Below are 56025 nucleotides of genomic sequence, written 5' to 3' on the forward strand. Positions count from 1 at the left end.
CGTCCCCGACACCACGAGTTGCAGGATGTCGTGTGGATCTAAGGGCGAACTGCGCCAGCCCGATCGGACACCGCTCGACTTCGGAACCGGCGGAGAGTTCGAGCAACAGCCCGGCGGGCGGAATCGGACCGACATCCATTCGCCACAACCCGACCCGCGCCTGGAACACTTCGTCGCTTCGGACGGCTGCATCGAGCAGCCGCGACAGGTGCAAGCCATTCGCGCCCTCGCATACCTGCCACGGAAGTCTGCCCATGCCTGCGTACACCAAGAAGCAACAGCTGATCGACACACTGACCAAGCGGATCGAGTCCGGCGAGTACCAACCGGGCGCCAAGCTGCCGTCCGGCACTGAGCTGTGCGCCCAGTTCGGCGTGTACGCCAGGTCGTCCGATCAGCAATCGACTGGCTGAAAGCCCGGGGACTTGTTGAGGGAGCCCCCGGGGCTGGGGTTTTCGTTCGCGAGCCGGGCGGTCAGTAGCGCACCGAGATGCGGCGATCCACCGCGTCGACGCGGACGTCGCCGCCGTACGGGAGGATGAGCTGCGGGTCCGTGTGCCCGATGTCCAGGTCGAACACGACGACCGCGTCCGGGTTGTACGTCGCGAGCGCCCGGGTCACCGCCGCCCGCTGCTCCTCCGCGTACGCGACCTTCTCCGCCGCGCCGAGCGGCCGGCTGAACTCCCACGCCTTCGGCCGCCCGACCAGCACGGCGGGGAACGTACCGAGCAGCCCCCGCTCCCCCAGGTTGCGCAGCATCCGGAAGACCTCGGTGGCCGACGGCAGCTCCTCGGAGGTCTCCAGCACGAAGACCGCCCCGGCCAGGTCCGCCACGGGCGCGACCCGGTCGGCGGCGAGCAGCCAGTGCAGCACCTCCAGGTTCCCGCCCCAGATCCGGCCCTCGACCACCCGCTGCGGCCCGGCCCAGGTCCAGCCCGAACCCGGGAACATCACCGGCTCGCGGTCGAGCGTGGCGGTGTCGTTCCAGTCGTTCGGCTGGTCGCCCCACTCGGTGGCCGGGGTCAGGTCGTACCAGTCGGAGGTGAAGAGCGCGGCGCGCAGCGAGTCGAACGTGAGCGGGTGCGCAGCCCCGGACCGGCCGAGGTGCACCAGCACCGACCCGCCGTGGTAGCTGACGATGCCCAACCGGTGCAGGTGGTTCAGCATGTTGGTGTTGTCCGAGTAGCCGAAGTACGGCTTCGGGTTCGCCCGCAGCACCGCGTCGTCGAGGTGCGGCGTGACCGTGATCAGGTCCTCCCCGCCGACGGTGGCCAGCACGGCGGTGACCGTGGGGTCGGCGAAGGCGGCGGTCAGGTCCCGCGCCCGGTCGCGCGTGTCGGCGCCCATGACGCGCGTCGTCGGGTACTCGACCGGTTCCAGGCCGAGGTCGTCGCGCAGCCGGCGCAGACCCAGCTCGTACACCTCGGGGAAGAGGCCCGGCAGACCGGCGGACGGGGAGACGACCGCGACCCGGTCACCGGGGCGCGGCTTCGGCGGATAGCGCAACGTCGGCATGATCCGCACGGTACCGACGCACGCCAGTGGATATCCGCGTCGGCGACGGGGCGAAACGGCATGACACGTTCGAACCGGACCCTAGGCTGGCGGAGTGATCGGCGACACCCTCCTCCACCGCCACGGCCGGCACACCCTGCCGTCGCACCGGCCGGGAGCAGCGCGAACGCCTGAGGTGTCAGGAACGGAGCCTTCCACAACAGAAGGCGTTGACGAGGGGCCCCTCCTTACACCCCGGTCCGCGCGGATACGATCCAGGGAGTCGGACAGCGCTGTCCTTCGTACTCACGTAAGGAGCGCACCGTGACCGACCAGCACGACCACGACGGCCCCGACGCCGCGCTGCGCGCCGACATCCGCCGCCTCGGCACCCTGCTCGGGCAGACCCTCGCCCGCCAGGAGGGCCGCCCCCTGCTCGACCTCGTCGAGGACATCCGCGCCCAGGTCCGCACCGACGCCCCCGCCGCCGCGCAGCGGCTCGCCGGGCTGGACGTCACCACGGGCACGAAGCTGGCCCGCGCCTTCTCCACGTACTTCCACCTGGCCAACATCACCGAGCAGGTCCACCGCGCCCGTGACCTGCGCCGTCGCCGCGCGATCCAGGGCGGCTGGCTGGACCAGGCGGCCAAGATGATCGCCGAGCGCGGGGTGCCCGCCGAGGAGATCGCCGCGGTGGCGCGCCGCCTCGCGGTCCGCCCGGTCTTCACCGCCCACCCCACCGAGGCCGCCCGCCGGTCGATCCTGTCGAAGCTCCGCGCGATCGCCGACGAGCTGGACACCGAGACCACCAACGCGATCCTGTACGGGGCCAGCGACGAGGGCCCGGCCAACCGCCGCCTCGCCGAGCTGCTCGACCTCATGTGGCAGACCGACGAGCTGCGGCTGGACCGGCCGGACCCGACCGACGAGGCGCGCAACGCCATCTACTACCTGCGCGACCTGTACGCCGAGGCGGCGCCGCAGGTGCTCGACGACCTCGCCGACACGCTCCGCACGCTCGGGGTGGAGACCTCGCCGACCGCCCGGCCGCTGACGTTCGGCACCTGGATCGGCGGCGACCGGGACGGCAACCCGTTCGTCACCCCGACGGTGACCCGCGAAGTGCTGATCATCCAGCACGAGCACGGCATCGCGGCCACCGAGAAGGCGATGGACCAGCTCATCAACGAGGTGTCGGTCTCCCGCCGGCTGCGCGGCGTCTCGCTGGACCTCTCCGCCAGCCTCGCCGCCGACCTCGACGCGCTGCCCGAGGTGGCACCGCGGTTCCGCCGGGTCAACGCCGAGGAGCCGTACCGGCTGAAGGCCCGCTGCGTGAAGGCGAAGCTCGCCAACACCCGGCAGCGGCTGCGGCAGGGCACCGCCCACGTGCCGGGGCGGGACTACCGCGGGTCCGGCGAGCTGATCGCCGACCTGGAGCTGCTGCGCGCCTCGCTGGCCCGCAACTCCGGCCAGCTCACCGCCGTGGGCCGGCTCGCGTCGACCATCCGTACGGTGTCCGCGTTCGGCCTGCACCTCGCGACCATGGACGTCCGCGAGCACGCCGAGAAGCACCACGAGGTGCTGGCGCAGCTGTACGGCGCGGTGGGCGAGGTGGAGGACTACCCGTCGCTGAGCCGGCTGGAGCGCACCAAGCTGCTCGCCGACGAGCTGACCGGTCGCCGGCCGCTGTCCACCCTCGACACGCCGCTCACCGAGTCGGCCCGCAAGACGTTCGACGTGTTCGGCACGATCCGGGAGGCGCAGGACCGGTTCGGCGCCGAGGTGATCGAGTCGTACATCATCTCGATGACCCTCGGCGTGGACGACGTGCTCGCCGCGGTCGTGCTGGCCCGCGAGGCCGGCCTGATCGACGTGCACAGCGGGCGTGCGCGCATCGGCTTCGTGCCGCTGCTGGAGACCCCCACCGAGCTGAACGCCGGCGGTGAGCTGCTGGACGAGCTGCTGTCGCTGCCGGCGTACCGGGCGCTGGTCGCGGCCCGCGGTGACGTGCAGGAGGTGATGCTGGGCTACTCCGACTCCAACAAGGAGGCCGGCATCACCACCAGCCAGTGGTCCATCCACCGGGCGCAGCGCGCGCTGCGTGACGTCGCCGCCCGGCACGGCGTGCACCTGCGGCTCTTCCACGGTCGCGGCGGCACGGTCGGCCGGGGCGGCGGGCCCACGCACGACGCGATCCTGGCGCAGCCGTACGGGACGCTGGACGGCGCGATCAAGGTGACCGAGCAGGGCGAGGTGATCTCGGACAAGTACACGCTGCCCGCGCTGGCCCGGGAGAACCTGGAGCTGACCATGGCCGCCGTGCTCCAGGCGACGCTGCTGCACACCGCGCCCCGGCAGCCCGCCGAGATGCTGGAGCGCTGGGACGCGACGATGGACGTGGTCAGCGGGGCGGCGTTCCGGTCGTACCGGTCGCTCGTGGAGGACCCGGACCTGCCCGCGTACTTCTGGGCTTCCACCCCCACCGAGCTGCTCGGCGCGCTGAACATCGGCTCCCGGCCGGCGAAGCGGCCGAACACGGGGGCCGGGCTCGCGGGCCTGCGGGCCATCCCGTGGGTGTTCGGCTGGACGCAGACCCGGCAGATCGTCCCCGGCTGGTTCGGGGTGGGCAGCGGCCTCGCCGCCGCCCGGGAGGCCGGCCACGCCGACGTGCTCGCCGAGATGCACCGCAGCTGGCACTTCTTCCGGACGTTCCTGTCGAACGTCGAGATGATGCTGACCAAGACCGACCTGACGATCGCCCGCCGGTACGTGGAGACGCTGGTGCCGAAGAAGCTGCACCCGATCTTCCACAAGATCGAGCAGGAGTATGAGCTGACCAAGCGGGAGGTCCTCGCGGTGACCGCCTCGCCCGCCCTGCTGGAGAGTTCACCGGTGCTCCAGCGGACCCTCGCGGTACGGGACACCTACCTGGAGCCGCTGCACCACCTCCAGGTGGCGCTGCTCCGGCAGTACCGGGAGTCCGGCGCGGCGGGCCGGGCGCTGGCCACCGCGCCGGGCGGCCGGCGCGCGCCGAGCGACGGCACCGCGCTGGAGCGGGCCCTGCTCACCACGGTCAACGGCATCGCCGCCGGCATGCGCAACACCGGCTGAGGTACGGGGACGGGGGCCGGCGGCTCCTCAGAAGTCGCCGCCCCCGAAGTCGCCCCCGCCGAAGTCGCCGCCCCCGAAGTCTCCTCCGCCGAAGTCACCGGCGCCCTCGCCACCGACGTCGCCCTGGTCGCCGACGTCACCCTGGTCGCCGTAGTCGGCGCCGTCCTGGAAACCCTCCTCGTAGCCGTACCCGGGATCGCCCCACATCGGGGAGAAGAGCGCGTCGGCGATCAGCAGGCCGCCGACCACGCCCGCGCCGGCGCCCAGCGCCGTCTTCCACCACGGCGTCGAGTACCAGCCGGCCGGCACCGGCCGGCCCTGGAACCGCCCGCCCGGGTAGTAGTAGGGGGTGTCCCGGCCCGGCTGCGGGCCGGCCTTGAACGTCTGCCCCTGGACGTCCACCTCGCGCTCCCGGGTGAGCTGCCCGGTGCCCCGGGCCGCGGCGAGCGGCGGCAGGTCCGGCCCCGGGTCGATGCCCATCGCGGTACGGGCCGCCCGGATGTACGCCAGGCCCTCCAGCGCGGTCTCCCGGGCGAGCGCGAACTGGTGCGGCGTCCGCGCCTGCTCCAGCTGGGAGCCGGCGGCGTTGTACCGCTCCCCTGCGTCCGCGAGGGCCTGCCGGACCGCGGGCTCCTCCCCGTGGAGGTTCATCAACTGACCCCCGAGGCGCTCGTACCAGCGCTGCGCCTCCGCCCGCGCGTCGGCCAGTTCGTCGCCGCGACGGGCGCCGCTCTGAGCGCGGGCTACCGCGAGGGCGATCACCGCGCCGAGAACCACGATGCCGAGACACAGCAGAAGTTCCAGGTCCATGACGGGTACCTACCCACGCGCGCCCCGTCGTACCCGTTTGGCAAGCTCGCGGCATGGACTTCTCGACGCTGGCCGTGGTGGTCGTCTGCCTCGCCGCGGGTGGCGCGGTGGGCTGGTACGCCGCCCGCGTCCGGTCCGCCACCGAGATCGCCCGGCTGGAGGCCACCCTCGCGGCCACCCGGGAGGGCGAGGGCCGCCTGGAGCAGTCCATGCGCGCGCTCAGCTACGAGGCCACCGCCCAGTCCCAGGAGGCGGTGGCCCGCGCGGTGGCGCCCCTGCACGAAACCCTGCGGCGGTACGAGCTGCGCGTCGCCGAGCTGGAACGCGACCGGGTCGACGCGTACGCCGAGCTGCGCGAGCAGGTCCGCACGATGAGCACGGTCTCCGGTGAGCTGCGCACGGAGACCAAGCAGCTCGTGGCGGCACTGCGGGCACCCCAGGTGCGGGGCCGGTGGGGCGAGCACCAGCTGCGTCGCATCGTCGAGGCGGCCGGCATGCTGGAGCACTGCGACTTCGCCGAGCAGGTCACCGCCGCGACCGACCACCAGGGCGTCCGGCCCGACCTGGTGGTGCGCCTGCACGGCGGCCGGTCGGTGGTGGTCGACGCGAAGGCGCCGTTCGAGGCGTACCTGACCGCGATGGAGGCGCGCGACGAGCGTGGCCGCGACGCCCACCTCGACGCGCACGCGAAACACGTGCGGGCCCACGTGGACGCGCTGGCCGCCAAGTCGTACTGGGCGGCGTTCGACCAGGCGCCCGAGTTCGTGGTGCTGTTCGTGCCGGCCGACCCGTTCCTCGACGTCGCGTTGCAGCGCGACCCCACGCTGCTGGAGCACGCGTTCGCCCGCAACGTGGTGCTCGCGACGCCGGCCACCCTGGTCGCGCTGCTGCGCACGGTCGCCTACTCGTGGCGGCAGGAGGCGCTGGCCCGCAACGCGGTGGCGGTGCACTCCCTCGCCCGTGAGCTGTACGGGCGGCTGTCCACACTCGGCGACCATGTCGGGAAGTTGGGGGCGTCGCTCGGCGGGGCGGTCACCGCGTACAACCGGGCGGTGGGCTCGCTGGAGGCGCGGGTGCTGGTCAGCGCCCGCAAGCTCGCCGAGTTGGGCGTCTCCGACGACGAGCTGGCCACGCCGACGCAGGTCGAGATCACTCCGCGGCAGCCCCAGGCACCGGAGCTGCTGGAGCCGGGATCCTGAGTGGACGTTCACCGTCCGTCCACACCCGGCGGTGGATGTGACAATGCGTGTCCACGCATGTCACGAGATGGTCACAACGAACTCGGCGGTAGTGACACCGGACATCGATACCCCGAAGGATTTCGCTCACGCGTGCCCTGCATCTGAGAGGGCCCTGTTCTCTGGAGGAAGAGAACGTGAGCAAACCCCGAAACCTGAGCCGGCGTACCTCCGCCGCGCTCTTCGCGTCGGTCATGGCGGCCAGTGCCGTGACCGTCGCGGGCGGTGCCACCGCAAGCGCCGCACCCGCCGCACCCAGCACCGCACCGGCAACCCCCGTCGAGGCGCTGGGCTCACACGACGCCAAGCTGCTCGCCGAGGCGGAGGCCAAGAAGGCCGCCACTGTCACCCTGATCGTCGCGACCGAGAAGGGCGCGGCGAAGGACGTCGCCGACGACCTGAAGGGTCTCGGCGCGGCCGTCACCGAGCGGTACGACACGATCGGCTACGTCCTGGCCAAGGTGCCCACCGACCGGGTGGTCAAGGCCGCGACGCTGCCCGGCGTCTCCGCGGTCGACCTGGACGAGACGATCCAGCGTCCCGACCCGAAGCCGGAGGCGGCGCCGTCCGGCCAGAAGACCGCCAGGCAGGGCGCGACGCTGAGCGGTCCGGGCGCCGACACCCGTGCCGCCAACCCGTACATGCCGACCAACGAGACCGGCGCGGTCCGGTTCGTCGACGAGCACCCGGAGTGGGACGGGCGCGGCGTCACGATCGGCATCATGGACTCCGGCGTGGACCTGGAGCACCCGGCGCTCCAGGCGACCACCACCGGTGAGCGCAAGATCGTCGACTGGGTCACCGCGACGGACCCGTTCGAGGACGCGACCTGGCGTCCGATGATCGCCGAGGTGACCGGCCCGACGTTCAGCGCGGCGGGTGCCACCTGGACCGCTCCGGCGGGCACCTACCGGTTCAACCGGTTCAGCGAGTCCGTCACCAACAACAGCGAGCCGGGCGGTGACGTCAACCGCGACGGCGACCGGACCGACGCCTTTGGCATCCTCTTCGACCCGGCCACCAACAACATCTGGGTCGACACCGACCAGGACAACGACTTCACCGACGAGGCCGTCATGCGGCCGTACAAGGAGAAGTTCGACATCGGCCACTTCGGCACCGACGACCCGGCGACGGCGGTCAAGGAGCGGATGTCGTTCGTGGTCGAGTACCGCAAGGGCGTGGACACCGCCCCGGTCGGCGGCCCCGGCCTGGTCGACTACGTGAACATCGGCATCATCGAGAGCGCGCACGGCACCCACGTCGCCGGCATCACCGCCGCCAACGACATGCTGGGCAACGACGCGTTCGACGGTGCCGCCCCCGGCGCCAAACTGGTCTCCGCCCGGGCCTGCTCGTGGGGTGGCGGCTGCACGTACGCCGCCCTCACCACCGGCATGGCCGACCTGGTCATCAACCGTGGCGTCGACGTCATCAACATGTCGATCGGCGGCCTGCCCGCGCTGAACGACGGCAACAACGCCCGCGCCGAGCTGTACAACAACCTGATCACCACCTACGGCGTGCAGATGTTCATCTCGGCCGGCAACTCCGGCCCGGGCCTGAACACCATCGGCGACCCGTCCGCGTCGGCCAACGTGGTCAGCGTCGCTGCCAGCATCAGCAAGGACACCTGGTTGGCGAACTACGGCTCGGTCGTGAAGACGAAGAACGCGCTGTTCAACTTCTCCTCGCGGGGCCCGCGCGAGGACGGCGGCGCCAAGCCGAACATCGCCGCGCCGGGTTCGGCCATCTCCACCACCCCGGTCTGGCAGGCCGGCAGCCCGGTCCCCGAGGCCGGTTACGCCCTCCCGCCGGGCTACGGGATGTTCAACGGCACCTCGATGGCCTCCCCGCAGGCCGCCGGCGCCGCGGCGCTGCTGCTGTCGGCAGCCAGGGCGACCGACAGGGGCGTCACGCCGGCGATGCTGCGACGGGCGATCTACAGCTCCGCCAAGCCGATCGCCGGCGTCCCGACGTACGGCCAGGGCTACGGCATGTTCGACGTGCCGGGTGCGTGGAAGCTGCTGCGCAAGGGTGTGGAGACCCGCTCGTACACCTCCGACGCCCCGGTCTGCACGGTGCTCTCCGGTCAGCTCGGCACCCCGAACCGGGGCACCGGCGTCTACAACCGCTGCGGCTCGGCCGACGGCGGGCACAAGGTCGGCCAGTCGAAGACCTACCAGGTCGAGCTGACCCGCACCAGCGGCCCGGCCGGCACCGTGAAGCACAACGTCGGGCTGCGGGGCAACGACGGCACGTTCTCCGCGCCGAAGACCGTCGCCCTGCCGCTGAACAGGACGGTCACCGTCGCGGTCACCGCCAGGCCGAGGACCGCCGGCGCGCACGGCACGATCGTGACCATCGACGACCCGGCGACCACCGGGATCGACTTCGAGGTGTCCGCCGTGGTGGTGGCCTCGAACGACGTCCGGAAGCCGGAGTTCTCGTTCACGGCGGAGGGCTCGGTCGACCGGAACGGCTTCACGTCGTACTTCGTGACGGTGCCGCCGGGCGCCGGGGCGCTGCAGGTGAACCTCTCGGGCATCGCGACCGGCTCGCACACCCGGTTCATCGCCTTCAACCCGTACGGCGTGCCGGTGGAGAGCACCTCCAGCCTGAACTGCTACACCAACTTCTCGAACGCCGCCACCTGCAAGCCGCAGGAGCGGGACTACCAGAACCCAGTCCCGGGTGTCTGGGAGATCGAGGTGGAGTCCCGACGCACCTCGCCGTCGCTGAACAACCCGTTCCAGCTCCAGGCACGGGTCCAGGGCGTCGCGGTCGAGCCGGCCGTGGTCGAGCTGCCGGCGGTCGACGCCGGTACGGCGACCCCGGTGACCTGGTCGCTGAAGAACAACTTCGGCCCGGTCGCGGTGACCGGCCAGGGCGGTCCGCTGTCCAGCGTCCACGCCGAGCGGCCGACCATCGTCGAGCTGGCTCAGCAGGAGTTCACGGTCGAGGTGCCGGCGGGCGCGACCAGCTTCACCGCCCGCATCGGCAACCCGTCGAACGCCAGCGCCGACCTCGACCTGTACGTCTATCGGGGCACCACCCTGGTCGGGCAGCAGGCCGACGGCGACTCGGAGGAGGCGGTGACCGTCGCCAACCCGGTGGCGGGCACGTACCGGATCGTCGTGGACGCGTACGCGGTGGACGGGGCCGGTGGCAGCACCGCCTACGACTACCGGGACTCGTTCTCCGCCCCCGCGCTCGGCACCCTGTCGGCGTCGGCCACCCCGCTCACCCTGGGGCACGGGGCGACCGGCACCCTGTCGGGCACCGTGACCGCCCAGTCCACCCCGGCCGCCGGCCGGGAGCTCTACGGTGAGCTGGCCGTGGTGACGTCGGAGGGCGCGGTCGTCGGTCGCGGCGCCGTCTCCATCGGTGCCGTGAACTGATCCACCGGTAGCACCGCAGGAGCCCGTCCCCGCCCGGGGGCGGGCTCCTGTACGTCCTACCGGCCCGCCCTCTCGGTGACCGGCCGCCGTGCCCGCAACCGAGGGTCCAGACAGGTCATCGGCCGTCCGGGTGGCCGCTGATGGCCGATCGACGCATCGTTATGCCTATTCATCGTTGTCGCTGAGCAAGTATTCGCGTCATTGTTACGGAGGCGCCGGTCACACGTAACGCCAGCGTCACAGCAATCGCTGGGAGGAGTGACGGCGTGAGCTGGCTCACGGACGTCGCCGGGCATGTCCCTGAACCCCCCAGGGTCCCCCTCGCTCTCCTCGGAGGAAGAGACGTGAAGAAACCCCGCAGTCGGCGCGGCCGCACCACGGCCGCGCTCCTGGCGTCGGCGGTCACCGCCGGCGCCCTGACCCTGACGGCGGTGGCCAACCCGGCCGCCGCCGGCCAGTCCACCGACGTCGGCGCCCTGAAGGCCGCCACCGCCGGGTGGAGTCCCGCCGACCTGGACCGCCTGGCCGAGGCCCGGGCCAAGGGCGACAAGACCGTCACCCTGCTCATCGCCGCGAAGGCGGGGCAGGCCCGCACCGTCGCCGACGGTCTCACCGGCCTCGGCGCCGAGATCGGCTACCGCGACGACGACCTCGGCTACCTGCGGGTACGCGTCGCGGTCGACCGTGCCGAGCAGGTCGCGAAGCTGACGGGCGTGCAGACGGTGGAGGTCGACGCCGTCGTCGAGCTGCCCGACCCGCGACCGGACGGCAGCGAGGCACCCGCCCCGCAGCCCGCGCCCGGCGCCGGCACCCCCGCCGACAACCCGTACATGCCGATCCGGGACACCGGCGCGGCGGGCTTCACCGCCGCGAACCCTGCCCGGGACGGCCGCGGGACCACCGTGGCGATCATCGACACCGGCGTCGACCTGGCCCACCCGGCGCTCCAGACGACCACCACCGGCGAGCGCAAGATCGTCGACTGGGTCACCGCGACGCACCCGACCGACGACAGTGACCCCACCTGGGTCAGCATGGCCACGAACGTCGCCGGTTCGACCTTTACCGCGGGCGGGCGGAGCTGGACCGCCCCGGGCAACGGCTCGTACCACTTCGGCACGTTCAACGAGCGCCACCCCAACCTCGGCGGCGAGGTGGGCAGCGACGTCAACCGCGACGGCAACCCGGCCGGCAGCAGCGGCGTCTTCGGTGTGCTGTGGGACGGCGAGTCGACCGTCTGGGTCGACACCGACCAGGACGGCTCCTTCGCCGACCAGTCGGCGATGACCGACTACAAGGTCCGCAACGACGTGGGCGCCTTCGGCACCGACAACCCGGCGACCGCCGTCGCCGAGTCGATGCCGTTCGTGGTGCAGATCGACGGCAAGGGCAAGTTCGTCAACGTCGGCATCGTCTCCGGCGCGCACGGTTCGCACGTCGCCGGCATCGTGGCCGCCAACGGCATGTTCGGTGGCGCGATGACCGGCGCCGCCCCCGGCGCCAAACTCGTCTCCGTCCGGGTCTGCCTCTTCGTGGCCGGCTGCACCTCGCACGCCATGATCGAAGGCATGATCTACGCGGCCAAGCAGGCCGACGTGGACGTCATCAACATGTCGATCGGCGGGCTCCCGGCCCTGAACGACGGCAACAACACCCGCGCGGCCCTCTACAACCGGCTCATCGAGCAGTACGGCGTGCAGATGTTCTTCTCGGCCGGCAACAGCGGGCCGGGCACGAACACCGTCGGCGACCCGTCGGTGGCGGAGAAGGTGGTGAGCGTCGGTTCGTACATCACCGACGACACCTGGCTGTCGAACTACGGCTCCAAGTCGCCGTACGCGGAGAGCCTGCACTACTACAGCTCGCGCGGCCCGCGCGAGGACGGCGGCTTCAAGCCCAACGTGATCGCGCCGGGTTCGGCGATCTCGACGGTGCCCACCTGGCAGGCGGGCGGGCCGGTCCCCGGCACGTACGCGCTGCCGCCGGGGTACGCCATGTTCAACGGCACCTCGATGGCCGCTCCCCAGGCCGCCGGTGCCGGTGCGCTGCTCGTCGGCGCCGCCAAGGCGGACGGGGTCCAGGCCCAGCCGGCCCAGCTCCGCCAGGCCCTCATGTCCTCGGCGCGGTTCATCGACAACACCGGGGCGTACGAGCAGGGCGCCGGCCTGATCAACGTGCCGGCGGCGTACGAGCTGCTACGCACCAACATCAAGACGGTCGACATCACCTCGTCCGTGGCGGTCAACACCGTCCTCTCCGGGTTCCTCGCCACGCCCGGCAAGGGCGTGGGCATCTACGACCGCGAGGGCGTGACGGCCGGTAAGGCGTACACCCGGACCTACACCTTCACCCGCACCAGCGGTGGGTCGAAGGCGATCACCTACAACCTGTCCTGGGTGGGCAACGACGGCACGTTCTCGGCGCCGGCGTCGGTCTCGCTGCCGCTGAACAAGCCGGTCACCGTGACCGTACAGATCAACCCGGCGAGCCCGGGCGCCCACTCGGCGGTCCTGCGGCTCGACGACCCGGCCACCGCCGGCGTCGACCACCAGACGATGAACACGGTCATCGCCCCGCACACCTTCGAGGCCTCGGCCAACTACCAGGTGACGGTGGAGGGCAAGGTCGGGCGCAACCAGTCGCTGCACTACTACGTCCGGGTGCCGACCGGCACCCCGGCGCTGAAGGTGGACTTCGCCGGGCCGACCGGTGCGGCGGGTACGGGCCAGGCCCGATTCCTGCGCTACCACCCGTACGGCCTGGGGATCGACAACAACGCGTCGACCTCCTGCTACGTCCCGACCGCCGGCGCCTGTGCCACCGGGTCGCCGAACAGCCGGACGGCGTCCGACCCGATGGCCGGCGTCTGGGAGATCACGGTCGACGCGCGGCGTACCTCGGACGCGGAGTGGACCCCGTTCACCCTGACCGCCTCGGTCCTCGGGGCCACCGTCACGCCGAACCCCGACGTGATCGAGTCGGCGACGGTGGACGCGCCGGTGTCCCGGTCGTACACCCTGACCAGCACGCTGGGTTCGTTCACCGGCCGGGCGACCGGCACCACGCTGGGCAGCGCCCGGCAGGGTCCGTTCACCATCGCCAACCACGAGGTGCAGGAGTACGACCTGACGGTCACCCCGGGCTCGACCCAGCTGCGGGCGACCATCGGTGGCACCTCCGACCCGGGTGCCGACCTCGACCTGTTCCTGTTCAACTGCACCTCGGGCACCTGCGTGCCGGCCGGGCAGAGCGCGGACGGCGACTCGGAGGAGTCGGTGACCGTGAACAACCCGGCGGCGGGTGCCTGGAAGGTGCGGGTCGACGGGTACGCGGTGCCGACCGGTTCGACGTCGTACAAGTACATCGACGTCTTCGCCAACCCGGCCTTCGGGTCGGTGGCGGTGACGGACGCCGACGCGCCGCGGGCCACCGGTGCCACCTGGACCGTGCCGGGCACGGTCACCGCAAAGGCGGCTCCGGCGAGCGGCCGGGTGCTCTACGGCAACGTCCAGGTCCGCACCGACGCGAACATCCTGATCGGTAGCGGGGACGTGGTGATCCGCTCGGTCGGCTGACGCCGTCCCGCGGAACGCGGAGGCCCGCTCCCCGTGGGGAGCGGGCCTCCTGCGTCTACGGGTCGACCACCGTCAGCCCTTGCGCGCCGCGGTCTCCACCAGGAACGGGATGCCCTGCTGGCAGGTGGTCATCATGTCGGGCTGGATCTTGCCGGTCACCGTCACGGTCGCGCCGGCGGTGATCACGTCCCGCGGCCCGCCGATCAGCAGGTACCCGTCGAGCAGCAGGCAGCCGGGCTCGACACCGGACTCGACCGTCCCGGTCAACGTGGCGGCCCCGACCGGCGGTGGCTTCGTCGGCCCGCCCGGCCGCTTGGGGCTCACCGTCGGGACCGGCTGCGTGGGGGCGGCCGGCGAGGTGGGCGGGACAGCACCGGGGGTGGTCGGCTCCGGGATCGGCGAGTCGGTCACGGGCGATGCTCCCGTCGGGGTGGGGGTGCCGTCGCCCGTACCCTGTCCGCCGCAGGCGGCGAGCGCCAGGCAGACGGCCAGCGCCGGGACGGCGAGCCGAGTGGTCCTCATACCGATCTCTGACGTACCGGAGGCGCCGGCCGTTCCGTCGGTCAGGCCCGGGCCGCCGCGGCGGCCTTGATGTCCCGCTTGAGCTCCTGCGGCAGCGAGAAGGTCAGCCGCTCGTTGGCGGTCACGACCTCCTCGACGTCGGCGAAGCCGCGCGCGGCGAGGTGGGCCAGCACGTCCTGGACCAGCTCCTCCGGGACGCTGGCGCCCGACGTCAGGCCGACCGTCGTCGCGCCCTCCAGCCAGGCGTCGTCGATCTCGTGCGCGAAGTCGACCAGGTGACCGGCGCGGGCGCCGGCGTCGAGGGCCACCTCGACCAGGCGGACCGAGTTGGACGAGTTCGTCGAGCCGACGACGATCACGACGTCGCAGTCCGGCGCGATCTCCTTGACGACGTGCTGCCGGTTGCTGGTCGCGTAGCAGATGTCGTCGCTCGGCGGGGACTGGAGCATCGGCAGCCGCTTCTTCAGGCGCGCCACCGTCTCCATCGTCTCGTCCACGGACAGCGTGGTCTGCGAGAGCCACACGACCTTGTTCGGGTCACGGACGGTGACCCGGTCGGCGCCCTCCGGCCCGTCGACCAGCTGGATGTGCTCGGGGGCCTCGCCGGAGGTGCCGATGACCTCCTCGTGCCCCTCGTGGCCGATCAGCAGGATGTCGTAGTCCTCGGCGGCGAACCGCTTCGCCTCCTGGTGCACCTTCGTGACCAGCGGGCACGTCGCGTCGATCGCCTTCAGCGAGCGCGCCTTCGCCTGCTCGTACACCTCGGGGGCGACGCCGTGCGCGGAGAAGACGACGGTGGCGCCCTCCGGCACCTCCTCGTTCTCCTCCACGAAGATCGCGCCCTGGGCCTCCAGTGTGCGCACCACGTGCTTGTTGTGCACGATCTGCTTGCGCACGTAGATCGGCGCGCCGTAGAGCTTGAGCGCCTCCTCGACAGTCTGCACCGCCCGGTCGACGCCCGCGCAGTAGCCGCGGGGCTTCGCCAGGATCACGCGCTTGCCGGTCCGGGACGTCGCTTCAACCTCAGTCACCCGCCCATCGTACGTGCCGGCTACTCGACCGGCAGCGGCTGCGACCCGTACCACAGCCGCACCACGGGCCCAGCGCCCGATCCGCCTGTCGGGAGTGGGAACTAGGGTGGGCGGGTGAGTACGGGAGCCGAGATTCCGCGGAGCAGTTCCGAGGAGCCGTGGCCGGTCCGGGTGGTCAGCCAGAAGATCGGCGCCTGGATCGCCCGGCTGGGCTGGGTGTGGGTGGACGGGCAGGTCGCGCAGATCAGCCGCCGCCCCGGGGCCAGCACCGTCTTCCTCACCCTGCGGGACCCGTCCGCCGACCTCAGCCTGACCGTCACCACCAACCGGGACGTCCTGGACTCCGGCGCGCCGGAGCTGCACGAGGGCGCCCGCGTGGTGCTGCACGCCAAGCCCGAGTTCTACGCCGCCCGGGGCACTCTGAGCCTGCGCGCCGACGAGATCCGCCAGGTGGGGCTCGGCGAGCTGCTGGCCCGGCTGGAGAAGCTGAAGAAGCTGCTGGCCGCCGAGGGGCTCTTCGACCGGGCGCGCAAGCGCCGCCCGCCGTTCCTGCCCAACCGGATCGGGCTGATCACCGGGCGGGCGAGCGCCGCCGAGCGGGACGTGCTCACCAACGCCCGCCGGCGCTGGCCGGCGGTGGCGTTCCGCACGGTCAACGTGGCCGTGCAGGGGCCGAGCGCCGTGCCGCAGATCGTCGACGCGCTCAAGGTGCTGGACGCCGATCCGAGCATCGACGTGATCGTCATCGCCCGGGGCGGCGGCAGCATCGAGGACCTGCTGCCCTTCTCCGACGAGGCGCTGTGCCGGGCGGTGTTCGCCTGCCGTACGCCGGTCGTCAGCGCGATCGGCCACGAGACCGACGCGCCGCTGCTCGACTACGTCGCCGACGTCCGCGCCTCCACCCCGACCGACGCGGCCAAGCGCGTGGTTCCCGATCTCGCCGAGGAGGTACGCCTCATCGGGCAGGCCCGGTCCCGGCTGGAGCGGGCGGTCCGCAACCTCGTCGACCGGGAGTCGCATCGCCTCGACCTGCTCCGGTCGCGGCCGGTGCTGGCCCGACCGCAGGTGATGGTCGACCAGCGGGCGACCGACGTGACCGGGCTGCGCCAGCGGGCGCTGCGCTGCCTCGACCACCGGCTGACCGCCGCCGACGACGACCTGCGGCACACGCTGGCCCGCCTGCGCGCGCTCTCCCCCGCCGCCACCCTCGACCGCGGGTACGCCATCGTGCAGCGGGCCGACGGCCACGTCGTCCGCGCGGCGTCCGAGGTCGCCAAGGGGGATCCGCTGCGGGTACGCCTCGCCGACGGCGAGCTGGCCGCGACCGTGGACGGCTGACCAGCGCCGGTCCGGCGGCCATGATCCTGCTCGAACCCGGAAGTAGTGCGCTCCTGCCGTGTGCCGTGCGGAGGCCACTACTTCATCGTCGGAGCGCGATCATGTTGGAGGACGGGGGGACTACGGTCCTCGGCGGTGTCGGGACGGTGTGGTGGGATGGGCTCGATGAGCGAGGAAACCAAGGAAGAGCGGCTCAGCTACGAGCAGGCCCGCGCCGAGCTGGCGTCGGTGGTCGAGCGGCTGGAGGCCGGCGGCACCACGTTGGAGGAGTCGCTGGCGCTCTGGGAGCGCGGCGAGAAGCTGGCCGGCATCTGCCAGGCGTGGCTGGACGGCGCCCGCGCCCGCCTCGACGCCGCCCGCCAGGAGGCCGCCGAATCCTGACCGTCCCGGTCGGCAGACGCGAGGGCGCCCCCGGCGCGGCGGCCGGAGGCGCCCCGGCGCGTCACTTGAACAGGTTGTAGAACTCGGCGGGCGCCTCGACCACCTGGTCGGCCGGCGGCTGCTGGGCCGGCGTGGCGTTGCCGTAGTCGGAGTAGGTCATCCGGATCTCCTGCGCGGGCGACTGGCCGGCGGCCGGGATCTGGAGGACCAGTTCATTGAGCCGGCCCTGGGGGTCCAGCTTCGCTGTGAAGGGCACGGTACGCGCCTGCGGACCGAGCGCGGTGATCACGGCGGGGTCGACGGACCCGGCGTCGGCGGCCTTCGACACGTCCAGCGTGCCGGCGTACGCGCCCTCGCCGGTCTTCCGTACCTCGGTGACGCCCTGGGTGAGCACCGCGCTGCCGGCCGGGTCGACCTGGTCGAAGTCGAAGGCCAGGTTCCGGTTCCCCTGGATCCGGGTCTGGTCGAGGTGCTGGTACTTGCCGAGGTTGAGCTTCTGCACGCCGGGCACGCTGGTGGCGGTGCGGCCGGCGAGATCAAGCTTCACCCAGCTGTCCGGCTTGATGTGGACGAGGTCGAGGGTCATCGACAGGTCATCGGTCGGCTTGCCGAGCACCACCTTCATCTGCGCGCTCTGGCTGGGCTCGTGCACCTGCCCCTCCGCGGTGGAGCCGCCGCCGGACATGGTGAAGCGGAAGTTGCCGTTGCTGATCTCCCGCGTCGAGTCCAGCAGCGCCTGCTTGGCGTCCGAGGGGACGCCGGTGGCGGGCGCCGATCCCGACGCGGTGGCCGAGGGCGTGGCGGACGAGCCGGCCTGCGGGGTGCCGTCGGCGTTGCAGGCGGCGAGACCGGGTGCGAACAACGCGGCGGCCACCAGGCCGGCGCTCAGGCGTCGAACAGTCATTCGTGTCTCCCAGGTGGGTCACCCGGCACGCCTCGCGGCGGCCGGTACCGGGCGGCGCGCCACCACCGGCCGCGCCGCGCGAGCCATTCCGGCTGCCGGAGCCGGTCAGGTCGCATCCCTGTCTGTTCCCTGCCGTCGCGTCACGCAATCACCGGTGTCTCCGGATCCCCCGGACGGACGACCCGGCCGGAGAACGCCGAACGGGCCTGCGTCGACGCATCACTGTGACGCCGACACAGGCCCGCGAGGGCGGCGGGAGCCGCCGGACCGTCCTACTGGAACATCTGGTAGGTCTCGTCGCTCGCCTCGATGACCTGGTCCGCCGGAGGCTTCTGGGCAGCGCTGGCCGAGCCGTAGTCGGCGTAGGTGACCTTGATGTCGTGCGCCTTGGACTCGCCGGCCGCCGGCACGGAGACCACCAGCTCGGTGAGCCGGCCCTCCGCGTCCAGCTTCGCGGTGAAGGGCAGCGCCTTGGCCTTGTCGCCCAAGGCCTTGACCAGGTCGGCGTCCAGGGCGTCCGCGTCGCTGACGGCGGAGGCGTCCAACTTGCCGGTGTACGTGCCCTCGCCCGTCTTCTGGACGTCGGTGACGGCCTTGACCAGCGCGTCCGCGCCGGCCGGGTCCACGTCCTCCTCCAGGTTGATGCCGAGGGAGTCCGAGTCCTTGACCTTGGACTGGTCGAGGTGCTGGTACTTGTCCTTCATCTTCGCCAGGGCGGGCACGCTGTCGGCCAGGGCGCCGAAGTCGGCCTTCACCCAGCTCTCCGGCGCGATGTGGATCAGGTCCACACTGAAGGAGGTGCCTGAGCCGTCATCGAAGTTGAGCTTCATCGTGGCGCTGTTGCTCGGCTTGTGCACCAGGCCCTGACCGGTCAGCCCGTCCCCGGCGATCGTGAAGGTGAAGTTGCCCTTCTCGATCTCCTTGGTCGAGGCGAGGAGCGCCTCCTTCGGGTCGGCCGGCACAGCCGCGCTGGCGGCGGCGGTCGGCTCGGTGGAACCGGAGTTGCAGGCGGCCAGGCCGGGGACGAACAGGGTGGCGGCGAGGACGCCGACGCTCCACCGTCGAATGTTCACAGTCATCTCTCTTCGAAACAGGACGTCACCCGGCGTGACGAATCCGCCGGGCATCGAGCCGGGGCAGACTAGCCGATCCCACCCACGCGTGGGGGACACGGCTCAGCCCAGCGACCCGGCCAGCGCCCGCAGCTCGTTGTCCCGCGCGTCACCGACGACGATCACCGTGCGGGCCGGTTCCAGCAGCACCAGTGCCTGCTCGTTGCCCCGGGCCGTGTACCGCTGCCAGGTGCGCCCCCTGAGGTCCGCCTGCCCCTGGGGCTGCCCCTGGTCGGTCAGCTCGGTGGGCAGCAGCCGCTCCGCCGGCACGCTGCTCTGCACCACCTGGACGCCCCGCCCCTCCGGCGTCAGGTAACCCAGGCGCAGCGTCGCCCCGCCCTCGACCTGTTGGAAGGAGGCGTTGACCGTGCGCCATCCCGCACCCAGGCCCTCCGGTTGGCTGACCGGGAAGGCGTTCGCCGCCCGCGCCGAGGCGAGCGCGGGTGCCGGGTCGACCACGGTGGGCTGGTCGCCGCCGAGGAACCCCCGGTAGAAGGCGAGCAGCAGGGCGATGGGGATCAGGAGCACGAGCAGCGAGATCGCCATGTCCTTCGGTGAGCGCTCCGAGCGACGCGCGTCGGCGGCCGGTGGCGGGGCCGGAAGTTCCCCGGTCTCCGCCGCGCCGACGGTGGGCGGCGCCGCCGGGCGGCCGGCGGGCTCGACCAGGGCCGGCTCCCCCGGCGGTACGGCGCCGGCGGGTGCGGGATCGACCGGCGGCTGGCCCTCCGGAGGGGTCCGGTCGGCGGGTACGCGGTCGGCAGGCTGTGCGGGTTCCACCCCGACATCTTCGCAGCCGCCCGACGAGACGTATCCGACCCATCACCGCCCCGCCACCACGCGCCGCCCGGGATCGTGTGAGGATCAGCCACAAAGCCGGCAGCGGCGACGCCGCACCCTGCCGGTCCACCCCGCACCGTCGCGAGGAGGAGCCGTCATGACGAACACCAGGACGCGGACCCCACAGAACCTCGACCGCAACCTCGCCCTCGACCTGGTCCGGGTCACCGAGGCCGCGGCGATGGCCGCCGGCCGCTGGGTCGGCCGGGGCGACAAGGAGGGCGGCGACGGGGCCGCCGTCGACGCCATGCGCAAGCTGATCAACTCGATCCCGATGCGCGGCGTCGTGGTGATCGGCGAGGGCGAGAAGGACAACGCCCCGATGCTCTTCAACGGCGAGGAGGTCGGTGACGGCACCGGCCCGGAGGTCGACGTCGCGGTCGACCCCATCGACGGCACCACGCTGATGAGCAAGGGCATGCCGAACGCCCTGGCCGTGCTGGCGGTGGCCGAGCGCGGCGCGATGTTCGACCCCAGCGCCGTCTTCTACATGGAGAAGCTCGCGGTCGGCCCGATGTACGCCGACGTGGTGGATATCAACGCCGGCGTCGCGGACAACCTGCGGCGCATCGCCAAGGTCAAGGGCACGGACGTCTCCGAGGTCACGGTCTGCGTCCTGGACCGGCCCCGCCACGACGACCTGGTCGCCCAGATCCGGCGCACCGGGGCGGGCATCCGCTTCATCTCCGACGGTGACATCGCGGGCGCCATCGCCGCCGCCCGCGGCGAGTCCGACGTCGACGTGCTGATGGGCATCGGCGGTACGCCCGAGGGGATCACCGCCGCCTGCGCCCTCAAGTGCATGGGCGGCGTGATGCAGGCCAAGCTGTGGCCGCGGGACGACGAGGAGCGGGAGAAGGCCCTCGCGGCCGGGCACGACCTGGACCGGGTGCTCACCACCGACGACCTGGTGACCGGTGACAACTGCTTCTTCGTCGCCACCGGGGTCACCTCCGGCGACCTGCTGCGCGGCGTGCGGTACAAGGCGGGCGGGGCGTACACGCAGTCGATCGTCATGCGGTCCAAGAGCGGCACGATCCGGGTGATCGACTCGTACCACCGGCTGGAGAAGCTGGCGCTGTACTCGGCGGTGGACTTCGACGGCCGCCCCCTGGCCGAGCAGGAGTGAGCGCCGCCGGGACGCTGGTCCGGCCGACCCCGTCGGCGACCCGCCGGATCGCCGGCGTGGGCCTCGCGACCGCCTCCGGGCTGGCCGTGGCCGTGCAGTCCCGGATCAACGGCGAGTTGGGCGTACGCCTGGCCGACGGGATCGCCGCGGCGGTGATCTCGTTCGGCGGGGGCCTGCTGGTGCTGCTGGTGCTGGTCCCCGCCACCCCGCGCGGGCGGCGGGGGCTCGCCGCCCTACGCGGGGCGCTCGCGGCGCGGACGCTGCGTCCGTGGCAGTGCCTCGGCGGGGTGTGCGGGGCGTTCCTGGTGGCGACCCAGGGCCTCACGATCGGCACCCTCGGCGTCGCCGTCTTCACCGTGGCGGTGGTCGCCGGCCAGTCCGGCAGCAGCCTCGCGGTCGACCGGGCCGGCCTCGGCCCGACCGGACGGCAGCCGGTGACCGCCCGGCGCCTGGCCGGAGCGCTGCTCACCGTGGTCGCGGTCGTGCTGGCGGTCGGCGACCGGCTCGGCGACCCCGACGCCCTGGCGCTGGCTCCGCTCCCGCTGCTCGCCGGGGTGGCCATCGCCTGGCAGCAGGCGGTGAACGGGCGGGTCAGCCGGGCGGCCGGCAGCGCGCTGACCGCCACGCTGGTCAACTTCACCGTCGGCACGGTCGCCCTGCTGGCCGTGTTCGCGGTCGACGTGGCGGTACGCGGCCGTCCCGCCGGCGCGCTGCCCACCGAGCCGTGGCTGTACCTGGGCGGCCTGATCGGGATCGTCTTCATCGCGGTCGCCGCCGCCATCGTCCGCTTCACCGGTGTCCTGCTGCTCGGCCTGGCCACCATCGCCGGCCAGGTGGTCGGTGCGGTCGCGCTGGACCTGGCCCTGCCGACCGCGGCCTCGCACCCGGGCCCGACCACCCTGCTCGGCGCGGCGCTGACCCTGGTCGCCGTCCTCATCGCCGCCAAGCGGTAAGGGCCTCTCCTAGGGCCCTAACGCTCGGCGGCGCTCACCCGAAGCGCGCCGATGGTCTCGGCGAGGGCCTCGTCGAGCGGGGTCGGCGCGATCCCGAACGCCCGCTCGGCGGCCGTCGAGTCCATCACGTACGGGCGGTCGAACTGGTACGCCGTCTCCCGCAGTTCCCGGGCGAACGGGTTGACCAGCCCGCCCAGCCAGACCGCCGCGTACGGCAGGCGGGTCATTCTCGGTGCGCGTGCGCCGGCCAGCGTCGCGGCACGGGTGGCCAGCTCGCGCACGGTGACCGCGGGCGGGCTCGGCACGTGCCAGGCACGCCCCCAGGCTCGCTCGTCCGTGGCGGCGGCGACCACGGTGCGGGCCACGTCGCCCACGTACGTGAAGGTGTGCGGGACGTCGAGGTCGGCCGGGACGACCACCCGGCGGCCGGCCAGCACGGCCGGCAGCACGATCGTGGTGAGGGACGTGGTGCCGGCGCCGAGGTAGTCGGAGCCGCGGACCTCGGTCACCCGGACCCGGCCCGCCTCGTGGGCGGCCAGCGCGTCGGCCCACATCCGGTTGCGGACCCGTCCCTTGGTGCCGGTCGCCGCGAGCGGGGTGGCCTCGGTCATCGGCCCGTCGACCGGGCCGTACCCGTAGAGGTTGCCGACCGTGGCGAGCACGGCACCGCTGCGCCCGGCGGCGCTGAGCAGGGCGGCGGAGAGCGGCGGCCAGTCGATCGGCCACCGGTGGTACGCGGGGTTGGCGCAGTTGTAGAGGGCGGCAGCGCCCGTGGTCAGGGCGGTGAGGCGGTCGGCGTCGGTGGCGTCGGCGGCGACCCGCTCGACGGCCGGGTGCTCGGGGCCGGCGCCCCGGCGGCTCACCACCCGCACCCGTTCGCCGCGCTCGGCGAGCAGGCGGGCGGTGGCGGTGCCGACGGGTCCGGCGCCGACGATCACGTGCAGCGACATCAGGGGTCACCTTTCGAAGCGGGGATCCAGTCCGAGAGCACTGCTCTCGGCGACGCGTCCAGCATGCCGCACCTGACGACAACCGTCAAGAGCGGTGCTCTCGGTTTTGATTGGCGCTCTCACTCGTGGCAGAGTGGGCCCATGGTCGCCAACACCTTCCGGGCCCGGGTGCGCGCCGGGATGATCGAGGAGATCAAGTCCGTGGCCCGCCGCCACCTGGCCACGGACGGGGCCAACCTGTCGCTGCGGGCGGTCGCCCGGGACCTCGGCATGGTCTCGTCAGCGATCTACCGCTACTTCCCGAGCCGGGACGACCTGCTCACCGCGCTCATCCTCGAGGCGTACGAGGCACTCGGCGACGCGGTGGAGGCGGCGGACGCCGCCGCCGACCCGGCCGACCTGCGCGGCCGCTGGCACGCGGTGTGCCGGGCGGCCCGGAGCTGGGCGCTCGCCCACCCGGCCGAGTACGCGCTGCTCTACGGCAGCCCGGTCCCCGGCTACGCGGCGCCCGACACCACGGTCGAGCCGGCGCAACGCCCCCCGGTGACCCTGGTCGGCATCCTGCGGGACGGGCTGGCCGCCGGCCAGCTCACCCCGCCGCCGGCCGACGAGCTGCCCGAGCCGGTCCGTGCCGACCTGGCCGAGATCGCGGCGGCGTACTTCCCGGGGCTGCCGGAGGCGCTGCTCGCCCGCGGCATGGCCGGGTGGACGCAGCTCTTCGGGCTGATCAGCTTCGAACTGTTCGGCCGGATCAACCGCGCCCTGCCACACCGGGACGAGTACTTCGACCACCAGACCGGCCTGATGGCCGACCTCATCGGCCTGCCGCACTGAGCGACGCGGGACCCGCCCGTCCTCACGCCCGCACGGGCGGGTACGGCGGGTTCGTCGCCGGAGTCCGCGCCGGATCGGCGAGCCGGGCCGGCCCGGTCCCATCCGGCGGTGTCGTCCTCCCAGTCGACCTGGAGGGAACCCACCCGCTCCCACCGGCCGTCCGGGTGCCGGAACGCGAACCCGTCCCAGCCGTTGGCGACGAGGACGCCGTGCCACCGTCGGTGCCGAACACGACCAGTTCCCGCGAGGAGAAGTGGCGGTCGACGTCCCCGGGCTCCGGGTACCGGCGGGCCAGCGCCTCCCGCTGCGCCTCCGGCACCTCCCACGAGGTGCGCGAGGAGCGTCCGCCGTCGTCGCTCTCCTCCACCCTCAGCCGGCCGGCCACCACCCGGTAGCACCGGTCACCCGCCGGCGTGCACCCCTGCTTCCGCGGGTACCCCGCAGTGGACCTGAGGCGGCGGAACTCGTCGGGCTCGGCCGAGCGCCACGTGTGGCCCCCGTCGCCGCTGAGCCACCACGCCCCCTCGTCGGGCCCCTCCGGCCAGGAGCCGCCGTACCCGGACCCCGTCGCGATCGCCGGCTGACCGTCCAGCGCCGGCCGGATGGCCCCAGCCAGGCGAGCGCGGTGGCGGCGCCGTCTCTCGGCGGCGGTACGCGAGCGTCCATCGTCGTACGGTCGCAGCGACGGGTCTCGTTCCGCCCACGACCGGGCGAAGTTCAGGTCCCGTCGGAGGAGTGGCCCGGGAACAGGTGGGCGCTCGGGTCGATCACCACGGCCGCGTTGTTCACCGCCGTGGCGGCCTCGCCGAAGCCGGTGGCGATCAGCCGGACCTTGCCCGGGTACTCGGTGATGTCGCCGGCGGCGAACACCCGGGGCAGGTTGGTGGCCATCGTGCTGTCGACCACGACGTGCCGGCGGTCCAGGCGGAGCCCCCACTCGGCCAGCGGGCCGAGGTCGGCGGTGAAGCCCAGCGCCGCGACGACGGTGTCGACCGGCAGCACCTCGGCCGCGCCGCCGCGGACGGTGATCTCGGCGCCGGTCACCGTGCCGTCGCCGTGCAGCTTCGTCACCTCGGCGTTCACGATCACCCGTACCGGCATGCCGAGCACGCGGGCGACGGTGGCGGCGTGCGCCCGGAACTTCTCCCGGCGGTGGACGAGGGTCACCGAGCGGGCCAGCGGCTGAAGGGTCAGTGCCCAGTCGAAGGCGGAGTCACCGCCGCCGACGATGAGGACGTCCCGGTCGGCGAGGTCGGCCGGCTGCGGTACGAAGTAGACGATGCCGCCGCCGACGAAGTGCTCCGCGACCGGCAGCGGGCGGGGCGTGAAGCTGCCCAGGCCACCGGTGATCAGGACGGCTCCGCAGGCCAGTTGCTCGCCCCCGGCGAGACCGAGCACCGGCCGGCCGTCGGCGTACGACAGCTTCTCCGCCCGGGTGCCGAGCAGGTAGAGCGGATCGTAGGGGGCGGCCTGGGCGACCAGGTTGGCCACCAGGTCCCGCCCCTTGACGGCCGGGAACCCGGCGACGTCGAGGATCAGCTTCTCCGGGTACATCGCGGTGATCTGGCCGCCGGGCTCCGGCAGCGCGTCGATCACCGCGACCGAGAGCCCGCGGAACCCGGCGTAGTACGCCGCGAAGAGGCCGGCGGGCCCGGCTCCGATCACCGCGACATCGACCTCGCGCATGGGCGTACCGTCGCTTTCCGCTCACGGATCAACGGGTGCTGATCTCTGACGGTAGAGGCGGTGCGACGGTCAGGCAAGGGTGTCCCATGCGCGGCGCGCCTTGGCGTCGCCGCAGCTCAGGGCAGGGTGAGCGTCGACTCCGAGTGGTACGGGCCGCCGATGTCCGGCCGGCGCCGCCGGAAGATGATCGCGGCGACGACGCCGCCCAGCAGCCCGAAGAGGTGGCCCTGCCAGGAGATGCGCTCGTCGGTGGGGAGGATGCCGACGAGCTGCCAGCCGTAGAGCAGGCCGACGAGGAGGAAGACCGCGAAGTTCCACCAGCTCCGCTCGACGATGCCGCGGGTGAGCAGGATGCCGAGGTAGCCGAAGATGACGCCGCTCGCGCCGACCACCACCGAGTTGGACGAGCCGGTGAACCAGACGCCGAGGCCGCTGACCAGCACGATGATCAGTGTGGACCAGAGGAAGCGGCGGGCACCGGCGGCGAGCACGAAGGTGCCGAGCAGGATCAGCGGGATGCTGTTGCTGTAGAGGTGGTCGAAGCCGTGGTGCAGGAACGGTGAGAAGAAGACCCCGTCGAGGCCATCGATCCGCTTCGGGATGATGCCGGCCGCCGGGTCGAGCCCGAACGCCAGGCCCTGGTCGACGGCCTCGATGAGGAACAGGAACGGCACCACCGCGCACATGGCGACGAAGGCCCGGCCGAGTGCGGCGTAGAACGCCTCGGTGCCGAATCGGTGCGGGTCGCCGCTTCCCGGGAGGAGGGTCACCTGTCAACAGCTATCAGGTGACGGCCACAGCCGCCACCCGAGAGGGCGTCCGACGGTGGAAACGCCGGTGGCGGGGTGTGGCCGACCACACCCCGCCACCGACGGTCGATCAGTACCAGCCCACGTCCTGGGAGTGGGCCCAGGCCCCGCACGGGGTGCCGTACCGGCCCTTGATGTATCCGAGCCCCCACTTGATCTGGGTGGCCGGGTTGGTCTCCCAGTCGTCGGCCACCGAGCCCATCTTGCTGCCGGGCAGCGCCTGGGGGATGCCGTACGCCCCGGAGGACGGGTTGCGGGCCTTGTGGTTCCAGCCGCTCTCCTTGGTCCAGAGCTTGTCCAGACAGGGGAACTGGTCGATGCCGAAGCCCGCGTCGATCATGAGCGCGCAGCCGATCTTCCGGTTGCCGCTGTACTCCTCGCAGGAGGACGGGATCGGCCCGTCGTACGGCTTGCTCTCGGCCGCCTTCGTCTCGGCGGCGGCCTTGGCGGCGGCCTCGCGGGCCTTCTTCCGCGACGCCGCGGCGGCCTCGGCCCGGCGCTTCCGCTCGGCGGCCGCCTCGGCGGCCGCGGCCGCCCGCAGCTTCTCCTGGTACTCGGCGGTCCGCTCCGTCGCGGAGTGCACCTGGCGGGCCTGCGCCAGCGCGGCCTGTTCGACCGCGACGCCGACCTGCGCGCTCTGGCCCTGATCCCGGTCGCCGCCCAGGTAGAAGCCACCGGCGACGCCCACGGAGAGCAGCGCGACAGCGGCCGTACGGGCGCCCAACCGGCTCCACAGCCGATTCACGAAGTGGTCCCTTCGTCGGGTGCAAGGACACGACGCGCACCGCACCGGAGGGGCGGGGATCCGCGCCGCGAGCGCCCCGACCCAACGGTCGCGGCCGACCCACCCCGGGCCGTCGATGTCGTCCCGCCGGAGCGGGCGAACGATCACCGACGATCTTCGTGGTGCGTGAGCGCTCGTGGGACACGATCGCGCACAGTGAGGCTGATGGGAAACCAAGAGGCCCAATTGTGACTTGCACCACACAAATTATGTTAGCCAATCCGCCCAAAGCGGGCGTCAGAGTGGGTTGTCCTCCAGAAGATCCGTCACCATGGCGGCGATCGGCGACCGCTCCGATCGGCTGAGCGTGACGTGCGCGAAGAGCGGATGGCCCTTCAGCGCCTCGATCACCGCGGTCACCCCGTCGTGCCGCCCGACCCGGAGGTTGTCCCGCTGGGCGACGTCATGGGTCAGCACGACACGGGAGCCCTGGCCGATGCGGGACAGCACCGTCAGCAGCACGCCACGCTCCAGCGACTGCGCCTCGTCCACGATGACGAAGGCGTCGTGCAGGCTGCGCCCCCGGATGTGGGTCAACGGCAGCACCTCCAGCAGCCCGCGGGAGGTGACCTCATCGAGGACGTTCTCGTGGACCACGGCGCCGAGGGTGTCGAACACCGCCTGCGCCCACGGCGACATCTTCTCCGACTCCGAACCCGGCAGGTAGCCGAGCTCCTGGCCGCCGACCGCGTACAGCGGGCGGAACACGACCACCTTCTTATGCCGGCGGCGCTCCATCACCGCCTCCAGGCCGGCGCAGAGCGCCAGGGCGGACTTGCCGGTGCCGGCCCGGCCACCGAGCGACACGATGCCCACCGAGTCGTCCAGCAGCAGGTCCAGCGCGATCCGCTGCTCCGCGGAGCGGCCGTGGACGCCGAACGCCTCGCGGTCGCCCCGGACCAGCCGGACGGTCTTGTCGGGCAGCACCCGGCCGAGCGCCGAGCCGCGGGTGGAGTGCAGCACCAGACCGGTGTGGCAGGGCAGCCCGGCAGCCTCGTCCACGTCCAGCGACTCACCCGCGTACAGGCGGCTGATCTGGTCCTCGGTCAGCTCCAGTTCGGACATCCCGGTCCAGGTGGGGTCGCTGGCCTGGCCGTGCCGGTACTCGTCGGCCCGCAGACCGACCGACGCCGCCTTGACGCGCAGCGGCATGTCCTTGCTGACCAGCGTGACCTCGCGCCCCTCGGAGGCGAGGTTCAGCGCGACGGACAGGATGCGGGCGTCGTTGGACTCGGTGCGGAACCCTGGGGGCAGCACCCCGTCGTCGGTGTGGTTCAGCTCGACGCGCAGCGTGCCGCCGTGGTCGTTGGCCGGCACCGGCCGGTCCAGCCGGCCGTGCCGCACCCGCAGATCGTCCAGCAGTCGCAGCGACTGGCGCGCGAACCAGCCCAGCTCCGGGTGGTGTCGCTTGCCTTCGAGTTCGGAGATGACCACCAGCGGGAGCACCACCTCGTGCTCGGCGAACCGGTGGAACGCCGCCGGGTCGGAGAGCAGCACCGAGGTGTCCAGGACGAACGCCTGGCCGGATGGTCGGGGCTCCTCGCTGCCGGCCGGGACGGCCGCGGGGCGGCGGCTCCGGGTGGCGCGGCGGGTCGTGGCAGTCGCGGCCGGGGTCTGGTCGACACCGGCGGTCGTACGGCGAGTCGTCACAGGCCTGCTCCGGCGGATGGGCACCCGCCATCCGCGTTCCGCCTCCTCCGGTGCCCGGGGACACGGGGTCGGATGCGGGCCCCGTGCGCGAGGTCGCAGATCCGGGCTTGCCGGCTGGCCCGGGACAACCCCGTGCCATGCCTAGACGCTAGCGGCGCCGGACCGTCCCGGCTAGAGGGCGACGTGGATCTTCCATCGACCGGCGGACGAACAGGGCCGGCAGGCGGCCGGTGTGGCGCGACGGGCGCCGGGGCGGGTCGCACCGGCCGCGCGGCGGAACCGGCCGGGATGCATGCCCCCTGCGCGCATCCCGGCCGGCGGGGCCAGCGTCACCGGTCTGACCTGACCCCGACGGTGCGTGTCCGCCGCGGACGACGCACCGCGCCCTCACGTACCGGCCGACGGGTCTCGGGTCCCCGTCGGCCGGGCCTGGAGCGGTGTCCAGGAACGTTGCCGCGACACGGGCAACGCTCCCGGGCACCGCACTAGCCGGTCCGTCGTACCAGCGTGCCGGTCGGGTGCCGCTCGGTGACCGGGGCGGCCGGCGTGGTGAACGACGAGCCGGTGTACGTGGTGCCCGGGCGGACCACCGTTCCGGTGACCCGGGTCCGGGCGGCGTTGTCGGGTGGTGGCGGCCCGGCGAGCGCGGACGCGATGGCCGCCTGGGCGTCCCGCCGGCGCCGGTTCCAGGCACCCCGGTCACCGTCGAAGTAGCCCTGCCGGTATCCGAACCGGTAGCCGATCCGGTAGCTGAGCTGACCGTGCAGGCGCCCCGCGGCGTAACTGGTGGCCGCGAGGACGAGGACGAGGAAGACGGCGAGGAACGGACTCATCCGGCCGCTCCGGCGTGCCGTACCTGTGTGCTCATCGCTCCTCCGGCTCGGCCGGGGTGGGATCGACGACCAGCAGCCGGTCGAGGTCGTCGGTGCTGACCTCCTCCACCAGCTCGACGCTGATCCGGCACCCGTCCAGCACGACCTCGGCCACCGACGCGCGGCGGATCTCGCCGCCGGCGTCGTAGACGCGCACGCTGAGTTCGGGGCAGCCGAGGTGGGTACGCCAGGCGTTCCACTCCGCGCGGTCGCCGACACTGAGGGAGAGGTAGCGGCAGCCCCGCGCCAGGTAGAGGCGCCAGGGTGCGCTCAGGCCGGCGGCGACACCGTCGGCGATCAGACCGAAGGCCTGCGCACGGGTGGCGAGTTCGGTCACCGTTCCCCCCTCGTGCCGGAGATGTCACGCATGTGAGCACTCATCGTCTCCTGCACGTGACACACGGTAGGTTGTCCCATGGGCGTGACAGTATCAGCTTTTCGTCTGATTACCCCCGCACCAACGTTTATCTATTCTGCCCAGGTGACACCCCTCAGAAGTCGCCCCGGATCGTTTACCGGGAAACCGAATACGTCGTCACGTTCGCGTGACAAGCGCGTGCCGGGCGAGGCATTGACGAGCGGCTGGCCGTACGGTCACCGGGTGACCGAGACCGCCAACGCACGGAAGATCGCCTTCGCCACCTTCGTCCGCCGCGCCCTCGAGGAGGCACGTGCCACCCGAGCGTGGAGCGGGACCGAGGTCTCCCGGCGCACCGGCGTCTCCCGCCAGACGATCAACCGGTGGGTCCGGGGCGACTGGGCGAGCGACCCGGAAGCGGAACGCGTCGTGGCCTTCTGCGAGGGTCTGGGCCTCAACCCGGCGACCGCGTTCGCCGCGCTGGGCTGGGACCGGCGGGCCACCCCGCGGACCGCTCCGGCGCCGCCCCCGATGGACCCCGACGTGGAGGCGCTGCTGCGCCGGCTGGTCGACCCCAACGTGTCGGACGCGGAGAAGTTCCACATCCGCGAGACCATCCGCTACCTCGCATATCGCCCGACTCTCCCGGTCGACGTCCGAAAACGAGGTAAACAGGCCGGGTAGTTCCTCAGATGGCGAAAGAACGGCTGGTCAGACTCATTCGTTTCGCTCCGGGGCCGGATTCGGCGCGCTAGCGTCCGTATTCGTACTGCTTGGGCTCGTCGTCGGCGGGGGGACGGGACAAGGCCGAACCCAGCCCTGCGGGACAGAAGGAGGGTCTGTCCATGACCCTGAAGTGGTTGGCAGTCATGGTCGCCACCGTGTCGCTGACACTGTGCCTGACCGGTAACGCCGTGATCCTGGCGGTGAACGGCGAGCAGCTTCCCCTGCTCGTCAATCTCGTCACGCTCACCGCCGCCGGCACCGCGGTCGTCCTGGCCGTCGTCGCCGAACTGCACGACCGGCTCAACGACCGGGTCAGCGCGCTCACCGAGTTCCTGGTGGCCCGGCTCAACGAGATCGAAACCAGCACCGGCGACCGGAACAGTGGATTCGTGGAGGGGTACCTGCTCAGCCACAGCCAGGAGGCGGCCGTCGTTCCGTTCGGACGCCGGGGACGGGGAGCCGCCGAACGCTGACCCCGCACCCGCCGGCCCCACGCGGCCGCCCACCACGCGGCCGGGCGGAGGGGTACGTCACGGCCAGGAATGAGCCGCCATACCCGGGGTACGCTGTCGCGCGTGCCGCCGTTGAATGTGGGCAAGCAGCAGCCGAAGACTCCGTTGAACGCCGACCTGGCGTGGCGCACGACCGCCGCCCGGGTGGCTGGGACAGTCCTCTTCTTCGATTTCGACGGCACGGTGGCGCCGGTCGACGACGACCCGACCGCCGTCCAGCCGGCGCCGAAGGTGCTGACGGCCATCGAGGCACTCGCCCCCGTCGTACGCCGGGTGGCGATCGTCTCCGCGCGCCCGGTGGAGTTCCTCCGTGACCACCTCGGCGGGCTCGCCGGAGTCGACCTCTACGGCCTGTACGGGTTGGAGCACAGCCACTCCGGCGGGGAGACGGTGACCGAGCCGGCCGCGCTGCCCTGGGTGCCCACCATGGCGGACCTCGCCGACCAGGCCCGCGCCGAACTGCCCGCCGGCGCGCTCGTGGAGTACAAGCGACTCTCCGTGGCGCTGCACTGGCGTACCGCCCCCCACCTCGGCGCGACCGTGGAGGAGTGGGGCCGTGCCCGGGCCGAGCAGCTCGGCCTGCGCGTCCAGGCCGGCCGGATGGTCCTGGAGCTGAAGCCCCCCGTGGACCGCGACAAGGGCATGGTCATCGACGAGGTGGTCCGGGACGCCGAGGGCGCCTGGTACTTCGGCGACGACGTCTCCGACATCAAGGCCTTCGCGGCGCTGCGCGCCCGCGCCGCCGCCGACCCGCACTTCTTCGGCGTCTGTGTCGCCGTGTCGAACCCGGAGACCGGCCAGGAGGTTGCCGACGCCGCCGACCTCACGATCGACTCCCCCGCCGCCCTCGGCGACTTCCTCACCGACGCCGTCCGCCGGCTCACCTGACGACCCACCGCCCGAGCGCCCGGCGGACGCCGGGCCCGGGTCAGGCGCCGAAGCGCCGCTGGCGGTTGGCGTACGAGCGGAGCGCGCGCAGGAAGTCGACGCGGCGGAAGTCCGGCCAGTTGAGTTCGCAGAAGTAGAACTCCGAGTGCACGGACTGCCAGAGCATGAAGCCCGAGAGGCGCTGCTCGCCACTCGTCCGGATGATCAGATCCGGGTCGGGCAGCCCCCGGGTGTAGAGGTGCTCGGCGATGTGCTCGACGTCGAGCGCCTCGGCCAGCTGCTCGATGCTGGTGCCGGCCTTCGCGTGCTCGTGGAGCAGCGAGCGCACCGCGTCGGCGATCTCCCGCCGGCCGCCGTACCCCACCGCGATGTTGACCTGCGCGCCGCCGGTGCGCTCCCGGGTGCGCTCCTCGGCCGCCTTGAGCGCCGCCGCGTGGTGCGCCGGCAGCACGTCGAGAGCGCCGACCATGCGCAGCCGCCAGGGGTTGCCCTCCTCGGCCAGCTCGGTCGTCAGGTCCTCGATGATCTGGAGCAGCGGGTCCAGCTGGGCGGCCGGCCGGGAGAGGTTGTCGGTGGAGAGCAGCCACAGGGTCACGTGCCCCACGCCGGCGGCGTCGCACCAGCGCAGCAGCTCCTTGATGCGCTCGGCGCCGACCCGGTGGCCGTCGTTCGGGTCGACGAAGCCCATCTCCCTGGCCCACCTGCGGTTGCCGTCGCACATGACGCCGACGTGCCGGGGCACCGGCTTGCCCGCGAGCTTGGCCGTGAGCCGGCGCTCGTACACCGAATAGACAAGATCCCGCAGAGTCATCACCTGCCAGGGTAGCGACCGGAGCGACGGATCAGGTGACGGGATGCCGTTCCCGCGTCACGAGACCGCGGCCGATCAGGCCGAGCGTGCGGACATCCAGCCGGCCGTCGCCGAGCCCCAGCTCGACCACCGTCCGGTAGACCCGGTCGTCCCGGGTCGCCGCCCGGACCGCCGCGTCCACCACCGGCCGCCGCCGTGCCAGCCAGGCCGCCACCGAGCTGTGCCGCAGGTGTACGCCGAGCCGGCGACGCAGCGCCTCGGTGTACCGCCGGGCCGCGTGCTCCGGCGCGCCGGCGGCCGCCGCACCCGCCAGCGCCCCGGAGAGCAGGGCGTAGAAGATCCCTTCCCCGGTGAACGGATTGATCAGTGAGAGCGCGTCGCCGGCCAGCACCACCCGCCCTCGCCCCGGCGCGGGTCGCCGGGTGGAGAGCGGCAGGTGGTGGGCACGCAGGTCGGTCACCGCAGCCGGGTCGGTGCCGGGCAGCAGCGCGCCGAGCCGCTCGACGAGATGGGCCCGGGTCAGCGGCTCGCCCCGCAGCACCTCCCCGTACCCGACGTTCGCGCGCCCGTCGCCGATCGGGAACGACCAGGCGTACGCCGGCCAGCGCGGCGCCGACGTGACGATGAGCTGTTCGGGCGGGCCGGGCAGCGCGGGCGCGTAGCCCCGGAGGGCCAGGGCCAGGTGGCGGTCCGGGTTCGGGCGGTGCCCGAGGGCCCGCCGCACGACGGAGCCGGCACCGTCCGCGCCCACCACCGCACGCCCGGCGATCCGCCCGTCGAGCACCACCCGGTCGGCCCGCACCTCGACCCGCCGGACCGCGTGCCGGCACAGCCGGGCGCCGGCCGCGACCGCCGCCGCGACCAACCGGGCGTCGAAGACCGTCCGGGGCACGGTGTACGCCGGCCGGGGCAGCGCCCGCGCCACCGCTCCGCCTCCCGGGCCGACCAGGCGCAGCGCCGGAAGCGGGGCGTAACCGGCCACCGCGTCCGGTACGCCCAACTCGTCGAGGACGTCGAGCGCGTGGGCGGCGATACCGTCCCCGCAGGGCTTGTCCCGGGGGAAGTCGGACTTGTCCACCAGGAGCACCCGCGCTCCCGCGCGCCGGGCCGCCAGCGCGGCGGCCGACCCGGCCGGCCCCGCACCGACCACGACCACGTCGAACTCGTCGTCCGTCCCGCCGCTGTTCGCCACGGACACCACTCTCCCGGCCCCTTTGCTCTGCTTCAACGGACGCACCGGAAACCGGTCGGAAGTGTTGCGTGGGTTGAAGCAGAGCAAAGGGGGGTGAGGCGTTCCCGGAGGGTTCGGCGGGGGCCATCAGGCCGGGGCGCCCTTGTCGGCGCGGGTCGCGCGGTGGAGGGCGTACAGGGTCAGGACAGCGGCGGCGACCAGCGGGCCCCCGTCCCGGACCAGTCCGTCGACGCCCAGCAGCCACCAGCACAGCGGCAGGTCGACGGCGAGGACGGCGAACGTGACCACGACAAGCAGGGTGCGGGCCCAGTGCTTGCCGCGCAGCAGGAAGGCGGTGCAGAACAGCACCGCGTAGCTGGTGACGATCCCTGCGGCGAACCAGAACAGCACTGCGGGCACCGCCGCCAACCGGCCGTCGAGCACCGCGCCGCCGGCGACCAGGGCGGGGACCAGCATGAGCGGGCTGTAGGTGAACGCGGCCACCCGCCCGGTGAGCAGCCAGCCGCTGACCTCCGGCCGGCGCGGCGGCAGCTCCTGCATCCGGACGCCGCGCCGGTCGATGACCAGCCGCGGCCGGTGCCGCACCAGGTGCCCGGCCAGCGCCGGTGAGCGGTACAGCAGCCACACGACAGCCGCGCAGAGCGTCGTGAGCAGCGCGAAGCCGAGCAGCCCGGGCAGGGGCGGCACGCCCTGGCGGGGCACGATCAGCCGCCCGACGGCGAAGACGGTGGTGACCGCGAGGATCAGCCCGAACGGTCGGGCGACGGTCCGGCCCCGCCGGACGTGCCCGATGAGCAGGAGGAAGCCGAGCGAGCGCAGCAGCGCCCACCCGGTCCGGACAGCGAGACCGAAGCCCTGCTCCGGGGCGTACCAGAAATTGAGCAGCTCGACCACGACGGTCCCGGCCGCCGTCACGGCGAGCAAGGTCGTGAGGGCCCGGACGGCGGACGGCCGCCGGACCTCGGTGGTCTCGGCGGCCGTCCTCATGGGAACCCGTGGTGCCCCGCGGGTGCGGGAGTCACACCTACTTCTGCGGCTGTTCCGCGTCGAGCCGGGCGCGCAGCGCGTCCAGCTCGGCCCAGAGCACGCCGGGCAGCTTGTCACCGAACTTCTCGAACCACTCGGTGACCAGCGGCAGCTCGTTGCGCCACTCGTCGGCGTCGACCTTGAGGGCGATCCGGACGTCCTCCGGGGTCATGTCCAGGCCCTCGACGTCCAGCGCGTCCTGGGCGGGGACCATGCCGATCGGGGTCTCGACGGCCTCGGCGCGACCCTCGATGCGCTCGACGATCCACTTGAGCACGCGCGAGTTCTCGCCGAACCCGGGCCAGAGGAAGTTGCCCTCCGGGTCCTTGCGGAACCAGTTGACGTAGTAGATCTTGGGCAGCTTCGACTCGTCGCCGTCGGCGCCCTTGCCCATCTCGATCCAGTGCCGGAAGTAGTCACCGCCGTGGTAGCCGATGAACGGCAGCATGGCCATCGGGTCGCGGCGGACGACGCCGACCGCGCCGGACGCGGCGGCGGTGGTCTCCGAGGAGAGCGTCGCGCCCATGTAGACGCCGTGCACCCAGTCGCGCGCCTCGGTGACCAGCGGGACGGTGTCCCGGCGGCGGCCGCCGAACAGGATCGCGTCGATCGGCACGCCGTTCGGGTCGTAGTAGTCCTCGGCGAGGATCGGGCACTGGGTGATCGGGGTGCAGAACCGGCTGTTCGCGTGGGAGGAGAGGCTGTCGCTCTCCGGCGTCCAGTCGTTGCCCTTCCAGTCGATCAGGTGCGCCGGGGGCTCTCCCATGCCCTCCCACCAGATGTCCCCGTCGTCGGTCAGCGCCACGTTGGTGAAGATGGAGTTGCCCCGCTCCAGCGTCCGCATCGCGTTGGCGTTGGTCTTCCAGTCGGTGCCGGGCGCGACGCCGAAGAGGCCGTACTCCGGGTTGATCGCGTAGAGGCGCCCGTCCGGGCCGAACCGCATCCAGGCGATGTCGTCACCGATGGTCTCGACCTTCCAGCCCGGGATGGTCGGCTCCAGCATGGCGAGGTTGGTCTTGCCGCACGCCGACGGGAAGGCGCCGGCGATGTGGTAGACCTTGCCCTCCGGCGAGGTGATCTTGAGGATCAGCATGTGCTCCGCGAGCCAGCCCTCGTCGCGGCCCATCACGCTGGCGATACGCAGCGAGTAGCACTTCTTGCCGAGCAGCGAGTTGCCGCCGTAGCCGGAGCCGAAGGACCAGATCTCCCGCGTCTCCGGGAAGTGCGAGATGTACTTCGTCTCGTTGCACGGCCACGCCACGTCCTGCTGGCCGGGCGCGAGCGGGGCGCCGATCGAGTGCAGCGCGTGCACGAAGTCGGCGTCGTCGCCCATGGCCTCCAGGATCTTCGACCCCATCCGGGTCATGATCCGCATCGAGGCCACCACGTACGGGCTGTCGGTGATCTCGACGCCGAACATGGGGCTCTCGGCCTCGACCGGGCCCATGCAGAAGGGGATGACGTACATGGTGCGTCCGCGCATGCAGCCGCGGTACAGCTCCGTCATCGTCCGCTTCATCTCGGCCGGCGCCATCCAGTTGTTGGTGGGGCCGGCGTCCGCCTCGTCGACCGAGCAGATGAAGGTGCGCTCCTCGACCCGGGCGACGTCCGTCGGGTCCGTCCGCGCGTAGAACGAGTTGGGCTTCTTCTCCGGGTTGAGCCGGATCAGGGTGCCGGCCTCGACGAGCTCGTCGGTGAGACGACGCCACTCCTCGTCGGACCCGTCAACCCAGACGACCCGGTCGGGAGTGGTCAGTTCCGCGACCTCACGGACCCAGGCGAGCAGTTTGGGGTGGGACGTCGGGGCCTGATCGATACCCCGAACAGTGGCCGGAGCAACCATGACACATCTCCTTGTGGTCGACGCTGACCGGTCTATGGGATGCACGAGTCGTGACGGCGCTATGCGTCGCCTTCGTGGAAACCTGGGATTGGCCTCAGCGTAAACCGGGTTGCGTCGCCAGTCAGTGGGACTGGTTGTGAAGAACTGCACAAGGTACGGCCACGCTGCGGCATCACGAGCTGATACCCGCTTTCACGCGCAGTTTCACGCAAATCCTGCGGGGAACCTCGGAACGAGGGCTCGACGGAGACCAACCGCCGTCCGATGCCGAGAGTCACCGCCGGGGTTCACGTATCGGGCTCCGCGCCGGCACCGGGCCGGTTACGCTCCGCTCATCGACGCCGCCGCCAGCCCCCCTGCTCGCCGTTGCTACCCGTACGGCGGGCCTACAGCCGGTAGGCTCGCGGGGTGGCCGCGACAATGATCGGGGAGCCCGGCTCCCGGCAGACCGACCCGGGTCTGTTCCGCTCCCTGCTCGACCGGTTCGGTCACCTCGTCCGGGAGCTGAGCAAGTTCGCCACCGTGGGTGGAGTCGCCTTCCTCGTCGACCTCGCCATCTTCAACTACCTCACGCTGGCGCTGGGCGTCGAGCCGGTGACCGCGCGGGTCATCTCCACCGTCATCGCCGCCACCGTCGCCTTCCTCGGCAACCGCTTCTGGACCTGGCGGCACCGCCAGCGCTCCAACCCGGCCCGCGAGTACGCGCTCTTCTTCCTCTTCAACGGCGTGGGGCTGGCGATCGCGGTGTCCTGCATGGCGCTCAGCCGCTACGGGCTGGGCAGCGTCTGGCCGGAGATCTTCCGGACGCCACTGGCCGACAACATCTCCGGCTACATCGTCGGCACCGGGCTCGGGACGCTCTTCCGCTTCTGGTCCTACCGGAGGTTCGTCTTCCCGGAAGCGGGAACTCCGTCCGTTCCGGAAGTGACGCACGACCGACACGCGGCGTGACCTGGCGCCCATCCCGTCCGGCCGGCAGGTTCCGGCCCTGTCGACTCCCCTAAGGTGTTCCGCATGCGTCTTGTCCGTCTCCTGCCTGAGCGCTGGCAGAAGTTCGTCCACGAGGCGCTCAAATTCGGCGTCGTCGGGGGCGTCAACACCGTCATCAATTACGCGGTGTTCAATGCCCTGGCACTCACCGTTTTTCGGAACGGCCAGTTGAAGGCGACGGTCATCGCGACCGTCGTGGCGACGATCACGTCGTATCTGATGAATCGTCACTGGACGTACCGCGACCGCCCGAAATCGGCGATGCGTCGCGAATACGTCCTTTTCTTCCTGTTCAACGGCGTCGGCCTTCTGATCGAACTCGGCGTGCTGGCCGCCGCGAAGTACGGCTTCGGAGTGACCAGCCTCCTGGCGCTGAACGTCGCCAAGACCTGCGGCGTCGGGCTCGCCACGCTCTTCCGCTTCTGGTCGTACCGGACGTTCGTCTTCCAGCCGGCTCCCGCGCACGCGGCGGACACCTGGCACACCATCCCCCGCGACGAGTGGGACACGATGGCCGAGCTGGACCCGGTGGCCGACCTGGCGGAGTCGGTCTCCGAGCTGGAGGAGTCCGAGCCTCCACCGGGCACCCGGCGGCCGGCCGGGACGCCGCTCCAGGGCCGCGGCATTCCGCAGGACGTCGGGCTCACCCTCGACCGGGAGCTGGAGGCGGAACTCGCCGCCGAGCTGCAGGCGAGCACCCGCCGGGGCCGCCAACCCTGACACGCGCGAAACGGCCGCATCACCCGACCGGGTGACGCGGCCGTTTCGCGTACCCGTCAGCTCGGTTCGCGGAGCGGCTTGCCGTCCTGGACGTCGGCGAGGATGTCGCGCATCTCGGCATCGCCCAGCGAGTGCTTGTCGTGGTGCGCCTCCACCAGCTCGTACAGCGTGGTCTGGACGCGTTCGACCTGCGGCACGTCGTGCAGCACCGACTGGCCGCGCTCGCCCGCCGACTCGATCGTGAGAGTGCCGCAACCGAACAGGCGCTCGCTGAACCGCTGGTTCATCGCGTGGTCGTTCACCCGGGTCAGCGGGATGTCCCGGCGGTCCCGGGAGAGCACGCCCTGCTGGATCAGGACCCGCTCGTCGGTGAACAGGTAGTGGGTGGTCCGCCAGACCAGGAAGGGCCAGAGCGCGAACCACAGCACCGCCAGCAGCGCCAGCCCGCCGATCACGGCCAGCGCGACGGACCCGCCCCCGCCCGACGGGAGCAGGACCAGGGCCGCCACCACCGCGGCGACGGCGAGCACCACCACCACGGCGGGCCGGACGAGGGCCTTCCAGTGCGGGTGCAGGTGCAGCACGACGTGCTCGTCCTCGGTGAGCACGTCCTCGGGAAACGCCACAGACACCTCCATGACCAGAACGGAACGCGCAGACGCTAACCGCTCGAGCGTCGCCGGGGGATCAGCCGCGCGGACCGCCCCCGCCGAACTCCCGCGATCTTGCACTTTCAGCCCCCCTTTCGCGCCCTTTGCCACTTTCGCCCGGGCACAAAGTGCAAGATCGCGGAGCAGGTGGGGTGGGGTGGGGCGGGGCGGGGTGGGGTGGGGTGGGGGTCAGCGGAGGTGGAGGACGTCGCCTGCGGAGAGGTGGTGGTCGCCGGCTGGCGTGGTCACCGCCAGGTGGCCCTCGGAGTCGACGCCGGTCGCGGTGCCGGTCAGCTCCCCGCCGCCGGGCAGCAGTACCCGCACCTGGCGGCCGACCGTCGCGCACGAGTCGAGATACGCCTCGTGCAGCCCGCTCTCGACGGCGCTGCCGCCGGCGGCCCGCCAGCGGCCGTACCAGGTGGCGAGCGAGCGGAGCAGGGCACGCAGCAGCGGATCCCGGTCGGTGGCGGCGGCGCCGGCCAGTTGCAGCGAGGTGGCCGGCAGGCCGGTCGGGTTCTCCGGCAACTCGTCGGCGCGGAGGGTGACGTTCAGGCCGATGCCGAGCACGACCGCGGCCGGCGTCGCCGGGGTCGCGCCGGGCACCGCCTCGGCGAGGATCCCGGCGCACTTCGCGTCGCCGAGGAGCAGGTCGTTCGGCCACTTCAGGGTGGCCTCCAGCTCGGCCAGCCGGGCCACCGCCTCGACCAGCGCGACACCGGCGAGCAGCGGCAGCCACCCGTACGCCGACGGAGGTGCCGGCGGCCAGCCGCGGTCGGCGACGGCCTCGCCCGGCCGGAGCAGGACGCTCGTCGCGATGCCCGCCCGGGCCGGCGACTGCCAGGCACGGCCCCGCCGCCCACGGCCGGCGGTCTGCCGCTCGGCGACCACCACCAGGCCCTCCGGCTCGCCGGTGCGGGCCGCCTCCGCCACGTCCGCGTTGGTCGAGCCGGTCTCCGCGCGCAGCTCCAGCCGGGCCCACGGGCCGTGCGGCGCGACCAGCGCACGCCGCAGCCGCGCCGCCGACAGCGGCGGGCGGTCCAGGTCGGTGTACGGGGAGCCCGGCATCCCGCCAGCCTACGGGCCGCCTCGACGGAGGGTAGTGAGGTGTACTGCACAGCAGCACCGGCCTGAACCATCGTTATATTCCCTGGGTGACTACCGAGACCGGGATCAACATCCACAGCACCGCGGGCAAGCTGGCGGACCTGGAGCATCGGGTCGACGAGGCGGTGCACGCCGGGTCGGCGCGCGCCGTGGAGAAGCAGCACGCGCGGGGCAAGAAGACCGCGCGCGAGCGGATCGAGATGCTGCTCGACGAGGGCTCCTTCGTCGAACTGGACGAGCTCGCGCGGCACCGTTCGACCAACTTCGGGCTGGAGAAGAGCCGCCCGTACGGCGACGGCGTCATCACCGGCTACGGCACCATCGACGGCCGCCAGGTGTGCGTCTTCGCGCAGGACTTCACGGTCTTCGGCGGCTCGCTCGGCGAGGTGTTCGGCGAGAAGATCGTCAAGGTGATGGACCTGGCCATGAAGATCGGCTGCCCGGTCATCGGCATCAACGACTCCGGTGGCGCCCGCATCCAGGAGGGTGTCGCCTCGCTCGGCCTCTACGGCGAGATTTTCTTCCGCAACGTCCGGGCGAGCGGCGTCATCCCGCAGATCTCCCTCATCATGGGCCCGTGCGCCGGCGGCGCGGTCTACTCCCCGGCGGTCACCGACTTCACCGTGATGGTCGACCAGACCTCCCACATGTTCATCACCGGTCCGGACGTCATCAAGACGGTCACCGGTGAGGACGTGGCGATGGAGGAGCTGGGCGGTGCCCGGACCCACAACTCGCGCAGCGGCAACGCGCACTACCTCGCCACCGACGAGGAGGACGCGATCGAGTACGTGAAGGCGCTGCTGTCGTACCTGCCGTCGAACAACCTCGACGAGCCGGTCGTGTACGACGCGCCGGCCGACCTCGTGATCTCCGACGAGGACCGGGAGCTGGACACCCTGATCCCGGACTCGGCCAACCAGCCGTACGACATGCACCGCGTCATCGAGCACGTCCTCGACGACGGCGAGTTCCTCGAGGTGCAGCCGCTGTACGCCCAGAACCTCATCATCGGTTACGGCCGCGTCGAGGGGCGTCCGGTCGGCGTGGTCGCCAACCAGCCCATGCACTTCGCCGGCACGCTGGACATCGCCGCGTCGGAGAAGGCCGCCCGGTTCGTCCGCACCTGCGACGCGTTCAACATCCCGGTGCTGACCTTCGTGGACGTTCCCGGGTTCCTCCCCGGCACCGGCCAGGAGTGGGACGGCATCATCCGCCGCGGCGCGAAGCTCATCTACGCGTACGCCGAGGCGACCGTCCCGAAGGTCACCGTCATCACCCGCAAGGCGTACGGCGGGGCGTACGACGTCATGGGCTCCAAGCACCTCGGCGCGGACCTGAACTTCGCCTGGCCGACCGCCCAGATCGCGGTGATGGGCGCCCAGGGCGCGGTGAACATCCTCTACCGGCAGGAACTGGCCGCCGCCGAGGACCCGGCGGCGCTGCGCGCCGAGCTGATCACCGAGTACGAGGACACGCTCGCCAACCCGTACATCGCCGCGGAGCGCGGGTACGTCGACTCGGTCATCCCGCCGCACGAGACCCGGGCGCAGATCGTCCGCGCCCTGCGGGTGCTGCGCACCAAGCGCGAGACCCTCCCCCCGAAGAAGCACGGCAACATCCCGCTGTAGGTGTGAAGCCCGGGCAAGATCCGCGCAACTTCACGGAACGTGTCCCCTCCCCGCCGTGGGAGGCCACAGCTTCCCTGAAGTTGCGCGGGTCATCAGCCGGTCATCCGCCGGTCAGCAGGGCGGGTTGGCGGCGACGCACAGGCGCCGGGCGGCGAGCATGGCGAGGCGACGCAATTCCGGCTCCGTACCGTCGCGGCCCTGGCTGAGCACCGTGACCAGGTCGCCCACCCGGACCACCGCGACCGTCGTGGGCTTCGGCGCGGCGCCGGAGAACTCACCCGTCTCCAGGTTTTTCGCGCGGGTGACGGTGTGCCGCAGGAGCAGCGACTCGTCACCGGTGAAGTCACGCTCCACCGACTCCCAGCTGTGGATGGTCTCGGCCCGGACCACCCGACTCCCCCACTGCGTCGGACCCACCGACCGCCACGCCGCGCACTGCGCGATCAGGGTTCCCATTCTCTGGAAGAACCGTCCGGCCACCTCCGGGGCCACGCGATACACGTCCTGGCTGAGCTGCACATCGCTCAGGGGATGATCGAAGCCGGGCGGCCGTTGCCGGAGGAGAGTCTGGGATCGGGAATACCGGGACACCTCCCAGGCGGCCGTCCGGCCCTGCGACTCATGGCAGACGAGCAACAGGTCGGCGACGCGTACCGGAGCGCCGATGTCCGCCTGGGTCAGCGGCGGGTCGGTCTCGATGCCCAGATCCCCCGGTTGCAGCAGCGCCTCCCGGGCGATCTCGTTGCGTTCCGGCACCGGAGCCGTCTCCAGCGCGGCGGTGGTGGCCGGGGCGGGCGCCAACCGACCGGCGAGCAGGGCGACGGTCGACGCGGTGGCCACCACGAGCACGGCCGCCACCAGAGCGGTACGGCGGCTGCGGCGACGCGCCCGGGCCCGGATCTCCGCTGGTTCCGGCCAGCGGACGTCGCTCAGCTCGCGGTGCACATGCTCGACGAAGCTCATCTCGTCACGCATCGGCGGCCTCCTCCAGCTCAGCGACGGCCAGCAGCCCCGCCAGCGCGGCACGCCCACGCGAGAGCCGGGCCTTGACGGTGCCGACCGGCGCGTCGGTCTGGCGGGCGACCTCCGCGACCGGCATCCCGACCAGGTAGTGCAACGCGATCGCGATCCGTTGCGGCTCGGGCAGCCGGCGCAGGGCGGCGACCACCTCGACGGTCTCGATGCCCGGCGCGGGAACGCTGTCGGCTGCGCCGTGCCGCAGGTACGCACGTGCCCGGCTGCGCAGGCTCCGCCACCGGCTGACCGCGATGCGGCTGGCCACCACGCGTACCCAGGCCTCCGGATCGTCGTACGCGCTCACCGTCGACCAACGCTGCCACGCCCGGATGTAGGCCTCCTGCACGGCGTCCTGGGCCTCGGCGACGTCACCGGTCAGCACGTAGACGAACCCGAGCAGCCGCTGGCGGCTGCCGCGGTAGAAGTCGTCGAAGCCGTCGGCGTCGGGCACCTGCGCTACCTCCCCGTGGTGGTCGCAGAGGACACGCACCAGCGAGCCCCGCCGGTTGCCGTGGAGCCCGGCTTTCTCCGGCGACCGGCCGCGCTCAGCCGAGCAGCCGCTCCAGGTCCGCGCGCGGGAACGTCCCGGCCGGGATCCGTTCCCGCACCGCCCGCCGCATGCCGAGCTGCACGGCCGCGTTCGCCGGGGTCGGCACGCCGTGCAGGCGGCCGAGCAGGACGATCTCACCGTTGAGGTGGTCGGCCTCGGTCGACCCGGCGCCCCGGGCGAGGCTCTGCCACGTGGAACTGCCGGACCGTTCCTCGCCACCGACCGGCCGGTGCCCGACGAGGTCGCCCCGTTCGGCCACCTCCTCCGCCCGGTCGGTGTGCGGGATGCCGGCCGCCGCGAGCACGGCCTCGCCCTCGGCGCGTACCCGATCGGAGAGGTCGCCCGGGACGTCCGCACCGAGCAGTGCCTGGAGCCCATTGCCGAGGTTGGCGAGCAGCTTGCCGTACTTCCACCGCATCACGTCGTCGCGGACCGGCGCGACGAAACCGGCCGCGGTCAGATCGGCGGCGACGGCGCGGTCGGTGTCGTCCGATCCGGACGGATACCGCCCGATGTGCAGCATGCCCGGGTGCGGGTGGCCGTTGGCGACCACGACACCCGGTTCGAGGTGGGTCGCGGGGAGCCAGACGCAGACGGCGTGCACGTCGGCGAAGAGCCGGAGCGCGGCGGGCTCGTTGGCCACCCCGTTCTGCGCGGTGACCAGCGGCAGGCGCTCGGCCGCCGTCCCGCCTCCGGCGACCGGCGCGTCCGCCCAGGTGGCGAGTGCGGGCGCCGTGTCCTGCGACTTCACGGTGAGGACGAGGACGGTGTCCGCCGGCAGCGGCCGCTCCCCCGGCCCGTCGACGGCCGGCCCGCGCCACGTCGTCTCCCCCTGCGGCCGGCGCAGCGTCAGACCGCGCTCCCGGATGGCCGCCAGGTGCGCGCCACGGGCGACCAGGGTCACGTCCCGCCCGGCCGTGCCGAGCTGAACGCCGATGGTTCCCCCGACCGCCCCCGCACCGATGATCACGTACCGCACGGCCCCATTCTGCCCGCGACGGCCGTGTCCGGCCGGCGTGAGATCGGCGACACAGTGCTCAGACGGTGATGCCCGCCTCGGTGAGGATCGGGCCCGCCAGCAGCAGCGCGCCGGTGACCAGAACCACCAGGTTGACCAGGGCGAAGAGGGTGACCCAGAAGAACGGCGGGAACGGGGTGATGCCGGCGAGCTGGTCGGCGTCGGAGGCGGGCATCCGGCCCCGGGCGCGCAGCCGTTGCAGCTCCGCCACCGGACGGATCCCGCCGAGCAGCAGGAACCACACCCCGGTGTACGCGAACGCCGCCTGCACCTCCGGGCTCGTGTACCAGGAGACGGCGAGCACGATCCCGCCGGTGACCAGGAGCGACAGCACGCCGAAGACGTTGCGGATCATGATCAGCATGGCGAGCAGCAGCGCCACGGCGATCCAGAGCAGCAGGGTGATGCGGTTGCCGCCGAGGATCCACGCGCCGGCCAGGCCGACCAGCGGCGGGGCGACGTAGCCGGCGAGCAGGGTCAGGACCATGCCGGGGCCGGTGGGCCGGCCGGCGGACAGGGTGAGCCCCGACGTGTCGGAGTGCAGCCGGATGCCGTGCAGCCGCCGGCCGGTGAGCAGGGCGGCAAGGGCGTGCCCGCCCTCGTGGGCGATGGTGATCGCGTTGCGGCCGATCCGCCAGGGCACCCGGGTGGAGACCACCACCAGCGCGACGAGGCCGGTGAGCAGCACCAGCAGCGGGGGCGGGTCCGGCTGCGCGCTGAGCAGCGTCTCCCACAGGTCGGTCAGGCCGTCGATCGCCACCATGGGCGGGGAGCCTACCGCCCTCGTCCCGTGTCGATCACCGGCCGGCGGCCCGTATGGTGTGAAACTGACCGGGTGGTGAGCGATACGGGAGGTGAACGCACGTGAGCGCGTCCCCCCTGGAACCCCACGTCGGCCTCTGGACGGAGGCCGACTACTTCGCCATGGGCGAGACGAACGACCGGATCGAGCTGCTCGACGGGAGCCTGATCGTGAGCCCTGCCCCGAGCAAGCGGCACCAATTGGTGTCCCGTCGCGTTGCGAACAGCATGGACGCTGCGGTCGCATCCGCAGACCTGATGGTGTTCGAGGCGGTGAACCTCCGGTTGGGGGTCGACCGGATCGCGATTCCCGACGTGCTCGTCGCCGACACCGACGACGAGGGAACGGTCGTCGAGGCTCGGGAGGGGCTCCTCGTCTGTGAGATCGTCTCCCGAGGAAACGCCGCGGCGGACCGGCTGGTCAAGATGCAGCTCTACGCGATCGCCCGCATCCCCTGGTACCTGCTGGTCGAGCAGGACGGCGAGACTCACTCCCTGCGGCTGTACCGGCTGGACGGCGGCCACTACGTCGAGGACCGGGTCGCAAAGGCGGGTGAGACGCTCAGCATCGCCGAGCCGTTCCGATGGGAGATCGACCCCGCGACGTTGCGCTGAGTTGACCGCGGCGCCGGCCGGCGTTCAGACGTCGGCGGTGAAACTTTTCCTCAACATGTGTTGCCTTGGGCGGCACTGGTCTTCAATGATGTCAGTCAATCGATCGGCGTCTTTGGAGGCATCCATGGCCCGTACCAGATCACCGCTGCGCCGGCTGATCGCCGCCGCTCTCACCACGGTCGCCACCGCGACCGCGGCCCTCGTCGCGACCGCCACCCCCGCGGCCGCGGCCACCATCCCCGGCATCGACGTCTCCCACTACCAGGGCAGCATCAACTGGACGAGCGTCCGCAACGCCGGGATCCAGTTCGCCTTCATCAAGGCGACCGAGGGTACGACCTACAAAGACCCCAGGTTCGGCGCAAACTACACCAACGCGTACTACGCCGGGGTGATCCGCGGCGCGTACCACTTCGCGCGGCCGAACATCTCCTCCGGCGCGACGCAGGCGAACTTCCTGGCCTCCAACGGCGGCGCGTGGTCCGCGGACAGCCGCACCCTGCCTGCTGCGCTCGACCTGGAAGCGAACCCGTACAGCGGCGGCTACTGCTACGGCCTCAGCACCACCGGAATGCGCAGCTGGGTCCAGGACTTCCTGAACACCTACCGCTCGCGCACCAGCCGCTACGCGGTCATCTACACCACCACCAGCTGGTGGAACACCTGCACCGGCAGCTGGAGCGGCCCCTGGGGCAACCACCCGCTCTGGATCGCCCGCTGGGCGAGCACGCCCGGCACCCTGCCGTCCGGCGCGCCGTTCTGGAGCTTCTGGCAGTACACCAGCACCGGCAGCGTCCCGGGCATCAGCGGCAACGTCGACCGCAACTACTGGAACGGCGACCGCAGCCGGCTGATCGCGCTGGCCAACAACACCTGAGTCCGCACCAACCTGGGGAGGCAGTTGGCGGCAGCGGGATCGGCTGTCACCGTACGGTCGACAACTGGTCCGGCTGCCGCCACGCCAAACCCGCGGCGGGTCGTCAGGCCCGCCGCCGTGCCGCCACCGGGACGGTCACCGCGTCGGTCCGGGTGAGGGCGCTCCGGCGGGAAAGCCGCCAGACCACCACCCCGGCGACGGTGACGGTGACGACGGTGAGCAGCGCGACCAGGAGCGGCAGGCCGGCGCTGGCGAGGACCAGGACGACGTCGCCGAGCGCGACGAGCATCCACAGTGCCACCCGGGGCCCGGTGTCCTTCCGTCGGTAACTCATCTCGTACCTCCTTCCGTCGTGGGCAGTGAGATACCCCGTACGACGGAAGGTCATGCGGATCAGCTTCGCACCGGCACGAATCCGTCGGCGATCGTCCGGAACGTCTGCTCGTTGGCGGCCCACTCCGACTCCGGGCAGTCCCAGCGGATCGCGTAGCCCTTGTCCGGAGCGGTCACGAAGCCGCGGTTGCGGACGTGGACCCGCTGCCCGCCCTCGGTGTAGATCCACTCCCAGTCGGCGGCCTCGTCCCAGTAGTCCACCGAATCGATCTTGACGAACTGGTAGCCCGCGTAGTCGTCGCGCCGGCGGGCCTCCTGACTGCGCCAGTCGGCCTCGGCATCCTTCTGCGGGCTGGTCGTCTGGTCGATGAGCAGGGCCCGGCCCTGGCCGTCGGAGAACCGGACGCGGTAGTCCTCCGGCCCAGGGCCCCACTTCCTGCGGTAGTTCAGCTTGAAGCCGGGCGGCAGGGGCACCGAGAAGCCGGTCGCGTCCTTGTGGAGCGTCCAGCCGGCTGGCAGGGCAGCACCGGTCGTGGCGCTCGGGGTCGGGCTGGCGCTGGTCGGCGCGGCGCTGCTCGGTGCGGGGTTGGCCGGCGCGGGCGCCGACGTCGGCGGCGACGCTGACGTGGGTGCGCCACTCGTCGCACCGGCTCCCGAGGGATCGCCACCGTCGTCGTCGTTGGTGAGCAGCGGCACGACCACGGCGAGACCGAGCAGCAGCACGGCCACCACGACACCGATCAGCAGGTTGCGGCGGGTCGTGTCGCGCTTCGTACCGTCGGGCGGCGGGACCGCCGCGCGCCCGGCCGGCGCGGGAGCCGGACGAGGCAGGACGGACGTCGCGGCGGGCTCGACCTTCGTGTCGTCGGGCGCGGGCGGCGGTGCGGCCTTCGACGCGGATTCGGCGGCCTTCGGCGCGGGCTCGGCGGCCTTCGTCGGAGGACCGGCGTCCGGAGTGGACGGCGGCGGCGTGACCTTGGCGGTCGGGGCGGCGTCCGAGGCGGTCGGGGTCACCGTCGCCGGCGCGTCCGCGGCTGCCGCCGCGGCGGCGCCGGCCGCCGGTTGGCGGGGCGCGGGCGGGGCGACGGGCTTGTCGGACTCCCGCTCGGCGGGGCGCGGCGACGGCACGACCGGCGGACGGGGCTCCCGCCGGCCGCTCGGCCCGGGCCGGCGCACGCCGTCGAGCAGCGGGATCGTGCGCGACCGCTTCCCGCCGGCGCGGCGGAGCAGCTTCTCCGCCACCTCGGCGGTGATCCGCTCGTTCGGATCCTTGCGGAGGAGGCCGTTGAGCACCGGCCGGAGCGGACCGGCGTTCTTCGGTGGCGGCAGCGGCTCGGTGGCGAGCGCCGCCAGGGTGGCGATCGCCGACGGCCGCGCGTACGGGGACTTGCCCTCGACCGCCGCGTACAGGGTCGCGCCCAGCGACCACAGATCGGCCTCCGGACCGGCGGTGCCGTCCCGGGCCCGCTCCGGCGCGATGTACGCGGGCGATCCGAGCACCATGCCGGTGCGGGTGACGTTGGGGTCGCCCGGGATCGTGGCGAGGCCGAAATCGGTCAGCACGACGCGTCCGTCGTTGCCGAGCAGCACGTTGCCGGGCTTGATGTCGCGGTGCATGACGCCCGCCTTGTGCGCCGCCTTCAGGGCGGCGAGCACGCCGAGCCCGATCTCCACCGCCCGGGCCGGCGACACCGGCCCGTCCTCGGCGAGGGTGTCCTGGAGGGACTTCGACGGCACGTACTCCATGACGATCCACGGATCGCCGTCCGTGCGGAGCACGTCGAAGATGCGGACGACGTTGATGTGGTTGAGCCGGGCGATGGCCCGCGCCTCCCGCAGCGAGCGCTCCCGCATCTCGCGGCGTTCCTCGTCGGTGAGGCTGGGCGGCGGCACCAACTCCTTGATCGCCACGTCGCGGTGCAGCACCTCGTCGCGCGCCTTCCACACCCGACCCATGCCACCCTGACCGAGCGGCGAAATGAGCCGGTATCGGTCAGCGACGAGTTGGGGAAGCGCGTTCGACATCGCTGAGACGGTACCCGGCGGCAACGACTGTCACACCGCCGGCACGCCACTGTGCGGCGAAGGTCAAGTTCCGACCGCGTACCCTGACGCCATGTCTGCCGAAGAGCCGCTGTTCCGGGTCGTCCGCGGCGTACCGACCGCCGAGGAGCTGGCCGCCCTCGTGGGCGCGATCGTCGTCCGGTCCCGCCCGACCACCGCACCCGCCCCGACCCCGGTGTCCGCCTGGGCGCGCAGCGCCCGCCCCGCCGGCGCGGCCCCCACGGCCGGTCCCGGCGCGTGGCGCGCGTCCGGCCTGCCGCGCTGACTTTTTGGTACGCATCGGCGCAGCTCTTCGCCGCTGCGTCGACGACGAGTCGCCCGGTGTGCACCACTCTGGGGCTGCAACTCCCAGCCGCCACCCGTTAACCTCACTCTCGGAAACGGTGCGGTGACGCGTAGGGAGGGACCATGATCCCCGAGGAGGACCGCCCAGCAGCCTGGCTCCGCGGCTACGGCGGCATCGAGGCCGACATCCGCCAGTTACGCGAGTTCGCCGAGAAGCTCCAGGCCGAGGTGGAGCGCCACTACGCGCCGCACCTGTCGTACATCGCCGAGGACATGACCGCCGCCGTCCCCAACCCGGCGGACGCGTTCATCGAGCTGGTGCAGTTCCTGCACGCCCACTGGGAGACCCAGCAGGCCACGACCGACATGGTCTGGAGCGTCGGCGGGGCGACCGGGCACCTGGCCGCCGCGGCCGGCACCGTCGCCGAGCGCTACGGCAACTCCGACGCCTTCGCCTCCGCCCGGGTGGTCGACGTCGAACGGGCCCTCGCCGCCCCGACCGCCGTCGCGCCGACCGGGTCGCCGTCCGTGGTGCTGCGCGACCCGACCGGCCCGGAGGAGATCCCGCCCGGGCCGGTGGTGCTGCCGTGAACGAGCCCGGAGTCGGCCGCTCGGGCGGCCTCACCGACTGGCACCTCATGGACGTGGCGAGCATGTGGGCCTGCCTCAAGGACCAGGACACCACCAACCAGTGGCGGCAGGTCGCCGGCTGGCGCAAGGTCTGCGACCTGGCCCAGGCCCACCTCGGCCGGTTGCACGCGTACCGCCGGGGCCTCGCCGAGGCGTGGCCGCCGGAGACCAACGCCGCCGCCCGCACGTACCTCGCCGAGCTCGACCAGCTCATCGACAAGGTGCGGCACACCCACGACGCGGCGGCCGCGAACTACACCGCGCTCGCCGCCGCCACCCAGGCCATCGGCAGCACCCGCACCGCCCTCGAGAAGATCCACGACGAGTACGCGGTGAAGCTCCAACAGAAGCGGTCGTACGAGGCGACGGCGGCGGATCCGAAGGCGGTCGCCGGCAGCCGCGTCTCCGAGCCTCCGGTGACGGACGCGGACCTGGAACGGTTGAACGTCCAGGCGCGCGGCATCATGTACGGCCTCAGCAGCGAACTCCAACAAGCCCAAGTAGCCCTACGCCAACCCCCACCAGCACGACAGCCTGGCCGCGCCCCCGAAGCTACGGATCCATATGTGGCTGTGCCCAGCCCAGTCATTCCTCCGATCATGCCGGTACCGATGGCGGGAGCCTCACCGTCATCGCGCACTCCATCAAAATCAACGCCGCGACCTTTTCCTACACCGCCGAGTCCGAAGCTCGGGCCATTGTTAGGCGGCGCGGCGAACTCCACCGCTCCGGCGGCAATCAATACGAATATTCCAGGCGCCGGGCCAGTCGGTTCAGCAAATCCGCCGAGTTTGGGCGCTCTGCCGAGTTCCTCAGTCTCCGGTCGGCCCAACAACCCTGGCACAAGCCATCTCGGAAGGCCGGTCGTTGGCAGACCAAGCAACAAACCACACGCAACACAGCCACCTGCCCCTAGAGCGATGCCGCCCGGAGGGCTGATAGGTGGGCTTCCCGGCGCGGGACTTGGCCAGCCGGCCTCAGGCGGTACCCAACCCCGCCGCGTCAACCCCATAGGTGGCGTGATCGGAGGCGGCGGGGCAGGTACAGCCCCTGCTGGCGGTGCTGGCTCACGACCTGGCGGGGCTCGCGGATTCCCTGGGGCACATGTACTTCCGCCGATTGCAAACTCATCCGGTTTCCCCACGGCAATGGGGCAGAGCGCGGCGCATGGCCAGGCGGCGCGCCGCAACGAACCAAGCATGGAACGAACCTGGGATCCGGACCACCCATGGGAAACGGATCGCGGGGTAGACCCCGTAGTCCTTCCGCCGAAGGACGAGGGACCGATCGATCCCGGCCCGGCCATCGGTTTTACCAGGTGAATTCACGTGCAGGGCGGATCTTGATCGCTCTCTCGAGCCTGGCGGCTCTGCTTGGTGTGGGAGTGCCTGCACACGGCGAATCTCTGGCTCCCGCACCCATCGGGGCCGACCGTATCCGTGCTGACCAGTGGCACCTGGACTACCTCGACGTCGAGGCCGCTCACCGCATCAGCCAAGGCGAGGGCGTAATAGTGGCGGTACCCGATACCGGAGTAGATCCCCACCCTGACCTAAAAGAAAATTTGCTGTCCGGCACCAATCTCCTCCCAGGGGCCGTGGGTGACGCCCGGGAGGATCCGAACAGCCATGGCACAGCTATGGCTGGCATCATCGGCGCCCACGGTCATCCTGACGGAGTCGGAGCACTAGGCATCGCACCAAGAGCCCGGGTTCTCCCAATAACAACATCGGGCGCAGACAACGAGGGTAATGCAGATCGCCTAGCAGGGGGAATTGAGTACGCTGTTGCCACTGGCGCAGACGTCATCAGCATTTCCGGTGGAGGTGCCACCTCCTCGCAGCTGTCCCGTGCACTTCGGACTGCACGAGCAGCTGATGTCGTCGTTGTAGCTGCGGCGGGGAACCGGCCGGATGATCAGAACGTGATCTTTCCGGCATCGGCCGAGGGCGTCATTGCCGTCGGCGGCATAGATCGCAGCGGAAAACTAGCCATGATAGCAACGACAGGGCCGGAGATCGACATTGTTGCGCCAGCGGTCGATATCTACAGCACGGGGAGAGGCGGCAGATACCAGAAGAGCACCGGCACCTCGAATTCCACCGCCATTGTTGCTGGGGCTGTTGCTTTGATCAGGGCTAAGTATCCGCATCTGCCGGCGAATGAGGTGGTGCATCGGTTGACTGCTACGGCTGTCGACAAGGGACCGCCGGGGCGGGACGACCAGTACGGCTATGGCGTGATTGACATCGTCGCGGCGCTGACCGCCGACGTGCCTCCGATCGGCTTCGACTCCACTACGTCTCAGGCCCCGATCACCCCGCCGGCAAACCCTCGGGCGGACTCCCGGGACGGGGACAGTGCGGCGACGATGCGCGGCCTCGTCACGTTGGGCGTGATCGTGGCGGCGGGAGGCGCATGGGCCTTTGTCGCCAGGCGCCGCCGGCGCAGCGACGATCCGCCTCCGCGCATCAGCCGGTGAGACGAGAGGCGATCAAGCGCATCGGGCCTGCGGCTACTTGATCGAACCCGCGCGAGCCACCCACGCGGCAGGCTGCCCGGTCACGTTCGCGATCTGGTCGAAGTCGCGGTCGTAGTGCAGCAGGGACAGGCCGTGGTACTCGGCCGTCGCCGCGATGAGCAGATCGACCGCGCCGGCGGAACGATGCACGCCTCGCTCTGTGAGGTCGTGCTGGATCTCGGCAGCCCGCTCGTAGACGCGGTCCGGCATCATCACCCAGCCGAACACCGTTCGGAGTTGATGCTGAAGCCACTCGCGGTCTGCGACGGACCGAGCGGTGTACAGGAATTCCAACTCGATGACGGGGCAGACGGCGATCAGGCCGGCTGTCAGGGGCGACTCCCACCGGGCGCGCAGCTCAGCGTTGCGCAGCAGGCGAACCAACGCGCTGGTGTCGACCAAATAGTCAGCGAGCCTCACGACCGGTAGGCGCCCTTGTCGAGCAGTTCATCGAAGTCACCGGCCTCAGCGCGGTTGGCGAGTTCGGCAAGCGCTCTGGCGCGACGGAGCCGTGCCGCTCCCTCCCGGAGCGCCACGTTCACTGTTTCCTTCTTGGTCTTGGTCCCGAAGGCTTCGGCTGCATCGGCCAGGGCCTCGTCGTCCACATCCACCAGAATCTTGGTCATGGCCACCCCTATATACCGTGAACGCATCGAGTATATCCCCGACCCGGCCCTGGATCCCGTTGTTTGCACTCGGGGGACCCGACGTGCCCCCGCTGTCCACGTCGCCCGGTAACGTCGGCGGGGTGTCCGGATCTCTGCCGCTCCGTCTCGTACTCGCCTCGGCGAGCCCCGCCCGCCGCAAGACCCTCCAGGCCGCCGGCATCGAGCCGGACGTGCTGGTCAGTGGCGTCGACGAATCGTTGGTGGTGACGGACCGGGCGGAGGACCTCTGCCGCGAACTGGCGCGGCTCAAGGCGCAGGCCGTGCTGACCCGGCTGCGGCCGTCCGACGACCAGCGCACGCTGGTGATCGGCTGCGACTCGGTGCTGGAGTTCGACGGCGGGATCTTCGGCAAGCCGGCGGACGCGGCGGACGCCGTACGCCGGTGGAAGCGGATGCGGGGACGCAGCGGCGTCCTGCACAGCGGGCACTGCCTCATCGACATCGCGGCAGGGCGCCGGGCCGAGGCGGTCGCCTCGACGACCGTGCACTTCGCCGACATCAGTGACGACGAGGTGGCCGCGTACGTCGCCACGGGTGAGCCGCTGGCGGTGGCCGGCGCGTTCACGATCGACGGGCTGGGCGGGCCGTTCGTGGAGCGGATCGAGGGCGACCCGGGCACGGTGGTGGGCCTCTCCCTGCCCCTGCTGCGTCGCCTCCTGGCCGAGCTGGACCTGCGGATCACCGACCTGTGGACGAAGGTCGCGCCGGGCAACCAGTCGGTCGAGCCGCTCCCCTGACGCCGGCACCAGAAACAAGCCGCCACGAGGCGACGGCCCGCGCGAGGAGAAGCCGGCACCGGGAGAAGGCCGGCACGAGGAGAGACACGATGACCACGAAGTCCATCCCGCTCACGCCGGAGCTGCACGCGTACCTCGTGGCGCACGGCTCGCCGCCGGACGACGTCATGCGGGACCTGATCGACGAGACCCGCGCGGCGTTGCCGGGCGACGCGCAGATGCAGGTCGCCCCGGAGCAGGCCGCGTTCCTGACCTTCCTGACCCGGCTCCTGAACGTGCGACAGGCGGTCGAGGTCGGCACGTTCACCGGGCTCTCCGCGCTGGCGATCGCCCGCGGACTGGCCGAGGGCGGGCGGCTGACGTGCCTGGACATCTCGGAGGAGTACACGGGCATCGCCCGGCGGTACTGGGCGCGCGCGGGCGTGGCGGACCGGATCGACCTGCGGATCGGGCCGGCCGCCGACACTCTGCACGACATGCCGCACGAGCGTCACCTCGACTTCGCCTTCATCGACGCGGACAAGACCGGGTACCCGATCTACTGGTCCGAGCTGGTGCCGCGGATGCGTCCGGGCGGAGTGATCGCGGTGGACAACGTGCTGCGCGGCGGCCGGGTGATCGCGCCGCAGAACGCGGACGACCGGGCGATCGCGGCGTTCAACGACGAGGTCCTGGCCGACGTCCGGGTCGAGGCGGTGATGCTTCCCGTCGCCGACGGCCTCACGCTCGCCCGCGTGCTCTAAGCGACGCGGACCGGGAGCGCGGCCGGCTTCGAGGTCCGGTCGCGGAGACTGCGGCCGAGGCGGACGGCGAGCAGCGCGGCCACGGCGATGAAGGCGGGCAGGAACAGGAACGCCAGGTGCGGTCCGACCTCGTCGGCCACCCTGCCGAGGGCGACCGGCGCGATCCCGAAACCCACCGCCATGGAGTACGACGCCCAGCCGGCCGCCTTGTCCGCGGCGGGCCCGGCGACGGCCAGCGCGATCGAGATGGCCAGCGGGTAGTGCAGCGCGTTGCCGAGGCCCAGCACGACCAGTCCGGCGACCGCGAGGCCTCCGATCGGGGTGGCCCAGAACAGCGTGAAGCCGGCCAGGGAGAGTCCCAGCGCGGCGAGCAGCAGCGGGACGGGCCGGTACCGCAGGGCGATGCGGCCGCCGACCAGCCGCCCGGCGAACATCCCGCCGACGATCGCGGCCACGGCGGCCGAGGCGGCACCCGCGCCCAGCCCGGCGTGCGTACGGAGCACGTCGGCGGTCCAGAGCGACAGGCACACCTCGATCGAACCGGTCACCGCCATGAGGACCCAGGCGACCCAGTACGCCTGCGGCAACCGGCGAGGAACCGGCGTGCCGGAGGCGGGCACCGCCGGCCGGGCACCGGGAGCCGCGGCAGCGGGGTCGGCCTCCGGACCGCGTACCCGGAAGGTCAGGGCGGCGAGCGCGACCAGCGCGATCAGGCCGACCTCGGCGGCCATCGCGGGCCGCCAGCCCCACCCCGCGTCCACGCTGGCGCCGATGACCAGCGGGGCGAGGATGCCCATGCCGGCGCAGGCGGCGTTCGCCTCGCTCAGCGCGGCCGGCGCGGCGACGCCGTGCCGGGCGGTGAGCACCACGGTGACGCCGCTGATCACCATCATGCCGAAGGTGGCGATCACCGCCATGGCGGTGATGGTGGCGGGCAGGGCGCGGAAGGTACCGAAGGCGGTGACGCCGAGCGCGACCCCGGCCAGGCCGGTCCAGATCGCCGGACCGCGGCCGATGCGGCGGGCCAGCGGCGCGAAGAGCGCGCCGCCGAGCAGCGCGCCGACGGCGATGCCGGTGCTGTGCAGGCTGGCGACGGCGGCCGAGGTGCCCTGTTCGTCGCGGAGCAGCGGGACGACCGGGCCGAAGCCGTAGAGGAAGAAGCCCCACAGACCCAGCTGGGCGTAGGCGAGCCAGGTGGTCCGGTCACGGGTGAGGCGCGGCACTGGCCTCACGCTACAAGCGCTCAACCGTCGCCCCGCCGTGGGTGAGAGCCAGGTCTCGTTCGGCGGACGCC

At 72.1% G+C, this 56025-nt stretch carries 54 protein-coding genes and 1 pseudogene; 24 read left to right on the plus strand and 31 right to left on the minus strand.

Features of this window, described 5'->3' with window-relative positions:
- A partial coding sequence (locus tag HCJ94_RS29610) for a hypothetical protein (RefSeq protein ID WP_205801124.1) occupies window positions 1-256 on the minus strand: 256 nt, incomplete at its 3' end.
- Between HCJ94_RS29610 and HCJ94_RS11940 the strand changes: the two genes are divergently transcribed.
- The gene (locus HCJ94_RS11940; RefSeq protein ID WP_240944160.1) at window positions 255-413 is read left to right on the plus strand and encodes a GntR family transcriptional regulator; all 159 of its coding nucleotides are present in this window, start codon (window positions 255-257) and stop codon (window positions 411-413) included. The two genes, HCJ94_RS29610 and HCJ94_RS11940, sit on opposite strands and share 2 nt — an antisense overlap.
- Before the next feature lie 61 nt (window positions 414-474).
- Here HCJ94_RS11940 and HCJ94_RS11945 read toward each other — a convergent pair whose 3' ends face one another.
- The gene (locus tag HCJ94_RS11945) at window positions 475-1515 is read right to left on the minus strand and encodes a S66 family peptidase (RefSeq protein ID WP_168001067.1); all 1041 of its coding nucleotides are present in this window, start codon (window positions 1513-1515) and stop codon (window positions 475-477) included.
- A gap of 303 nt (window positions 1516-1818) precedes the next feature.
- Here HCJ94_RS11945 and ppc point away from each other — a divergent pair, with 303 nt between their 5' ends.
- Window positions 1819-4605, plus strand: coding sequence for a phosphoenolpyruvate carboxylase (ppc, locus tag HCJ94_RS11950; RefSeq protein WP_168001068.1), 2787 nt, complete (start codon window positions 1819-1821; stop codon window positions 4603-4605).
- 27 nt (window positions 4606-4632) lie between these two features.
- Here ppc and HCJ94_RS11955 read toward each other — a convergent pair whose 3' ends face one another.
- Window positions 4633-5415: a hypothetical protein gene (locus tag HCJ94_RS11955; RefSeq protein ID WP_168001069.1), complete on the minus strand. Its 783-nt coding sequence runs from the start codon at window positions 5413-5415 to the stop codon at window positions 4633-4635.
- A gap of 53 nt (window positions 5416-5468) precedes the next feature.
- On the opposite strand from HCJ94_RS11955, the gene HCJ94_RS11960 reads away from it, so the two are divergent.
- The 3 genes from HCJ94_RS11960 (at window position 5469) to HCJ94_RS11970 (ending at window position 13629) form a co-directional block, all read left to right on the plus strand.
- Window positions 5469-6614, plus strand: a complete 1146-nt coding sequence (locus HCJ94_RS11960) for a DNA recombination protein RmuC (protein WP_168001070.1) — start codon at window positions 5469-5471, stop codon at window positions 6612-6614.
- A 176-nt stretch (window positions 6615-6790) separates the two neighbouring features.
- Window positions 6791-10054 carry a S8 family serine peptidase gene (locus tag HCJ94_RS11965; RefSeq protein ID WP_168001071.1) on the plus strand — a complete coding sequence of 1088 codons (3264 nt, stop codon included), beginning with the start codon at window positions 6791-6793 and terminating at the stop codon, window positions 10052-10054.
- A 344-nt stretch (window positions 10055-10398) separates the two neighbouring features.
- Complete coding sequence (locus tag HCJ94_RS11970; RefSeq protein WP_168001072.1) at window positions 10399-13629, plus strand: S8 family serine peptidase; 3231 nt, start codon at window positions 10399-10401, stop codon at window positions 13627-13629.
- Between the two features lie 72 nt (window positions 13630-13701).
- On the opposite strand, the gene HCJ94_RS11975 is transcribed toward HCJ94_RS11970, so the two are convergent.
- A complete protein-coding gene (locus tag HCJ94_RS11975) occupies window positions 13702-14151 on the minus strand; it encodes a hypothetical protein (RefSeq protein WP_168001073.1) in 450 nt (149 codons plus the stop codon).
- Between the two features lie 41 nt (window positions 14152-14192).
- Window positions 14193-15182, minus strand: coding sequence for a 4-hydroxy-3-methylbut-2-enyl diphosphate reductase (locus tag HCJ94_RS11980; RefSeq protein ID WP_168001074.1), 990 nt, complete (start codon window positions 15180-15182; stop codon window positions 14193-14195).
- A 171-nt stretch (window positions 15183-15353) separates the two neighbouring features.
- Here HCJ94_RS11980 and xseA point away from each other — a divergent pair, with 171 nt between their 5' ends.
- Together xseA and HCJ94_RS11990 are read left to right on the plus strand one after the other, a co-directional pair.
- Window positions 15354-16520 carry an exodeoxyribonuclease VII large subunit gene (gene xseA, locus HCJ94_RS11985; protein WP_373684277.1) on the plus strand — a complete coding sequence of 389 codons (1167 nt, stop codon included), beginning with the start codon at window positions 15354-15356 and terminating at the stop codon, window positions 16518-16520.
- Between the two features lie 165 nt (window positions 16521-16685).
- On the plus strand, window positions 16686-16901 hold the full coding sequence (locus tag HCJ94_RS11990; protein ID WP_168001076.1) for an exodeoxyribonuclease VII small subunit: 216 nt from the start codon (window positions 16686-16688) through the stop codon (window positions 16899-16901).
- A 61-nt stretch (window positions 16902-16962) separates the two neighbouring features.
- Here HCJ94_RS11990 and HCJ94_RS11995 read toward each other — a convergent pair whose 3' ends face one another.
- From HCJ94_RS11995 to HCJ94_RS12005, 3 genes are all read right to left on the minus strand, one after another.
- Complete coding sequence (locus HCJ94_RS11995; protein ID WP_168001077.1) at window positions 16963-17805, minus strand: hypothetical protein; 843 nt, start codon at window positions 17803-17805, stop codon at window positions 16963-16965.
- Between the two features lie 272 nt (window positions 17806-18077).
- Complete coding sequence (locus HCJ94_RS12000; protein ID WP_205801125.1) at window positions 18078-18884, minus strand: hypothetical protein; 807 nt, start codon at window positions 18882-18884, stop codon at window positions 18078-18080.
- 96 nt (window positions 18885-18980) lie between these two features.
- On the minus strand, window positions 18981-19694 hold the full coding sequence (locus tag HCJ94_RS12005) for a DUF4245 domain-containing protein (protein WP_168001078.1): 714 nt from the start codon (window positions 19692-19694) through the stop codon (window positions 18981-18983).
- 157 nt (window positions 19695-19851) lie between these two features.
- Between HCJ94_RS12005 and glpX the strand changes: the two genes are divergently transcribed.
- Both glpX and HCJ94_RS12015 read left to right on the plus strand, forming a co-directional pair.
- On the plus strand, window positions 19852-20883 hold the full coding sequence (glpX, locus tag HCJ94_RS12010) for a class II fructose-bisphosphatase (RefSeq protein ID WP_168001079.1): 1032 nt from the start codon (window positions 19852-19854) through the stop codon (window positions 20881-20883).
- Complete coding sequence (locus HCJ94_RS12015) at window positions 20880-21836, plus strand: DMT family transporter (RefSeq protein ID WP_168001080.1); 957 nt, start codon at window positions 20880-20882, stop codon at window positions 21834-21836. Before glpX ends, HCJ94_RS12015 begins: the two co-directional genes overlap by 4 nt.
- Before the next feature lie 17 nt (window positions 21837-21853).
- Here the strand turns inward: HCJ94_RS12015 and HCJ94_RS12020 are convergent, their stop codons facing one another.
- A complete protein-coding gene (locus tag HCJ94_RS12020) occupies window positions 21854-22786 on the minus strand; it encodes an NAD-dependent epimerase/dehydratase family protein (protein ID WP_168001081.1) in 933 nt (310 codons plus the stop codon).
- A 141-nt stretch (window positions 22787-22927) separates the two neighbouring features.
- Here HCJ94_RS12020 and HCJ94_RS12025 point away from each other — a divergent pair, with 141 nt between their 5' ends.
- Together HCJ94_RS12025 and HCJ94_RS12030 are read left to right on the plus strand one after the other, a co-directional pair.
- The gene (locus HCJ94_RS12025; protein WP_168001082.1) at window positions 22928-23620 is read left to right on the plus strand and encodes a TetR/AcrR family transcriptional regulator; all 693 of its coding nucleotides are present in this window, start codon (window positions 22928-22930) and stop codon (window positions 23618-23620) included.
- A 209-nt stretch (window positions 23621-23829) separates the two neighbouring features.
- Window positions 23830-24015 (plus strand): hypothetical protein, encoded by a 186-nt coding sequence (locus HCJ94_RS12030; RefSeq protein WP_168001083.1) that lies wholly within the window; start codon window positions 23830-23832, stop codon window positions 24013-24015.
- 322 nt (window positions 24016-24337) lie between these two features.
- On the opposite strand, the gene HCJ94_RS12035 is transcribed toward HCJ94_RS12030, so the two are convergent.
- From HCJ94_RS12035 to HCJ94_RS12060, 6 genes are all read right to left on the minus strand, one after another.
- Window positions 24338-25306 (minus strand): NAD(P)/FAD-dependent oxidoreductase, encoded by a 969-nt coding sequence (locus HCJ94_RS12035; RefSeq protein WP_168001084.1) that lies wholly within the window; start codon window positions 25304-25306, stop codon window positions 24338-24340.
- A gap of 116 nt (window positions 25307-25422) precedes the next feature.
- Complete coding sequence (locus HCJ94_RS12040; RefSeq protein ID WP_168001085.1) at window positions 25423-26076, minus strand: rhomboid family intramembrane serine protease; 654 nt, start codon at window positions 26074-26076, stop codon at window positions 25423-25425.
- Window positions 26077-26185: 109 nt separating this feature from the next.
- Window positions 26186-26860 carry an aggregation-promoting factor C-terminal-like domain-containing protein gene (locus HCJ94_RS12045; protein ID WP_168001086.1) on the minus strand — a complete coding sequence of 225 codons (675 nt, stop codon included), beginning with the start codon at window positions 26858-26860 and terminating at the stop codon, window positions 26186-26188.
- 276 nt (window positions 26861-27136) lie between these two features.
- A complete protein-coding gene (phoH2, locus tag HCJ94_RS12050; protein WP_168001087.1) occupies window positions 27137-28549 on the minus strand; it encodes an RNA 5'-3' helicase PhoH2 in 1413 nt (470 codons plus the stop codon).
- A 485-nt stretch (window positions 28550-29034) separates the two neighbouring features.
- Window positions 29035-29382 (minus strand): hypothetical protein, encoded by a 348-nt coding sequence (locus tag HCJ94_RS12055; protein ID WP_168001088.1) that lies wholly within the window; start codon window positions 29380-29382, stop codon window positions 29035-29037.
- Window positions 29383-29413: 31 nt separating this feature from the next.
- A complete protein-coding gene (locus HCJ94_RS12060) occupies window positions 29414-29758 on the minus strand; it encodes a hypothetical protein (protein ID WP_168001089.1) in 345 nt (114 codons plus the stop codon).
- A 264-nt stretch (window positions 29759-30022) separates the two neighbouring features.
- Between HCJ94_RS12060 and HCJ94_RS12065 the strand changes: the two genes are divergently transcribed.
- The 3 genes from HCJ94_RS12065 (at window position 30023) to otsB (ending at window position 31905) form a co-directional block, all read left to right on the plus strand.
- Window positions 30023-30463: a helix-turn-helix domain-containing protein gene (locus tag HCJ94_RS12065; protein ID WP_168001090.1), complete on the plus strand. Its 441-nt coding sequence runs from the start codon at window positions 30023-30025 to the stop codon at window positions 30461-30463.
- Window positions 30464-30624: 161 nt separating this feature from the next.
- Entirely contained in the window at window positions 30625-30978 is a 354-nt protein-coding gene (locus tag HCJ94_RS12070; RefSeq protein WP_168001091.1) for a hypothetical protein, read from the plus strand.
- A gap of 102 nt (window positions 30979-31080) precedes the next feature.
- Window positions 31081-31905: a trehalose-phosphatase gene (gene otsB, locus HCJ94_RS12075; RefSeq protein ID WP_168001092.1), complete on the plus strand. Its 825-nt coding sequence runs from the start codon at window positions 31081-31083 to the stop codon at window positions 31903-31905.
- A gap of 40 nt (window positions 31906-31945) precedes the next feature.
- On the opposite strand, the gene HCJ94_RS12080 is transcribed toward otsB, so the two are convergent.
- The 4 genes from HCJ94_RS12080 to HCJ94_RS12095 all read right to left on the minus strand — a co-directional run bounded on the left by HCJ94_RS12080 (window position 31946) and on the right by HCJ94_RS12095 (window position 36777).
- Window positions 31946-32716 (minus strand): isoprenyl transferase, encoded by a 771-nt coding sequence (locus tag HCJ94_RS12080; protein ID WP_168001093.1) that lies wholly within the window; start codon window positions 32714-32716, stop codon window positions 31946-31948.
- 31 nt (window positions 32717-32747) lie between these two features.
- Window positions 32748-33908: a geranylgeranyl reductase family protein gene (locus HCJ94_RS12085; protein WP_168001094.1), complete on the minus strand. Its 1161-nt coding sequence runs from the start codon at window positions 33906-33908 to the stop codon at window positions 32748-32750.
- A gap of 126 nt (window positions 33909-34034) precedes the next feature.
- Entirely contained in the window at window positions 34035-34895 is an 861-nt protein-coding gene (locus HCJ94_RS12090; RefSeq protein ID WP_168001095.1) for a hypothetical protein, read from the minus strand.
- Window positions 34896-34932: 37 nt separating this feature from the next.
- Complete coding sequence (locus HCJ94_RS12095; protein ID WP_168001096.1) at window positions 34933-36777, minus strand: phosphoenolpyruvate carboxykinase (GTP); 1845 nt, start codon at window positions 36775-36777, stop codon at window positions 34933-34935.
- Window positions 36778-36913: 136 nt separating this feature from the next.
- Between HCJ94_RS12095 and HCJ94_RS12100 the strand changes: the two are divergent.
- Together HCJ94_RS12100 and HCJ94_RS12105 are read left to right on the plus strand one after the other, a co-directional pair.
- Window positions 36914-37728: pseudogene (locus HCJ94_RS12100) on the plus strand (GtrA family protein).
- A gap of 63 nt (window positions 37729-37791) precedes the next feature.
- Window positions 37792-38487, plus strand: coding sequence for a GtrA family protein (locus tag HCJ94_RS12105; RefSeq protein WP_168001097.1), 696 nt, complete (start codon window positions 37792-37794; stop codon window positions 38485-38487).
- A 56-nt stretch (window positions 38488-38543) separates the two neighbouring features.
- On the opposite strand, the gene HCJ94_RS12110 is transcribed toward HCJ94_RS12105, so the two are convergent.
- Together HCJ94_RS12110 and HCJ94_RS12115 are read right to left on the minus strand one after the other, a co-directional pair.
- Window positions 38544-39113 carry a PH domain-containing protein gene (locus HCJ94_RS12110; protein WP_168001227.1) on the minus strand — a complete coding sequence of 190 codons (570 nt, stop codon included), beginning with the start codon at window positions 39111-39113 and terminating at the stop codon, window positions 38544-38546.
- A 213-nt stretch (window positions 39114-39326) separates the two neighbouring features.
- Window positions 39327-40202 carry a biotin--[acetyl-CoA-carboxylase] ligase gene (locus tag HCJ94_RS12115; RefSeq protein ID WP_168001098.1) on the minus strand — a complete coding sequence of 292 codons (876 nt, stop codon included), beginning with the start codon at window positions 40200-40202 and terminating at the stop codon, window positions 39327-39329.
- 86 nt (window positions 40203-40288) lie between these two features.
- Between HCJ94_RS12115 and HCJ94_RS12120 the strand changes: the two genes are divergently transcribed.
- Window positions 40289-41872, plus strand: a complete 1584-nt coding sequence (locus HCJ94_RS12120; RefSeq protein ID WP_168001099.1) for an acyl-CoA carboxylase subunit beta — start codon at window positions 40289-40291, stop codon at window positions 41870-41872.
- 111 nt (window positions 41873-41983) lie between these two features.
- Here HCJ94_RS12120 and HCJ94_RS12125 read toward each other — a convergent pair whose 3' ends face one another.
- The 4 genes from HCJ94_RS12125 to HCJ94_RS12140 form a co-directional block, all read right to left on the minus strand.
- Window positions 41984-42847, minus strand: coding sequence for a hypothetical protein (locus HCJ94_RS12125; RefSeq protein ID WP_168001100.1), 864 nt, complete (start codon window positions 42845-42847; stop codon window positions 41984-41986).
- On the minus strand, window positions 42840-43340 hold the full coding sequence (locus HCJ94_RS12130) for a SigE family RNA polymerase sigma factor (protein WP_168001101.1): 501 nt from the start codon (window positions 43338-43340) through the stop codon (window positions 42840-42842). The genes HCJ94_RS12125 and HCJ94_RS12130 overlap by 8 nt, the downstream gene beginning before the upstream one ends.
- Before the next feature lie 94 nt (window positions 43341-43434).
- A complete protein-coding gene (locus HCJ94_RS31155) occupies window positions 43435-44418 on the minus strand; it encodes a ketopantoate reductase family protein (protein ID WP_168001102.1) in 984 nt (327 codons plus the stop codon).
- Between the two features lie 58 nt (window positions 44419-44476).
- Window positions 44477-45220: a M50 family metallopeptidase gene (locus HCJ94_RS12140; RefSeq protein WP_168001103.1), complete on the minus strand. Its 744-nt coding sequence runs from the start codon at window positions 45218-45220 to the stop codon at window positions 44477-44479.
- A gap of 101 nt (window positions 45221-45321) precedes the next feature.
- Here HCJ94_RS12140 and HCJ94_RS12145 point away from each other — a divergent pair, with 101 nt between their 5' ends.
- Window positions 45322-45873 carry a Uma2 family endonuclease gene (locus HCJ94_RS12145; RefSeq protein WP_309227234.1) on the plus strand — a complete coding sequence of 184 codons (552 nt, stop codon included), beginning with the start codon at window positions 45322-45324 and terminating at the stop codon, window positions 45871-45873.
- 124 nt (window positions 45874-45997) lie between these two features.
- Window positions 45998-46750, plus strand: coding sequence for a GH25 family lysozyme (locus HCJ94_RS12150; RefSeq protein ID WP_168001104.1), 753 nt, complete (start codon window positions 45998-46000; stop codon window positions 46748-46750).
- Window positions 46751-46853: 103 nt separating this feature from the next.
- Here HCJ94_RS12150 and HCJ94_RS12155 read toward each other — a convergent pair whose 3' ends face one another.
- Together HCJ94_RS12155 and HCJ94_RS12160 are read right to left on the minus strand one after the other, a co-directional pair.
- Complete coding sequence (locus tag HCJ94_RS12155; protein ID WP_168001105.1) at window positions 46854-47084, minus strand: hypothetical protein; 231 nt, start codon at window positions 47082-47084, stop codon at window positions 46854-46856.
- Between the two features lie 59 nt (window positions 47085-47143).
- Window positions 47144-49108, minus strand: a complete 1965-nt coding sequence (locus tag HCJ94_RS12160) for a serine/threonine-protein kinase (protein WP_168001106.1) — start codon at window positions 49106-49108, stop codon at window positions 47144-47146.
- Window positions 49109-49199: 91 nt separating this feature from the next.
- On the opposite strand from HCJ94_RS12160, the gene HCJ94_RS12165 reads away from it, so the two are divergent.
- Both HCJ94_RS12165 and HCJ94_RS12170 read left to right on the plus strand, forming a co-directional pair.
- Window positions 49200-49412 carry an acyl-CoA carboxylase subunit epsilon gene (locus HCJ94_RS12165; RefSeq protein WP_168001107.1) on the plus strand — a complete coding sequence of 71 codons (213 nt, stop codon included), beginning with the start codon at window positions 49200-49202 and terminating at the stop codon, window positions 49410-49412.
- 143 nt (window positions 49413-49555) lie between these two features.
- Window positions 49556-50023: a hypothetical protein gene (locus HCJ94_RS12170; RefSeq protein ID WP_168001108.1), complete on the plus strand. Its 468-nt coding sequence runs from the start codon at window positions 49556-49558 to the stop codon at window positions 50021-50023.
- A 292-nt stretch (window positions 50024-50315) separates the two neighbouring features.
- On the opposite strand, the gene HCJ94_RS31160 is transcribed toward HCJ94_RS12170, so the two are convergent.
- On the minus strand, window positions 50316-50528 hold the full coding sequence (locus HCJ94_RS31160) for a hypothetical protein (RefSeq protein ID WP_168001109.1): 213 nt from the start codon (window positions 50526-50528) through the stop codon (window positions 50316-50318).
- 852 nt (window positions 50529-51380) lie between these two features.
- Here HCJ94_RS31160 and HCJ94_RS12180 point away from each other — a divergent pair.
- Entirely contained in the window at window positions 51381-52544 is a 1164-nt protein-coding gene (locus HCJ94_RS12180; RefSeq protein ID WP_373684269.1) for a S8 family serine peptidase, read from the plus strand.
- 33 nt (window positions 52545-52577) lie between these two features.
- On the opposite strand, the gene HCJ94_RS12185 is transcribed toward HCJ94_RS12180, so the two are convergent.
- On the minus strand, window positions 52578-53003 hold the full coding sequence (locus HCJ94_RS12185) for a PIN domain nuclease (protein WP_168001111.1): 426 nt from the start codon (window positions 53001-53003) through the stop codon (window positions 52578-52580).
- Window positions 53000-53209, minus strand: a complete 210-nt coding sequence (locus HCJ94_RS12190; RefSeq protein ID WP_168001112.1) for a type II toxin-antitoxin system VapB family antitoxin — start codon at window positions 53207-53209, stop codon at window positions 53000-53002. The genes HCJ94_RS12185 and HCJ94_RS12190 overlap by 4 nt, the downstream gene beginning before the upstream one ends.
- A 122-nt stretch (window positions 53210-53331) precedes the next feature.
- Here HCJ94_RS12190 and HCJ94_RS12195 point away from each other — a divergent pair, with 122 nt between their 5' ends.
- On the plus strand, window positions 53332-53988 hold the full coding sequence (locus tag HCJ94_RS12195; protein WP_168001113.1) for a Maf family protein: 657 nt from the start codon (window positions 53332-53334) through the stop codon (window positions 53986-53988).
- A gap of 89 nt (window positions 53989-54077) precedes the next feature.
- Window positions 54078-54731 (plus strand): O-methyltransferase, encoded by a 654-nt coding sequence (locus HCJ94_RS12200; protein ID WP_168001114.1) that lies wholly within the window; start codon window positions 54078-54080, stop codon window positions 54729-54731.
- On the opposite strand, the gene HCJ94_RS12205 is transcribed toward HCJ94_RS12200, so the two are convergent.
- Window positions 54728-55954, minus strand: coding sequence for an MFS transporter (locus tag HCJ94_RS12205; RefSeq protein ID WP_168001115.1), 1227 nt, complete (start codon window positions 55952-55954; stop codon window positions 54728-54730). The two genes, HCJ94_RS12200 and HCJ94_RS12205, sit on opposite strands and share 4 nt — an antisense overlap.
- Window positions 55955-56025: the final 71 nt, after the last annotated feature.

Source organism: Micromonospora thermarum, from assembly GCF_012034245.1.
In the GTDB taxonomy this organism is placed as follows: domain Bacteria; phylum Actinomycetota; class Actinomycetes; order Mycobacteriales; family Micromonosporaceae; genus Micromonospora; species Micromonospora thermarum.

Excerpts from the sequence above, each read along its gene's own strand:
- HCJ94_RS12190 (WP_168001112.1), bottom strand. The coding sequence starts at position 53,209 with ATGACCAAGATTCTGGTGGATGTGGACGACGAGGCCCTGGCCGATGCA.
- HCJ94_RS12200 (WP_168001114.1), top strand. The coding sequence starts at position 54,078 with ATGACCACGAAGTCCATCCCGCTCACGCCGGAGCTGCACGCGTACCTC.
- HCJ94_RS12140 (WP_168001103.1), bottom strand. The coding sequence starts at position 45,220 with ATGGTGGCGATCGACGGCCTGACCGACCTGTGGGAGACGCTGCTCAGC.
- HCJ94_RS12165 (WP_168001107.1), top strand. The coding sequence starts at position 49,200 with ATGTCTGCCGAAGAGCCGCTGTTCCGGGTCGTCCGCGGCGTACCGACC.
- HCJ94_RS12155 (WP_168001105.1), bottom strand. The coding sequence starts at position 47,084 with ATGAGTTACCGACGGAAGGACACCGGGCCCCGGGTGGCACTGTGGATG.
- HCJ94_RS12090 (WP_168001095.1), bottom strand. The coding sequence starts at position 34,895 with ATGAGGACGGCCGCCGAGACCACCGAGGTCCGGCGGCCGTCCGCCGTC.
- HCJ94_RS31160 (WP_168001109.1), bottom strand. The coding sequence starts at position 50,528 with ATGATGCCGCGCGCCTGGACGTTCAACCGTTCCAGGTCCGCGTCCGTC.
- HCJ94_RS11955 (WP_168001069.1), bottom strand. The coding sequence starts at position 5,415 with ATGGACCTGGAACTTCTGCTGTGTCTCGGCATCGTGGTTCTCGGCGCG.
- HCJ94_RS12025 (WP_168001082.1), top strand. The coding sequence starts at position 22,928 with ATGGTCGCCAACACCTTCCGGGCCCGGGTGCGCGCCGGGATGATCGAG.
- HCJ94_RS11945 (WP_168001067.1), bottom strand. The coding sequence starts at position 1,515 with ATGCCGACGTTGCGCTATCCGCCGAAGCCGCGCCCCGGTGACCGGGTC.
- HCJ94_RS12160 (WP_168001106.1), bottom strand. The coding sequence starts at position 49,108 with ATGTCGAACGCGCTTCCCCAACTCGTCGCTGACCGATACCGGCTCATT.
- HCJ94_RS12125 (WP_168001100.1), bottom strand. The coding sequence starts at position 42,847 with ATGCGTGACGAGATGAGCTTCGTCGAGCATGTGCACCGCGAGCTGAGC.
- HCJ94_RS12115 (WP_168001098.1), bottom strand. The coding sequence starts at position 40,202 with ATGCCGGGCTCCCCGTACACCGACCTGGACCGCCCGCCGCTGTCGGCG.
- HCJ94_RS12080 (WP_168001093.1), bottom strand. The coding sequence starts at position 32,716 with ATGACTCTGCGGGATCTTGTCTATTCGGTGTACGAGCGCCGGCTCACG.
- HCJ94_RS11940 (WP_240944160.1), top strand. The coding sequence starts at position 255 with ATGCCTGCGTACACCAAGAAGCAACAGCTGATCGACACACTGACCAAG.
- HCJ94_RS12055 (WP_168001088.1), bottom strand. The coding sequence starts at position 29,382 with ATGAGTCCGTTCCTCGCCGTCTTCCTCGTCCTCGTCCTCGCGGCCACC.
- HCJ94_RS12020 (WP_168001081.1), bottom strand. The coding sequence starts at position 22,786 with ATGTCGCTGCACGTGATCGTCGGCGCCGGACCCGTCGGCACCGCCACC.
- HCJ94_RS11990 (WP_168001076.1), top strand. The coding sequence starts at position 16,686 with ATGAGCGAGGAAACCAAGGAAGAGCGGCTCAGCTACGAGCAGGCCCGC.
- HCJ94_RS12095 (WP_168001096.1), bottom strand. The coding sequence starts at position 36,777 with ATGGTTGCTCCGGCCACTGTTCGGGGTATCGATCAGGCCCCGACGTCC.
- glpX (WP_168001079.1), top strand. The coding sequence starts at position 19,852 with ATGACGAACACCAGGACGCGGACCCCACAGAACCTCGACCGCAACCTC.
- HCJ94_RS12170 (WP_168001108.1), top strand. The coding sequence starts at position 49,556 with ATGATCCCCGAGGAGGACCGCCCAGCAGCCTGGCTCCGCGGCTACGGC.
- HCJ94_RS12150 (WP_168001104.1), top strand. The coding sequence starts at position 45,998 with ATGGCCCGTACCAGATCACCGCTGCGCCGGCTGATCGCCGCCGCTCTC.
- HCJ94_RS11975 (WP_168001073.1), bottom strand. The coding sequence starts at position 14,151 with ATGAGGACCACTCGGCTCGCCGTCCCGGCGCTGGCCGTCTGCCTGGCG.
- HCJ94_RS12000 (WP_205801125.1), bottom strand. The coding sequence starts at position 18,884 with ATGACTGTGAACATTCGACGGTGGAGCGTCGGCGTCCTCGCCGCCACC.
- HCJ94_RS12035 (WP_168001084.1), bottom strand. The coding sequence starts at position 25,306 with ATGCGCGAGGTCGATGTCGCGGTGATCGGAGCCGGGCCCGCCGGCCTC.
- HCJ94_RS11960 (WP_168001070.1), top strand. The coding sequence starts at position 5,469 with ATGGACTTCTCGACGCTGGCCGTGGTGGTCGTCTGCCTCGCCGCGGGT.
- HCJ94_RS11995 (WP_168001077.1), bottom strand. The coding sequence starts at position 17,805 with ATGACTGTTCGACGCCTGAGCGCCGGCCTGGTGGCCGCCGCGTTGTTC.
- HCJ94_RS12070 (WP_168001091.1), top strand. The coding sequence starts at position 30,625 with ATGACCCTGAAGTGGTTGGCAGTCATGGTCGCCACCGTGTCGCTGACA.
- HCJ94_RS12105 (WP_168001097.1), top strand. The coding sequence starts at position 37,792 with ATGCGTCTTGTCCGTCTCCTGCCTGAGCGCTGGCAGAAGTTCGTCCAC.